The following is a 57,671-nucleotide window of genomic DNA, read 5'->3' as shown; positions in this document are numbered from 1 at the left end:
GGATATTCCCTGCCGCTGCATTTGCCGCCGTTGCGGGAGCGTTGGAAGCAGGGGCCTTGGCATCGGCTGCCGGCTGGTTCGCGGCTGGCGCATTGGCCGTGCCCTGCGCCGGCGCGCCGCTGCCGACATCGACCGGCACCGGCTCGCTTGCAGCCTGACCGGTGGTCGCCTGCGCGACCTGGACACCCGTCGAGATATGATTTTCACCAGCGCTCGTGTGCTCGTCCCAGGAATTTGAAACGGCGTCGAATTCGATATTGGTTGTCATAGCTAAAGCCCCTCCGGCATTTCCCGGAAAGAGACATGTCAGGCCTGGACTTTGCAACAGACATTCAATCTATTTCATATACTCGAATATGTAGAGAATCGCATTTTTTACACTTGGTAAATCGCGATGATATATCTGGATATGCATGATCTTAAGGAAGGCGGGATTGACCGCGCCGCGCGCCTCCGCCTTGGTAAATGAAAGTATAAATTTGAATAAAATTTGATGCAAAGCAGAATAGAGTGATTCGCGGAAATTTACCTACCTTCCTTTCCGATAATTTGAGACAAGATTGGTAGCGTCCACAGTCAAAGGTGGGCGTTATGAAAATACAAAAAGCAGCCCCGACGGGGATCAAGGTTCTCTTGCTGGCGATCGGCCTTGCCGGTTTGGCAAATCCATCGTCCGCCGGCGCGAATCCGGGCCCGGATCCGGTCCTGCAAAAGGTGCTTGCGCCGGCGAGCCTCGGCGGTGTTTCGCTGGCCCGGCCGCTGCCTTGGCGGCCGGCCACCGCTTACCGGATCGCGGAGGTTTCGGCAGGCTACGCGCCGGCAGCGGCTTACGCTGTTGAAGCGCGCTCGAGCGCCGAGGCCGATCCCGGCATCGACCCGATCCAGACCGCCGCGATCATCCCCGGCGTCTTCGGCTCCGTCGCTTTGTCGATGCGCAACTTCCCGGTGGCGGCGCGCTGGACTCCCGTCTACAGGGCCATCGTCGATTGCACCGCCGGCAGCGTCTGCGACCGCGAGAGCCCGGCTTTCGCCGAGATCATCAACATTGCCGCCGACAAGGGTTTTCGCGAGAAGCTCGCTTTCGTCAACAGCAGCATCAACCGCCTGATCGCCTATCGCAAGGACAGCGTCGTCTACGGCAAGCTCGACTATTGGGCGAAGCCTTCGGAAATCCTCAAACATCGCGCCGGCGATTGCGAGGATTTCGCCATACTCAAGATGGCGGCGCTGCTCAGGGCCGGGATCCCGGCGCAGAGCATGTCGCTCGTGGTGCTCCAGGATCGCCGCCGCAAGTTCTTCCACGCCGTCCTGTCGGTAAGCACAGGAAGCGGCGCCTTCATCCTCGACAGCCTCGGCAACGCCGTCTTGCGTGACAGCGAACTGCCCGATTATGTTCCGCTCTATTCCTTCAGCACGGATCGCGCCTGGATCCATGGGTCGAAGTCCGGCGCGCAGATCGCCGACATCACCGGCGGCTTCGCGACCGTCGCTCCGGGTGAAGGCTCGCCGGAACCATCGGCGGCTTCGAGCCTGAGGCAGTAGACTGTAGCGGTCGACGTTCCACCAGGACGCAGAACCGCTCGATCCCGCCAGGGAAGCCGCGACGCGCCTTTGTTCCTGGAATTTTCCTACCCGTTGTAGACGAAAGCCATCAGCAGTTCCGGATCGGTGACAGGCGCGCGCACGGCGCTGAGCTGGCCGCGATAGCGGCGCTCGCCCGCGCCGATCACGAAGCCGCTGGTGACCGGCGTTTCGCCATTGGCGTCGAGGCGGGCGAAGATGTCGGGAACGTTGAGGTCGAGCGCCAGCTTCAGGTCCTGGCGCCCATCCTCGCCCGGCGCGCTCGGCAACTGACGCCTGACCAGTTGCTGGAACGGCGTGTTGAAGGCCAGGATCTTCTTCGACGAAGACAGCGCGAAGGCGGGCGAGGGGCAGGCGATCAGGATTGCATTGATCGTGCGGATCGAAGCAAGCTTGCGCAATTCCATGCTTTCCTCAGCGAGGCCGCGCATGCAGGCGACGCGGATCGCCGAGGTGAGATTGCCCTGGTCGGGATGGTGTTCGGCGATCTCCTCGACCAGCATGCCGATCGTGCATTTTCGGCTTTCGGCCATCTGCTTCAGCGACACCCAGAAGGCGCGCTCCAGTCGGATGCCGCGACGCACGCCGCCGCGCGCCACGACGCGAAATTCCGGGCCGAAATCCTCGGCCGCGAGCGCCGGCAGCAGCCGTTCGCGCGAGGTGTCCGGATGGATGGCGCTATCGCTCACTCATTGCCTCCTGACGCGCCTTGTTGATGGGCTTCAAAAGATAGTTGAGGATCGTCTTGCGTCCGGTCTTGATGTCGACCGAGCAGATCATACCGGGGATGATCGAATAGGTCTTGCCGTTCCTTGTCAGCGTCGACTTCTCGGTGGCGACCCGCACCTGGTAGTAGGGCTCGCCCGTCTTCTGGTCGACGAGGCTGTCGGCGGTGATGTTGGAGACCTTGCCCTCGATGCCGCCGAAGATCGAGAAATCATAGGCCGTGACCTTGATCAGCGCCTCCTGGTTCGGCTGGATGAAGGCGACGTCGCGCGGCGAAACCCTGGCCTCGACCAGCAGCGTTTCGGATGTCGGCACGATGCCGGCCACGACCGCGCCTGGCTGCACGAAGGCGCCGAGCGTGTTGACGTCGAGCGTGTTGACGATGCCGTCGACCGGTGAGCGGATGTCGGTGCGCGCCACCTTGTCGGTGGCGCCGCGGATGGTTTCGTCGACCACGGAAAGATCGGCGAGCGCCTGCGTCAGGTCGCTCAACGCCTCCTGCTGCAATTGCAGGCCCAATTCGTTCACCTGAAGCTGCGCCTCGGTGATAGCCCCCTGGCTCTTCTTGATGGTCTCGCCCGCAAGGGTCAGCTGTCCGCGAAGGTCGGTCTGTTCCCGCTCGACGCGGATCTGTTCGGTCTTGGCCATCAGGCCTTTCTTGACCATGGGTTCGACCAGCGCCGCTTCCTGGTCGGTGACGGCAAGGCTCTTGGACAGGCGGTCGGCATTGGCGGTGGCCTCGTCCAGCTCCTTCTCGCGCTGGTCGAGGCGCGATTTGAGAACCGACAGCTTGACCTCGAAATTGTCGCGGCGCGCGACAAGCAGCTTCTGCTCGTTGTCGCAGATCTCCGGCGCGACTTTCTGGATTTCCACAGGGCAGGGAAACGACCCTTCGGCACTGCCGCTCTGCTCGAACTGCAGCCTGGCGATGCGCGCCTGCAGCGCTCGCGCCTTGGCCTTCTCTTCGCCAAGGCTCGAAGTGTTGCCCGAATTGTCGAGACGGATGATGAGGTCGTTCTTCTTGACGGTCTGGCCGATCTGGACGGCGATCTCCTGCACGACGCCCGGTTCGCTGGCCTGAATGATCTGCGTCTTCGAAGCGGGTATCACCTTGCCGTCGCCGCGTGCGATCTCATCCACCTCGGCGAACGACGCCCAGGCCGTGAAACACACGAACAGCGCTCCGACGATGTAGACGGACGCCGAGGCGAATAGGGGTGGCCGGTCTTCCCTTGCTAGCATGTCCATGCGTTCCGGTCAGGCATTTGCCTTCTGCAATGCCTGGATGACTTGTTCCTTCGGCCCGTCGGCGACGACGCGGCCCTGGTCGATGACGATGAGGCGGTCGGCAAGTTCCAGCATGCTGTAGCGATGGGTCGACACGATCAGCGTCGTGCTGCGGTCGAACGCCACCTTGAGCTGCTTGATCAACTGCCGTTCGGAAGCGAGGTCCATCGAACCCGATGGCTCGTCGAGGAAGACGATCTTCGGCTTGGTCAAAAGCAGTCGCGCGATTGCCACCGCCTGCCTTTGTCCGCCCGAGAGACTGGTGCCCCGCTCGCCGACATTCATGTCGTAGCCGCGCGGATGCCGCGAGACGAAGTCGTCGACGCCGGCGGCCTTCGCCGCATCGATGATCTCCTCGTCGGTGGCTTCCGGCGCCGCCATCAAGAGGTTCTCCTTGATGGTTCCCGAAAACAGGTCGCCGGCCTGAGCGACGATGCCGACCGCGGCGCGGACCTCCGAGGGGTGGTATTGGCGGATGTCGATGCCGTCGAGCAGCAATTCCCCCGACGTCGGCAGGAAAAGCCGGCCGATCAGCCGGCCCATCGTGGTCTTGCCGGAACCGATGCGGCCGATGATGCCGACCCGCTCGCCGGGCCTGACCGCGATGTTGAGCCCGCTCAGAACCTCGTTTTCCGTGCCCGGATAGGCAAAGCCGACATTCTTGAAGACCAGCGCCCCGCTGCGGATCGGCCGATTGACGAAACCGACCGTATCGGGGCGGTCCTCTGGCTGCGACATGATCGTGTTGATGATCCTGAGCGACAGCATGGCCTGGCGGAACCGGGCAAGCGTGATGGCGATCTGGCCAAGCGGCGCCACGGCGCGGCCGGCCAGCATGACGGTGCCGATGATGGCGCCTGTCGAGACATGGCCTTCCGAGAACGCATAGGCGCCGCCAACCACCAGGGCGACCGTCACGAATTGCTGAATGGCGCCGGTGATGTTGCCCGCCGCCGCCGAGAGCTCCTTGATCTTCTCCGACGTGTTGGCCGCGTTCTTCGAGTGCTCGCCCCATTTGCGCAGCAGATAGGCTTCGGCGCGCAGCGACTTGATCGTTTCCAGCGTCGAAATGGATTCGACCAGCAGCGCCTGGCGTTGCGAGGCCTCGTTCATCGAGGCCGCGACCCGCTTGCCGATTCGCCGCTGCGTGATCAGCCCGACGATGACGGAGATGACGAAGGCCAACGCCGGTATGATCACCAGCCAGCCGCCGATGGCGTAAATGACAGCCAAGAAGACGAAGACGAAGATCGTATCGATGAAGACGCTGACCGTGTTCGAGGTGAAGAACTCGCGCACGAATTCGTATTGGGTGACGCGGTTTGCATATTCGCCCGTCGACCCGGGCCGCGCCGAAAGCGAGGAATTCAGCACTTTCTCGAACAGCAGATAGGAGATACGCAGGTCCGCCTTGCGGCCGGCATAGTCGATCAGCGACGCCCTGGCCGTTTTCAGAAGCAGGTCGAATAGGATCGCCGCGCCGATGCCGAGCGCCAGCACCCACAGCGTCGAGATCGCCTTGTTGGGCAGGATCCGGTCGTAGACGTTCATGGTGAAGATCGGCGAGGCGATCGCCAGCAGGTTGATGAACACCGCTGACAGCACCACTTTTGAATAGGTGCGCCAGAACGACCCCATGGTGCCGGTCAGCCAGTGGCGCCTTTCGATCCGGGCCGCGGTGCCGACCGTCATCTCCTCGGCCTGGTTGGCATAGGTGATCGAGAAGGATGTGCCGCCGCTGATGTAGCTTTCGGCGAGTTCCGACCTGGCGATCGTGGTGCGGCCGTTTTCCTGCGGCGCCGTCAGATATTGCCCGCCCTCCATTTCCGCCAGGAGGGCGACCGGCAATTGGCTGACGCGGAAGATGATGGCCGGAAGATCGAAGCGGCCACGCAGGAAATCGTGATGGCTGAAATCCTGGACCTCCAGGCCGATGCGCTCGGCCAAGTGGCGGATTTCGTCGGGCTCGATGCGCGTCTCCGAAATCGGCACGCCGGCGAACAGCACGGTTTCCGCGCTCGGCCTGCCGAGATAGGCAGCGACAGCGCAGAAGCAGGCTTTGAAAGCCTCCTTGGGCGACAGGATATTGGGTTGCTGGTTCACGATCCGCCCCGAAGGACCGAAGATCGACGCTACATCGGCTACTTTTTCCTGACCGGCGCGAGGATGTCGAACGGCAGATCGTTCTTCTGCTCCGACGGCGTCCGCGCATAGGTCTCGGTATCGGCCGTAGCCGGCACACCGAATTCCTCACGGGCGTAGGCCGCGGCCTGCTTGGCCGGCTGGATGTTGAGTGTCTTCAGCAATTCGCCGGTCGCGGCCAGCAGCCGGTACTGGGCAAACAGCGACGCGTAGGACGACGTGTCGGCCAGTGTCGCGGTGTTGAAGCGCGTGTTCTGTGCATCGAGCACATCGAGCAGCGAGCGCTGCCCGACCTTGAACTGCTCGCGATAGGAGGCGACCAGCTTTTCATTGGTGGCTGCCTGCTGCCGCAGCGTCTTTGCCAGTTCCGCCTGCCGGAAGCGGCGGTCCCACGAGGTGCGCACGGCTTCCTCGATCTCGCGCAGCACTTGGTGCATCGCAAGCCGCTGCTCGCTGGTGCGGCGGATCTGTTCCTGTTCGTTGGCCTTGTCGATGCCGCCGCGATAGAGGTTCCAGCGCAGCACCACCCGGGCCTGCAGGTCGCTCGCGTCGCCATTGTCGCCGTCGATGTCATAGCCGCCCCGGGCGACGCCTTCGGCGGTGATCGTCGGGCCGTATTTCGCCCGCGCCGCGTCGACCAGCGAAGCGGCGGCATCGATGTCGCTGTTGGCCATATGGACGCGCGGATTGTTCTGCCTGGCGAGCCCGATCGCATCGTCCAGCGACCGCGGCAGGGCGGCTGCGACATCGGCCGGCCGCGACGCGTTGGTCAGCGGCTTGCCGACATTCTTGAAGAAGCGGATCTTGGCTGCCTCGAGTTCTTCGGTCGCTTCCTGCATCCGCGCCTTGGCGGCATAAAGGCGTTCCTCGGCCTGCTGCCGGTCGGCGTCGTTGAGCGCGCCGCCCGCGATGCCTTGCTTGATGTCGCCGAGGATGGACTGATGGAAGCCAAGGTTCTTCTTGGCTTCGGCCACGATCGAAGCCTGCAGCATGTATTCCAGATAGTCCTGGACGACTGCGAGTCCGATGAACTCGGACCGTTCCAGAACCCTGAAGGAAGCGCCGTCGACCCGCGAGGCCTGGCGGTTCAGTTCGGCCCGCCTTGCGCCACTGTCATAAAGCGTCTGCGAGACCGTGAGATCGGCCTCGTTCGGATAAAGCGCTTCATGATCCTGGTCGAGCGCTCGCCGTGTATCGTTGTCCAGGCGGCGAACGCCGGTCGATGCTTCCAGATCGACGCTGGGAAGATAAAGGCCTTTGGCCTGTCGCAGCTCGAATTCGATCGCTTCGCGGTTTTCGATCGCCTGTCCAATCTCCGGATTGGATTCCACAGCGACGGCAACGGCTTCTTTGAGTGTGAGTGCGCTGGCGCTACCACAAGCCAGCATCGACACCGTGACAGCAAGCGCAACGCGCCAGCTGACGGTAATTTTACCCGTCCTGGTCATTTCTACCCCGCGACTATCCCCGCGCCATTGTTTTTTTATTGGCGCTTATTTGCCCAAGCCTGCCACCGGAGCTTTCGGCCAGTATCTATCAGATTTTTCGAGGTTGTGAGCATATAATGGATTAGACACCCCTTAAAAGTACGATTTCGGACATTAGGGCCAAAACCTGTAGCAAAAATGGCACAGAAACCGGGGGCGGCCGTCGGACTTTTCCCGTTCAAAGCGCGCTGCAATGGTTAATGGCCGGAAAGAAACGGCGAATCGTGCGGCGGCCATGCACAAGCTCCCCCAAAATCTGCTGCGGCCTTGCAAAGCATGCGCAAGAAATCGCCATTTCAGCCTGGTTTGATTGGCAAAAGCGGATCGTTCCCTGTATTGCCGGCCGAAGCAAAAAAGCCGTGGATTTTCTTGCATGACCAATGTCGCCTTGACCGGGCTTGCCCGCGATCTTGCCCGGCGCGCCGCCGAGGGCAGGCCGGTGCGCATCGGCGTCATCGGGTCCGGCGAGATGGGTACCGATCTGGTGACGCAGGGCATGCTGATGCCGGGCATTTCGATCGCGGCCATTTCCACGCGGCGCCCGCACACCGCCCGCGAGGCGATCCGCATCGCTTATGGCGACGAGGCGATGGCGGCCGAGACCGAGACCGGCTCCGGGGTCACCCGGGCGATCGAGAGCGGCAGGATCGCAATCACCTCGAATGAGATGCTGGTCACCAACCCGCTGATCGACGTCGTCATCGACGCCACCGGCAAACCCGGCGTTGCTGCCGATTTCGACCTGATGGCCATGCAGCATGGCAAGCATCTGGTGATGATGAATGTCGAGGCCGACGTGACCATCGGCTGCTACCTGAAGCATCAGGCCGACCGGTTGGGTGTCGTCTATTCGGTCGGCGCGGGCGACGAGCCGTCGAGCTGCATGGAACTGATCGAGTTCGCCTCGGCGCTTGGGCTAGGCATCGTCGCGGCCGGCAAGGGCAAGAACAATCCGCTCAACCATGACGCCGTTCCGGACGATTGTCGGGAAGAGGCGGCGCGGCGCAACATGAACCCGCGCATGCTGGTCGAGTTCGTCGATGGCTCGAAAACCATGGTCGAGATGTGCGCCATCGCCAATGCCACCGGCCTGGTCCCGGATGTCCCCGGCATGCACGGCCCCAAGGCCGATCGCGATCAACTGGCCAAGGTTTTGATCCCACGGGAGGACGGCGGCCTCCTGTCGAGGAAGGGCGTCGTCGACTATACGATCGGCAAGGGCGTGGCGCCCGGCGTCTTCGTCATCGTCGAGGCGATGCATCCGCGCATTGTCGAGCGCTTGGACGATCTCCATGTCGGCCACGGCCCCTATTACGGCTTGTTCCGGCCCTTTCACCTGACTTCGCTGGAGGTGCCGCTTACCGCCGCCCGCATCATGCTCCACGGCAAGCCCGACATGGTGCCTCTGCCGAGGCCGGTGGCGGAAGTCTGCGCGGTCGCCAAGCGCGACCTCGCCGCGGGCGAGACCTTCGATGCCATCGGCGAGACCTGCTACCGCTCCTGGACCATGACGATTGCCGATGCGCGCGCCAGTCGTGCCGTGCCGGTCGGTCTGCTCGAAGGCGGCAAGGTGCTGAAGTCTGTCAGGAAGGGTGCGTTGTTGACCGAGGACAATGCTGCGCCGGACCGGACGACGAGGCTCTACGCCCTGCGCCGGCTGCAGGATGACATGCTCTACGGAGCGAAGGTTGCTTCACCAGCCCTGTCGGGCTGAGCCGCTGCTATTTGCGCAGTTCCGCCTCGATGTCGTCAAGCGCCTTGTCCTTGCCGATGCCGGTGAGGAAGGGGAGCCCTTTGATCACCGGCTTGGTCACGGATGCCGAGATGGGCGTGGTGGCGACGATAAAGTCGACGCTATCGGCCAGTCCGGGCACTTCCGTGGCCTTGGCCTGCTGCGCGTGAAAGCTGAGGCCGCGCTTCTTCATCGCCTCGGTCACCGCGGCATTGACCGCCGTCGAGGTCGCGACGCCCGTGCCGCAGGCAAAAAGAATGGTTTTCTGTCTGGACATGTTCTTTCCTCTTGTCAGCTGAGAATGGCGCGGACGTCATCGAAGGTCCTGGCCGTCCTCAAGCCATCCAGCGCCGCTGGATTCTGGATGGTGGCCATGACGGTCTGCAGCGTGTCAATCTGCTTGTCCTTGTCATTGATGGCAAGCAGGAACACGAAGCCCACCGGCAGCTTCTCGTCGGGATCTTCCATATTGGCGAAGGTGACGGGTCGCTTGAGCGTGCCCATCGCCACCCCCGGCTTCAGCACATGTTCGGGGTCGGTGTGCGGAACCGCGACATTGTCGGCGCGCTCCAGCGGCAGGCCTGTCGGGATCGTCATCTCGCGCCGCACGACGGCGTCGGCGTAGCTGCTCTTGACGTAGCCCAGCGCCTCCAGCCTGGAGGCCAGGATGCGGATGATCTCCTCATTGGTCGAGGCGTCGGAACCGAGGACGACCGCCTCTGGGTCCAGGAGCTGGATCAGGCCATTTGACAAGGGCTACTCCATTTGATGCGAACCGTGCGCCCCGCCGTATAGGCTTCGGGGCGCACGATCGTTTCAGTTTCAGGCTAGAGCATGATCCCGAAAAGTGGAACCGGTTTTCGGAGAAAGATCATGCTCCAACAAAGAGTTGGACGTGACGGCGATTCAACGAAACGCCATCACGACCTAAACCGGCTCAGGCAGTGCCTTCGGCCGGCTCGTCCTCGGCGCCGGCGGCGCGTTCCCAGCCGAGCGGGTTGCGGCGGTAGAACAGGAACAGCGCCGCGATGACCACCGCGATGATGACGATACCGATGATACCGAGCCCCTGGATCGCTTCGATGATCACATAAGGAACCCAGAGGAACCCGTCGACCACGGAGGTGATCTGCAGCGCATCCGCCGGCAGCTTGAAGCCCGACGCGACGGCAGCACTTGTGAACAGCGGCGCCAGCGCGTTGGCGACGTAGAAGCCGACGGCCAGCGTCACGGTGCCGATGACGACCATGCGAAAGACGTTGCCCCTGACCAGTGGCGCGGTCATCGCGACGATGAACGGAATGACGGCGAGGTCGGCGAACAGGATGACGCGGTTGCCGGGCAGGATGATCGACAGGATGATTGCGATCGGCACCAGGATCAGCGACGACGAGATCGCCGCCGGATGGCCGATCAGAATGGCGGAGTCGAGCCCGACCAGCAACTCGCGGTCGCCGGTGCGCTTGCGCACGAATTCCTGCGCGGCGTCCGAAACCGGGAGCAGGCCTTCCATCAGGATCTTTACCATGCGCGGCAGAAGCAGCATCACCGCCGCCAGGGTCATGCCGGTGCCGAGCACCTTGGCCAGCACGGTGCCGAGATCGCCGGCGTTGTAGAAGGCGATCAGGCCGAGCACCAGGCCGATGATGAGCCCGAGTATCACCGGCTCGCCGAAGACGCCGAAGCGGCGCTCGATGGTCTCGGTGCTGATGTTGATGCGGTTGATCCCGGGGATACGGTCCATGATCCAGTTGAGGACGATGGCGATCGGCAGGATCTGCGCCGAGGCGAGATGCGGCACGGAAATGCCGGGCACGCCGTAGAACTGCTGCACCGCGCGCGCCGACCAGTCGGCGAAGAGCAGCGCAAGCGCCGCGACAAGCGCCGCAATGATGATGCCGTATGCCAGATTGTTGGTGGCGGCGACGACCAGCGAGCCGACGAAGGCGAAATGCCAGAAATTCCAGACGTCGACATTGAGCGTGCGTGTCATGCGCGTGAGCAGAAGCACGATGTTGACCAGGATGCCGACCGGAATGACCCAGAGGCCGACCGACGAACCGAAAGCGATCGCGGCGGCGGACGGCCAGCCGACATCGATGATGTCTCGATGGATGCCGGTGTTGGTGACAATGGCCTTGGCGACGTCGCCGATCGAGGTGAACATCAGGCCGAGCACGAGATTGATGCCGATGAACGCGACGCCGATCGTGATGGCGGCGCGGAAGGCCTTGCTGACCTTGGCTCCAAGGACCACGGCGATGATGAAAATGACGATCGGCAAGAGCACTGTCGCGCCGAGCGTGTCGATGGCTCCCTTTAAGCCTGCGAGTATGGTGTCCATTCTACCTCCCCAGGGGCATCGGCTTCGGCTCGAAGCATGAATGACGCCCGCAACTCAATGACGCCTCGGCCCTCCCGGCCGAGGCACTCCCCACTCGCCGACGAGGCCGGCATGTTCAGTCGAGCGAATGAACATTTGCTTCTGTCAGCGAACGAAAGTTTTATCTGGGTGGCCTATGCCAAAGTCAATCGGCAATCCTTGGGCCAAAGGGAAACCCACCGATTGTTTGGGGAACCGGTTAGCCGGTATAGCAATCGTCGATCCGGCCTGGCCGGCTTGGCGCATGCCAGGCTGGGCTGTTTCCCGGATCGGGTTAGGGTGCTACTTGCCCAGCTCTATCGACCTGAGCCGCGCCGCTTCCACGGCTTCGGTGACGAGCTTCGTCAGCCGGTCGCCGCCCATCAGCACGGCAAGCGCGGCGGCGGTCGTGCCGTTGGGGCTGGTCACCTGCTGGCGCAGCACGCCCGGCTCCTCGTCTGCTTCGGCGGCAAGCGAGGCGGCGCCGAAGACGGTCTGCATGGCAAGCAGCTTGGCGGTCGCGGCGGGCAGGCCGGCCTTCTCGGCCGCAACCGTCAGCGCCTCGATGAAGTGGAAGATATAGGCCGGGCCGGAGCCGGAGACGGCGGTCACGGCGTCCATGAGGCCTTCGTCGTCGATCGTCGTCACGACGCCGCTCGCCGAAAGCAGTTCGGCAACGAAACGGCGGACGTCGTCCGAGACCAGCGGGTTGGAAAACACCACCATCATGCCCTTGCCGATCGCCGCCGGGGTGTTCGGCATGCAGCGGATCACCGGCGCGAGCTCGCCCAGAATTTCCTCGAAGGTGGCGACCGGCGTGCCGGCGGCGATGGAGAGAAAGCTGGTCCTGCCGTCGCCGAAGCGCTTGTAGCGCGCCGTCACCTCGCGGATCACCTGCGGCTTTACAGCGATGACGACAAGATCGGGCACGGCGTCGGCCGGGATAGCTGCAGCGTCGGCCGCGGCGTGGCAGCCGAGATGTTCGGCGCGCCGGCGCAGTTCCGCGTTGGGCTCGACCACGAACACCGCTCGCGGCTCGAGCTTGGCGGATTTCAGCCAGCCCGAGAGCATGGCGTAACCCATATTGCCGCAACCGGCGAGAACCAGCCTGATCGTCATGAAAACCTCCGTAAGAAGGCTCTCCTTAGACGGTTGCGGCGCAACGGAAAAGGGCAGTCGGCAGGAGATCGATCGGCCAGGTCGAGGCAATTCCAGGAAAGTGTCCAGCGGCTTTCCGTCCGGAATTGCATAACCAATTAGTTCGAAGAGCGAACCGGGATCGGTCGCAGCGAGACTTGTCTCAGGCCAAGCACGCCCAGCACGAAGAACAGCCAGACGGGATCGCCGCGGTGGAAGAAGAAGCTCTCCAGGAAACCGTTCAGCGCCGTGAACAGCACCACCATCATGAAGAAATCGCCGAGGAAGATGTTTTCCTTGCGCGCCGGGATGCGCATGTAATCGCGCAAGGGGGCGATCAGGAAGGTGTAGACGGCGACGCAGAGCGCCGGGATGCCCATCAGCACGGCGATGTCGAGATAGCCGTCGTGACCGTGAACGATGGTGCGGATATCCCAGGGCCGGTCGAAGGGCTGGTCCTGGTTGAGCAGCAGCGGCGTGCCCCAGAAGCTTTCATAGCCGTAGCCGGTCCATGGCTTCTTCGCCAGCATCTCGCCGGCGAACTCCCAAAGCGTCGTGCGTCCCGTATAGGTCAGGTTCGGGAAATAGATCGCCGCCAGATGCTTCACCGATGGGATGAAGACGATGCCGAGCGTGCCGACGGCCGTGGCCACGATCGCCAGCGCGAACAGGATCGGCGTGCCCAGCCGCATGCCGATGAGGCTGGGCAGCACGACGATCATGATCGAGAACGGGATCAGCCCGGCGGTCGTCTTGGAGCCGGTGTGGAGCATGAAGATCATCGCCGCGCAGAAGATGCCGGCGCCCCACCAGCGCTGGCCGCGTCGGAATAGATAGAGCCCGGCGAAGCTGAAACAGGCCATCACCGGACCGGCGATGTTCTTGTGCGTGAAGACGCCGCGCCACAGGCCGGCATGCTCGGGCTCCTGCGAGTCGGCGGTATGCAGCGCCTCATGCGGGAAGACGATCAGTCCGATATAGGAAAGGCCGATCACCACGACGGCGGTGAAGATCACCACCCTGGCGAAGGAGTCGGCGTCGCGCGGCAGCACCAGGATCGTCGCCATGGTGATGATGCCGATCATGGTGAAGGAGGCGGCGCGCATCGCCGCGGGCGGATCGGTGGCGAGCACCACCGACAGGAAGAAGAAGCCCAGCATCAGCGCCCAGGACGGGCTCACCAGCGAGCGCACCACACGCGGATCGGCGAAGGCGAGCAGCGAGAAGATGGAGACCGCGCCGAGCGAGCCGAAGCCGAGCTGGTTGACGATGTCGCCGCCGTCGCCGGTCAGCTCCGCGCCTGCCGGCTGGAAGGGCCGGAACGAGACGATGATGACGGTGAACAACAGCGCGGCGATAGCCGTCGCCAGACCTTCCCTGGTGAAGGCGGCGCTGAGCGGGGCGCGCTCAATTCTTCTCAGGCTGTCGGTATTGCTCATTGGCATATCCGAATTCGGCAAGCACCCGGCCGAGTGCGACATAGACCGGGTAGAGGCCGCTCGTCAGCGAGCCGGTGCGCGCCAGCCGGACGGCGCCGCGCAACGGCGAGGCCGCAAGCAGCGCCAGGCTCTTCAGGAAAACCTTGAGGCCGGCAAGCGGCGTGCCGGCCCGCTTCTTCTTTTCGACCAGCGTAGAGATCACGCCATTGCGCAGGCTGCGGGCGCGGATCCAGTCGGCCTCGACGCGCCGGGCCGGAACGGTCTCGTTGACCTTTGCCTCGGCGCACCAGCCGAGCAAGAAGCCTTTCTGCTCGGAGCGACTGAGGAAGTCGGAGTCGCCGCCGCCCATGAAATTGAACCGCAGATCGAGGAAGGGCGGTCCCATCGCCTGAAGCACGTTGCGCCTCACCAGCAGGTTGCCGGACGAATAGAGCGCCGGCACGCGGCCCGTTTCACGATAGGGTGGTGCAAAGACCGGATGTCCGGCCCATCTGGCGTGGCTCGGATCGGCAAAAACCGGCACTTGCGGGCCGCCGACGATGTCGGCGCCGAGGCTCTCGGCGGCGTTGCACATGCGCTCCAGCCAGTCTGGCTCGGCGATCTCGTCATCGTCGATGACCAAAAGGTGCTTGAAATTGGGAAACTGCAGGATCGCCGTCTGCCAGCCGGCATTGTAGGCGCTGCAATTGCCACGCTCATGCGCGATGATCACGATGCCTGGCATCTCGCCACTTTCGAACAGCGGCAACACCGCCTTGGCGCCCTCGCGCGCCTCGGCCTCGTTTTCCATGACGATGACGGCAAAGCGCCTGCCGGTCCGCTGCGCCTTGATCGAAGCCAAGGTTTCCAGCACCTGCTTCGGCCGCTTGAAGGTCGGCAGCGTCACGACCGCCTCGACGGTCTCGGCGGCGAGCCCCGGTGACCGTCCCGCGATCGATACAGAAGCGTCGGACGGCAAAGGGATCATCCGTTTCCAGCAGCGTGGGTTCCGGGCCCTCGATAGCATCGCGGTGATAACGCTTCGTTAATCACCTTGTCGTCCGCCTGTCGGAAAAGTCGGGTCTTCGGCCTTTGACAGTGCCATTTAATCAAGGCTTCACCGCGTTTTGCTACCGGCTGCAGCCAAGGATAGGTGAAATGCATCTGCTGTTCGCCACATCGATCGTGCCTGATGGCGCTCTCGCCTCGGGTTACGAGATTGCCAACGCCGCGATCATCGACGCGCTGCGGCGGGCCGGCGTGCGCGTGACGGTGATAGGCTTCATCTGGCCAGGGAAGACTCCGTCCGATCCCCAGAACATCATCGTGCTCGACGCCGTCGAGGTCCGCACCGAAAGCGCTTGGCCGCTGCGCAAGCTTGCCTGGCTGGGCAAGGCGGTTCTCTCAGGCCTTACCTTTTCCTCGGTCAAGCTGCGCGTCGTTTCGGACGGCGAAGTCCGCGCCGCCATCGAGCGCGCCGGTCCCTTCGATGGCTATGTCCTGAATTCGGTGCAGTTCGCCGGTGCCTTTGAGAAGGTTCTCGCCGACCGTCCATTCGTCTTCGTCGCGCACAATGTCGAGCATCGCTCGGCCGAGGAAAATGCCGCCGCGGCCGGCAGCGCGCTGCAGCGCTGGATGTTCCACCGCGAGGCCAGGCTCCTCAAGGTCATGGAGGAGCGCCTCTGCAGCGCCGCGCGCTTTGTCTTCACGCTGGCCGAGGAAGACCGCGCCGCACTTGGCGTCGCCTCCGACCGACGCTCGGCGGTGCTGCCGCTGGTGACCCGCGCGCAGGAGCCCGCAAGCAAGGCGAAGCGCCATGTCGATTGCGACGCCGCGCTGATCGGCACCTGGACCTGGCAGCCGAACCGCATCGGGCTCGATTGGTTCCTGAGCAAGGTCGTGCCGCATCTGAAGCCGGATTTCCGCGTCAGGATCGCAGGCCACATGCCTGCCGGCGTCAGCTCGCCGCATCCCGGTGTTTCCTTCGTCGGCAGGGTTCCTGACGCGCAGGCCTTCGTGCGTAGCGCCGCCGTCATTCCCTTGATCAGCACCGCAGGCAGCGGGGTGCAGCTGAAGACCATCGAGACCTTCGAGCTCGGCCTGCCGTCCGTCGCCACCAGCCGCTCGCTGCGCGGCATCGGCTATCGTCCCGACAATTGCGTGGTGACCGACGATCCGATTGCCTTCGCCGCTGCTCTCCAGGCGGCCGCGGCCAATGTCCGTGACGACGACGGCAGCGCCTTCCATCGCCGCCAGCTCAAGGCGCTCGATGCCGCGATCGGGCTTGGCCTGGAGAAGCTCGGCGCCGTCAGGCAGGAGGTCGCCGCATGAACATGCACACCGCGCGCGCCGCCTTCGGCTTCGACACGCTCAAGACCATTTTGGGCATTCCCGTGCTTGCCATACGCTGGGACGAGGCCATCGCCTTGCTCACCAGGCTGATCGACGAGCGTCGCTTCACCAAGGTGAGCTTCCTCAACGCCCACAATGCCAACCTTGCCTGCACCGATCCGGTCTTTGCCGAGGCGCTGGAAAACTTCCTCATCCTCCCCGACGGCGTCGGCGTCGACATGGCGGCAAAGCTGCTTTACGGCGCGCCTTTCCCCAGCAACCTCAACGGCACCGATTTCATTCCGGCCTTCCTGCAGGCCTCGTCGCATCCGCTGACGGTGGCGCTGCTCGGCACGACGCGCGCCAATGCCGAAGCCGCGTGTGCGAAGCTTTCGACGCTCGCCATGCAGCACGAATTCGTCGTCATCCATGACGGCTTCTTCTCCGCCGCCGAGGAGCCGGCGGTCCTCGAGCGCATCGCCAGGCTGCGGCCCGACGTGCTCCTCGTCGCGATGGGCGTTCCGCGCCAGGAATTGTGGATCGAACGCCACATCGACAGTCGCCATTGCACCCTGCCGGTCGCGGTCGGCGCGCTGCTCGATTTCATGAGCGGCTCTGTGCCGCGCGCGCCGCTATGGCTGCGCCGGCTGCGGCTTGAATGGCTGTTTCGCCTGTGGATCGAGCCCGGCCGCCTGTGGCGCCGCTACATCGTCGGCAATCCGCTGTTCCTGTGGCGCGTCGTCAGGCAAAAGCTGTCGCTTGGGCCGCGGCCAGCGGAGGCGCGCCGGTGAACAGCCGCTTCGTGCCGGGCACCTCCACCGCCATCGAACCGCTGCCGCGCATGCCCCTGGCTGCGATCGTCACGGCGAGCTACGCTCCCGATTTCGAGCGCTGCCGGCTTCTGTGCGAAACCATCGACCGCCATGTCACTGGCGTGGCGCATCATTACATCCTCACCGAGCATCGCGACGTCGCGCTGTTTCGCCAGCTGGAAGGCAGCCGTCGCAGCGTCATCGACGAGCGGGACCTGTTGCCGCGCTGGCTGCGCGTGTTCGACGATCCGCTGAGCGGTTTTCGCCGCCGCGTCTGGCTGAGCCTGAAAACGCAGCCGTTGCGCGGCTGGCATGTGCAGCAGCTGCGGCGTATCGCCATTGCCGGGCAGGCAAAGGAAGACGTGCTGGTCTTCTGCGATTCCGACGTCGCCTTCCTGAAACCCTTCGACACCGGCGCTTTCTGGCGCGACGGCAAGGTGCGGCTGTTCCGGCGCGACGGCGTGCTGTCGAACGATGGACATGACGAGCATCGCATCTGGTCGCGCAATGCCGGTGCCGCGCTCGGCATCGATTCTGCCAATCAATCGAGCCACGATTACATCTCGACGCTGATCGCCTGGCGCCGCGAGACGGTCGACGCGATGTGCGAGCGCATCGAGAAGGTGCATGGCCGCGACTGGGTCGGCGTCGTCGGTTCGGCGCGCCAGTTCTCCGAATGCATGATCTATGGCCGCTATGTCGACGACGTGCTTGAAGGCGCCGGCCATTTCCATGGTTCGGAGGAATTCTGCCGCGTCCATTGGAACGGCGAGCCGCTGTCTGATGAGGAATTCCGCCGCTTCGTCGACACCATGGCGCCGGAACAGGTGGCGATCGGCATGCAGTCCTTCATCGGCACCGATATCGGCCGCATCCGCCGCCTGATCGGCCTTGATTAGCCTGCGCGGGATTCAGGTCAGGCCGAGTCGAAAACAGTGGCTTCCGAGAACCGGAGCGGAGCGTACTAAAGTACGTGAGCACCGGAAGCGCAGGGAGCCGCTGTTTGCAGGCCGGCCTCACCTGAATCAGATCGCCTTCGCCGGGCGGCGCATGGCCGAATAGGTCAGCAGCATCGAGGCGAGATAGAGCAGCAGGAAGACGATGTTGAGCGACAGCACCAGATTGGCCGTGTCGGGGATCGTTGTCAGCACATAGGTCAGCAGCACCCCTTTCAGGCCGGCGAGCAGGCCGAGATTGATCGCCCGCACTGCCGTCTGGCCGCGCGCGAAGAGAAGCTCGGCCTGGTATTCGACGAGGTTGCGCAGGCCGGGTACGCAGACCGCCAGTGCCACCAGCGGCGCTGCCTCGGCGACATTCTTGCCGAGCGCGTTCGGGAAGAAATGCAGCACGATGCCGAGCGATACCAGCGCCAGCGTCGAGACCAGGAACACGCCACCCTCGATGCCGCTCTTGACCGCTAGCCGCGACAGAAGCTCCGGCGCCCGCATCATGCGCTGCACCAGCATCATCGAGAAGGTGCGGATCGGGATCGCGGTGAGATCGACCAGCCGCATGATGATGGCGTAGATGCCGGCCAGATGCGGCCCGCCGATCGACAGCACCAGGAGTTTGTCGAACTCCATCTGCAGATAGAACAGCACTTCGGATCCGGCGACATAGATGGAATCGGCGAGCCGCCTGAAATAAAGCTCGGCGCGCAGCCTCAGCCGCTGGCGCGGATAGAAGAAGACGAAGGCGACGATGAGTGAGGCGGCATTGGCGCCGATGTAGAACAGCGACCAGACGCCGATGCTGTGCTGCGCGCCAAGCATGAACAGGATCGCGCCGACTGCCCTGAGCGCCGTCGCCAGGATGGCGAGCACGGCCGCCCGCCCGAATTTGCCGAGCCCGTTGTTGACGATCAGCGCCACTTCGACCGGTCGCCACAGAAGCGCTTCCGCGAAGACGACCGCGGCGAAAGCCGACAGCGGCACGGCGCCGGCGAAGAAGATCAGGTAGACGATGTAGGATGCGGCGGCGAGGAACGGCAGCGACAAGACGCCGAGAAGCAGGAAACCGGCGGTGAATGTGCCGATCAGGTTGGGGCGGATGGTGGCGGTGCGGTATAGCGCCGAAATGAATCCGAAGGCGAGGATGCGCGACAGCATGATGCCGGCGGCCGACGCGGTCGCGAACATGCCGAACTCGGCGATCGAAAGCGTGTTGGCCAAAGCCACGAAATAGGCCAGCGAGAACACCAGCCGGCCGCCGGCGCCGCTGATCGCCGAAAAATAGTCGGACACCAGTTTCCGGCGGGTGGCCACGAAGTGGCCGATCCGCGCGAAGCTTCGCCTTTGCGGCATGTCGCTGGCCTGGGTCATGTCGGGGGCGATACATAGGCTGGAAAGTTTAACGCGGCGTTCTGGCGCCCGTCCCGGCGGCGCTGAAATGCCGTGAGCAAAGCGAAAAACTCTGCCCGCCGAGGTGCAAAATTAACCGTTTGTTTCCTATGCCTGTTTAGCGTGGCTTAACGATTGGCCGATCCGCGCGCCCAAGCCGCCAGAGAGTAAGTTCCAGGACAATGGTCGATAGGGATAACCGTGATGACTGGAGGCGCGAGCGTTCTCTGCTCGCGCTCGGCCAAGCCATGCGTGGCGATGACAAAACGGTCTCGATCGGCGACCGGGCCAATTCTTCCTGGCGCGAGGACGCAGCCGCGCGCCATCGCGCCGCTCGTTCCGAGCGCGAAGAAAAGTTGAACCCGCGTCCCGCCGAGACCGGCGGGTTTGACCACGATCAGGCGGAACCGGATTCGGATCCGGCCGAAACCGGGGACGACCGGGCGGGAAGAAATCGGCCCGCTTCGTTCGGCCAGGGCTACGGGGCCACTGCGGAAGGCCGCCAGCCGCAGGCCGCTCCCGAACCTCGCCATGCAGGCCGGCCGCCTGCCGACGGCAATTCCGAGGAGTGGAAACCGCTGATCGACCCGATGCAGGTCGTTCACGGCATTACGCGATCCAAGGCGTTGATCCTGTCGACAACCATCCTGGGCGCGGCGCTCGGTGTCGCCATCGCCTTGTCGACGCCGAAGAAGTATGAGGCCACGACCGACGTCATTGTCGACCCGCGCGACCTCAAGCTCACCGATCGCGACCTGACGCAGAACGTGGTCGCCTCGGATGCGACCCTCGCCATCGTCGAGAACCAGGTTCGCATCCTGACTTCGGGCACCGTTCTCAACAAGGTCGTCACGGATCTCAACCTTACCAACGACCCCGAATTCAACGGCCAGGGCAAGGGCGGCATCGGTCTGATGTCGACGCTGCGCTCGATCCTGTCGCGGCAGGATGCCGGCGCGGCGGACGAAGCGCGCAAGCGTGCGCTGGCGGTCGGCAGTCTGTATGACAGCCTCGACGTCGAGCGCGGCGGCAAGACCTTCGTGGTCTCGGTCAGCGCCACCACGCAGAACGCGGAGAAATCCGCGCTGATCGCCAACACCATGGTCAAGGCCTTCAGGCAGATCTCCAGCGAGATCCAGTCCAGCACGGCGGGCCGCGCCAACGACGAGCTCACCGCCAGGCTCGGCGAACTGCGCAAGGGCGTCGAGACGGCCGAACGCCAGGTCGAGGATTTCAGGGCGACGCACGACCTCGTCGACGCGCAGGGCCACCTGATCAGCGACGACCAGATGTTGAAGCTCAACGAGCAGCTTTCCGTCGCCCGCGCCCGCACGCTCGAGCTCAATGCCCGCGCCGCCTCGGCCCGCTCGCTGAACGTCAATTCGGTGCTTAGCGGCACCTTGCCCGAGGAAATCAACTCCAACATGATGAGCGAGCTGCGCTCGCAATATGCGGCGCTGAAGCAGGAAGCCGATCGCGCCGAGGTCAGGCTCGGGCCCCGCCATCCGGAGATCGAGGCGCTCAACGCCCAACTCGCCGGCGCGCGCGAGCGCATCAGCGCCGAGCTGCAGCGCATCGCATCCTCCCTGCAGGTCGACCTGAAGCGCTCCGTCCAGCTCGAGCAGGATCTGTCGTCGCGCCTGGCGCAGGCCAAGGCGCAGAGCGGCGACGTCAACAACAATCTAGTCTCGCTGCGCGAGCTTGAGCGCGAGGCCGCCGCCAAGCGCTCCGTCTACGAGCAGTTCCTGCTGCGCGCCAAGGAAACCGGCGAGCAGAAGGACATCAACACCGCCAATATCAGCGTCATCTCGGACGCCTATGCGCCGCTGCAGGCGAAGGGACCGTCGCGAGCGGTGATGGCCTTGGCCGGCCTGTTCGCCGGCCTGTTCGCTGGCATTGGTCTGGGCGGGCTGCGCGGTGTCTATGAGAGCCTGCGCGAGACCGCCGATAACCGCTCGCGCCGCAGAGTCGATAAGCGCGCTCCAATGATGGAGAACAGTTCCAACAAGGCCGCTCCGCCGCCGCCACCGCTTGTGACGCCGCCGGCCCCGCCTGTCGCCCAGCCTCCGGCTCGGTCATTCACGCCGCCCCCGGCCGCGTCTTTCACGCCGCCGCCGGCTCCGTCATTCACGCCGCCCCCAGCCGCATCTTACACGCCGCCGGCAGCTGCATCCTACACACCGCCGCCCGCCTCACCTCCAGTGCCGCCTCCGATGACGGCAGCCGCGCCGGCTCCAGTCCAGCCCGTCGCGCCACCGCCGGAACCGGCCAACGATGCCGGCCGTCCGGGGCTTTTCGGCTCGCTTGCTTCGGCGGTTCGCTATTTCGTGCGGCGCGAGCCGGCCGAAACGGTGGATATGGACTCTGTTCCGCCCGAAAGCGCCTGGCGCGCGCCCAGCCGGGAAGAGCGCTATTCTGGGGCTCAACCATCGGCCCGGGAGAATTTCCGGCCGCCATACGAGCAGGGCTATTCCTATTCGTACCGGCCGGACCATGGCCGGACCGATCCCTATGAGGATCGTTATTCGGCATCGGCGGCACCTTATGATCCGCGGTCGCCGGCCGCCGGCGAGGCCGACCAGCCCCCCGCCGGCCAGCCCCCCACCGACCAGCAGGGCGAGATCGACGATATCCGCGCCAGCCTGCGCGAATTCCGCGAGGCTGTGCGCGAGCTGACCGAAAGCCGCACGCACCGCCGCTATTTCTGAGGCGCCCGTATTTCTAAACGACTCGTGGTTCGATAAAAGCGGCCGGTTTCGGGTTTACGGCATCCGACGACGCTTTGACGGGATTGCCTTGTCGAATTTTGGTGAAAATGCCGCGCTGCATTTCGGCCGCAAGCGTCTCGCTTTGGTGGATCGACAATGCCGACTAAGGAATGGGGCCATGCATCGATGCGGCCTCGAAGCGAAGCTGAGGGTTGGTGATGGCCGAAGTGATTGATGGAAAGAGCGTCGCCGAGGACGTGGTTTCGAAGGTCAAGGCTCTGACCGCGGAGCTGTCGGCCAAGGGAACCACCAAGCCTGGCCTTGCGGTGGTGATCGTCGGTGAAGACCCGGCAAGCCAGGTCTATGTCGCCTCGAAATCGCGCACCGCCAAGGAATGCGGCTTCCATTCGCTCCAGCATACGCTTCCGGCCGACACCACCGAGGAACAATTGCTGAAGATCATCGGCGACCTCAATGCCGACAAGTCGATCCACGGCATCCTCGTGCAGCTGCCGCTTCCCGGCCACATCGACGCCGGCAAGGTGATCCAGACGATTGCGCCGGAAAAGGATGTCGACGGCTTCCACTTCATCAATGTCGGCAAGCTCGGCACCGGCGAGCTCGAGACGGCCTTCGTGCCCTGCACGCCGGCAGGCTCGATGCTTCTGATCGAGCGGGTGCGCGGCAAGGACCTGTCCGGTCTCAACGCCGTCGTCGTCGGCCGCTCCAACATCGTCGGCAAGCCGATGGCCAATCTGCTGCTCGCCGCCAACTGCACGGTCACCATTGCCCATAGCCGGACCAAAGACCTGCCGGCGCTGGCCCGCACCGCCGACATCCTGGTCGCCGCCGTCGGCCGTCCGGAGATGGTCAAGGGCGATTGGGTGAAGCCCGGCGCCACCGTGATCGACGTCGGGATCAATCGCATCCCGGCGCCCGAAAAGGGCGAGGGCAAGAGCCGCCTGGTCGGCGACGTCGCCTATGCCGAGGCGGCCAAGGTCGCGGGCGCCATCACCCCGGTCCCCGGCGGCGTCGGGCCGATGACCATTGCCATGCTGATGGCGAACACTGTAGCTTCCGCCTACCTCGCGGCCGGGCTGAAGCGGCCGTCCTTCTGATTTTGAGAAAGCCTTTGCATTGCCGAACCTGATTGCTCCCGTTGAACGGCCGATCACGAACGATCCCGTTCAGGGCGGCCGTCAGTTCGGTTTTCTGCTGGTCGACAAATTCTCGATGTTCTCGCTGGCGGCGGCTATCGACTGCTTCCGCTCGGCGAACCGCCTGCTCGGCCGCGATTTCTACGGCTGGACGACGATTTCGGCCGATGGCGACGCGGTGATGGCCTCGAACGGCCTGCCGCTGAAGATCGACTATTCGGTCGCCGACATGCCGCCGGTCGACATCCTGTTCGTCTCGGTCGGGCTCACCACCGAATTCCCCGGCAAGAGCAAGGTGCTGGCGGCGCTGCGCAGCTGGGGCCGGCGCGGCAACGCGCTAGGCGCGCTTTCGGTCGGCTCCTATCTCTTGGCCGAGGCCGGACAGCTCGACGGCTATCGCTGCACGATTCATTGGGAGAACCGCGCCGGCTTCATGGAGCGTTTCCCCGACATCAACTGCACCGGCAATGTCTTCGAGATCGACCGCAAGCGCTACACCTGCGCAGGCGGCACTACCTCGATCGACCTGATGCTGGAGATCGTGCGCGGCGATTTCGGCTCCAACCTCGCCAACGGCGTCGCCAACCAGTTCCAGCACGAGCGCATCCGCTCGGCCGGCGACCGCCAGCGCGTCGGACCGGAGCGCGACCTCACCGGAAAGTCGGAAAAGCTCAGGCGCATCGTCGAATTGATGGCCGACCATCTCGACGAGCCGCTGTCGGCGGTGCAGCTTGCCAAGTCGGCGGGGCTGTCGGTGCGCCAGGTCGAGCGCCTGTTCCTGCGCCATTTGAGCGTGACGCCTGGCCGCTATTATATGCGGCTGCGGCTCGAACGCGCGCGCGAATTGCTGCGCCAGACCAACATGCCGATCCTCGACGTGGCGATCGCCACCGGCTTCACCTCGCATTCCTATTTCGCGCAGAGCTACCGGCTGCAGTTCGGCCGTCCGCCATCGGAAGAGCGGCGCACCACTTATTGAGTGACTTCGCCGGCCATCGGACTTGTCTCCGAATGCCGCGTCAAATAGCTTTCGCAACGCGGACGAGGGCTACTCTCAGGAGATTTCCATGGCGGGACTGATACGGAGCGTCGCTGCGGCGCTCCTGCTTTTGTCGATGACCAGTTTCGGCTTTGCCGCCAACAAGGTCATCATCATCCTCGATGCATCAGGCTCGATGTGGGCCCAGATCGACGGCAAGCCGAAGCTGGAGATCGCGCGTGAATCGCTGCGAACGGTGCTGCAGTCGGTTCCGGCCGACGACGAGATCGGCTTCATGGCCTATGGCCATCGCACCAAAGGCAGCTGCGACGATATCGAGCTGATCGTGCCGCCGCAAGCCGGTTCCGCCAGCGCCATCTCGTCGGCGGCCGACAGTATGAAATTCCTCGGCAAGACGCCGCTCACGGCCGCTGTCAAGCAGGCCGCCGAGGCGCTGAAATACACCGAGGACAAGGCGACGGTGGTGCTGATCACCGACGGTTTGGAGACCTGCGGCGGCGATCCTTGCGCGCTCGGCAGGGAGCTGAAGGAAAGCGGCGTCGACTTCACCGCCGATGTCGTCGGCTTCGGCCTGACCGCGGACGAGGGCAAGCAGATCGCCTGCCTCGCCGAAAACACCGGCGGCAAATACATCCAGGCCTCCGACGAGAAAGCGCTGCAGGAAGCTCTCGTCGAGACCGTCGCGGCTCCGGCTCCCACGCCTGAACCGGCTCCGGCCCCGGCGCCTGAGCCGGCAAAGCCGGAGTTCAATTTCATGCCGAGCGTAGTGCTCGCCGAGGGCGATGATCCGATCACCGACGGCAACGTCTGGGAGGTCTACAAGGCCAAGTCCGACGGCACGCGCGGCGAATCCGTCACCACCGAATACGGCGCCTACAAGGGCAATCTGGAGCCGGGCGATTATGTCGTGGTCGCGACCGATGGACAGGCCAAGGCGGAGCAGAAGATCAAGATCGAGGCAGGCCAGGCCTACCAGCCGCTCTTCATCTTGAATGCCGGCAAGCTGATCCTTCATCCGCGGCCGAGCCCGGGGGCAGACATCGCCGGCGGCGCTATGCTGGAATTCGCCTATCCGGGCGACCACACGACGACATACGGCGATACCAAGGTCATCCTCCCGGCCGGCGAGGAGAAGGTCACGGTGACGATCGGCAGCGGCACGATCACCGAAACCATTCAGCTCGCGGCCGGGCAGACGATCGAGAAGGACATCATCGTCGGCGTCGGCAAGGCCAAGGCCAACGCCTTCTACACTCAGGGCGGCGAAAAGGCCGGGGCGGACGTGTCCTGGAAGGTCTACAAGGCGGCCAAGAAGCTCGATGGCACCCGCGATCAGGTGACCTACGCCTATGGTCCCGACAGCCAGTTCGACCTGCCGCCCGGCGACTACGTGATGGGCGTCGATGTGCAGGCCGTGTCCACCGAGCAGCCTTTCAGCGTGACGGTCGGACAGATGACCGACGTCAACGTGACGCTGAATGCCGGTGTCGTGGCAGTCGACGCGCCCGGCGCGGACGGCTTCAAGATCTTCGAGGCCAAGAAGAACATCCAGGGCGAGCGCAAGCAGGCGACCTACGCCTACGGCGAGAAGATGCAGACCACGCTTGCCGCAGGCGACTACGTGCTCGTGACCAACTTCACCACCGACAAGGCCGACAAGGAGACGCCTTTCACCATCAAGGCCGGCGAGCGCAACGAACTCACCGTTCAATAGGCGTTTCGGCCGGAACAAACAGAAAGGGCGGCTCGGAGCCGCCCTTTTCTTTTGAAGTCCGCAACATCAGGCGTTGCCGAAAGCGGCGGCGCCATGGTCGGCGCGGCCGACCAATTGCCGGAAGCCGGCGAACAACTCACGGCCGAAGCCGAACTCGTTGCCGATGAGATCGGCTTCGGCCGTGCGGCGCAGCGCGAATTCCGTCCCCGGCACCAGCACTTCCAGCGTGCCTGCATCGGCGTCGAGCCGGATGACGTCGCCGTCATGGATCCTGGCGATCGGTCCGTCTTCGACCGCTTCCGGCGTCACATGGATCGCCGCCGGCACCTTGCCGGAGGCGCCCGACATGCGCCCGTCGGTGACCAGCGCCACGCGCTGGCCGCGATCCTGCAGGATGCCGAGCACCGTGGTCAACTTGTGCAGTTCCGGCATGCCGTTGGCCTTAGGGCCCTGGAAACGGATGACGGCGATGAAATCGCCGGTCAGCGTACCGGCCTTGAAGGCGTCGTTCAGCGCCTGCTGGCTGTCGAACACCTTTGCCGGCGCCTCGATGACACGGCGTTCCGGTTTCACGGCAGAGGTCTTGATCACGGCGTGACCGAGATTGCCGCCCAGCACTTTCAAGCCGCCCGTCGGTTGGAACGCCTTCTTGAACGGCGCCAGCACCTTCTCGTCGCCGCTCTGCGAAGGTGCTGCCTCGCGCACGACACTGCCGTCGTCGCCAAGCCGCGCCTCGACGGCGTAGGGCCGCAGGCCTTCGCCCCACACCGTCTGCACATCCTCGTGCAACAGGCCTTCGTCGAGCAGTTCGCGGATCAGGAAGCCGAGCCCGCCAGCGGCATGGAAATGGTTCACGTCGGCAAGCCCGTTCGGATAGACGCGCGCCAAGAGCGGCACCGCCTCCGACAGGTCGGAAATGTCCTGCCAGGTCAGCGCGATGCCCGCGGCGGCGGCCATCGCGATCAGATGGATCGTGTGGTTGGTCGAGCCGCCGGTGGCGTGCAGGCCGACGACGCCGTTGACGATCGAGCGCTCGTCGATCATGCGCCCGACCGGCGTATAGGCGTTGCCGAGCGCGGTGATCGCCAGCGCCCGCTTCGCCGCTTCCCTCGTCAGCGCGTCGCGCAGTGGCGTGCCGGGATTGACGAAGGAGGCGCCGGGTGTGTGCAGGCCCATGATCTCCATCAGCATCTGGTTGGAATTGGCTGTGCCGTAGAAGGTGCAGGTGCCCGGCCCGTGATAGGATTTGGACTCGGCTTCGAGCAGTTCGGCGCGGCCGACCTTGCCTTCGGCATAAAGCTGGCGGATCTTGGCCTTCTCGTCATTCGCGAGGCCCGTCGTCATCGGCCCGGCGGGGATGAAGACGGCAGGCAGATGGCCGAAGGTGAGCGCCGCGATCACCAGCCCGGGCACGATCTTGTCGCACACGCCGAGGAACACGGCCGCGTCGAACATGTTGTGCGACAGGCCGACCGCCGCAGCCATGGCGATCACGTCGCGCGAGAACAGCGACAGCTCCATGCCGGGCTGGCCTTGCGTGACGCCGTCGCACATCGCCGGCACGCCGCCGGCGACTTGAGCAATGCCGCCCGCTCCCCGCGCGGCTTCCTTGATCAGCGCCGGGAACGTCTCGAAGGGCTGATGCGCCGACAGCATGTCGTTGTAGGAGGTGATGATGCCGAGGTTCGGCACGCGGTCGCCGCCCAGCGCGATCTTTTCGGACGGGCTGCACACGGCAAAGCCGTGGGCGAGATTGCCGCAGCCCAGCACCGCGCGGTTGGCGGTACGGCTGGAAGCCTCCGCGATGCGGCCGAGATAGGTTTCGCGGCCGGCTTTCGAACGTTGGCGGATGCGTTCCGTGATGGCTTCGATATCGCGTCTGGCTGTCATGGTCCGTCCTTTCGAGCCCGGCGACGTCCTCCCAGCGCCGTCGGGCCGTCATGTTGCAATCAGGGTGCCCAGAACACCTCTATTGGTCTCGGCGCCGCCTCGAGCACTCTGCGGATGGGCTTCTCGGCGCCAGGACCCATCGCGCCGTTGAACGCGGCGCGCTTGTCCTCGCCTTCGATATGGAGCGCGACGAAGCCGGCGGCGACGATGCGCGCCATCGACAGCGTCAGCCGCGGCTCGCCGCCGCTCGCCGCGTGCACCGGCAGCACGATCCGCCGCGAGGCAGGGTCGAGCAATTCCTCGAGGTTGCCGGCATCGGGAAAGAACGAGGCGGTATGGCCGTCGCCGCCCATGCCGAGGACCACCACGTCGAGCGGCCAGGGCAGCGCCTGCAGTGCTTCGCTGTCCGCCGCGGCTGCGTCCTCGATGCTTGCCGCCTCATGGTAGAGCGGCACGAAGCGTGCCGCGGCTGCCTTGTTCTGGAGCAGGTTCGCCGCCACCAGCCCGGCATTCGAGCGCGGCGAGGACGGCGGCACAAAGCGCTCGTCGACCAGCGTCACGATGACCTTGTCCCAGGCGATCGGCGCGGTCGACAGCGCGGCGAAGAGCTTCGCCGGCGTGGTGCCGCCGGACACCGCGAGCAGCGCGGTGCCGCGTTCCGAGATGGCGCCGCTCAGCCGGTCGGCAATCTGCCCGGCAAGCGCCGTCGCCAGGTCCTGGCGATCGGCAAAGCCGTTCCAGCCGTAACGGACTTCGCTCAATTGCTCTCGTGCCATGTCCGTCCGTCACGTTCGATCAAGGCAATCGAGGCCGACGGCCCCCAGGTTCCGGCCGTGTAGCCCTGAGCTTCCTGCCTGGCGCTTTCCCAGGCGTTCTGGATCGGGTCGATCCACTTCCAGGCCGCTTCGACCTCGTCGCGGCGCATGAAAAGGGTCTGGTTGCCGCGCACCACATCCATGATCAGTCGCTCATACGCGTCCGGCGCGCGTCCCTGGAAGGACTGTGCGAAGCTCATGTCGAGCGAGATTTGGCGCAGCCGCATGCCGCCCGGTCCCGGGTCCTTGATCATGATGTACTGCTTGACGCCTTCGTCCGGCTGCAGCCGGATCACCAGTTGGTTGGCGAAGATCGGCCCGGCGCTCTCGCCGAAGATCGAATAGGGGATCGGCTTGAACTCAATGACGATTTCCGAGACGCGGGTGGCGAGCCGCTTGCCCGTCCTCAGGTAGAACGGAACTCCGGCCCAGCGCCAGTTGCCGATCTCGGCCTTGATGGCGACGAAGGTCTCGGTGTTGCTGTCCTTGCCGAGTTCCTCGACGTAGCCCTTGACCGGACCGCCAGCCGAGGCGCCGGCGCGATACTGGCCGCGCACCGTGTGCTTGGGCGCCTCATTGCCGTTGATGCGCTTTAGCGCCCTCAGCACCTTCAGCTTCTCGTCGCGGACGGCGTCGGCGTCCATCGACGACGGCGTCTCCATGGCGACCAGGCAGAGCAACTGAAGCATATGGTTCTGCACCATGTCGCGCAGCGCACCCGCCTTGTCGTAGTAGGTTACGCGATCCTCGAGCCCCACTGTTTCGGCGACCGTGATCTGGACATGGTCGATCTGGGCCGAGTTCCATAAAGGCTCGTAAAGCGCGTTGGCAAAGCGCAGCGCCATCAGGTTCTGGACCGTTTCCTTGCCGAGATAGTGATCGATGCGGAAGATCTGGCTTTCGTGGAAATCGTCACCCACCGCGTCATTGAGCGCCCGCGCCGAGGTGAGGTCGCGGCCGATCGGCTTCTCCAGCACGATGCGCGAGCTCGGCGTGATCAGCTTGTGCTCCTTCAACTGATGCGAAATGTCGCCGAACAGCGCCGGCGCCACGGCGAGGTAGAAGGCGCGGATGCGGTCGCTGTCGCCGATTGCCTTCTTGAGTTTGTCGAAGCCGGTGCCGGTCGTCGCGTCCGCCGAGACATAGGAAAGCCTGGCCAGGAAGCTCTCCAGCTCCTTGGCGTCGATATCGGCCGGCTTCACATGCTGCGATATCGCCTTCTTGGCGAAGGCTTGGAATTCGGCATCGGTCATTTTTGCGCGCGAGGTGCCGATGATGCGCGTCGGCTCGGAGAACTGGTGGCCGCACTGGCGGTAGTAGAGCGATGGCAACAGCTTGCGTTCCGACAGGTCGCCGGTGCCGCCGAAGATGATGAAGTCGAAGGGATCGACAGGAATGATCTGGCTGGTCATGGTCAGTCCGATTTGATGCCGGGCGCCGGCAGCGTGGTTGGTATATTCTAATCGATTTAAATTTTCCAGTGCCATGGTGTCACATGCGAGGACCAATCGCTTGCACTTGCATCGGTCCACATGTTTCCCGACACTCACGCCGCCGGCAGGCCCGTCGGGCAAGCCACGGCTTCCGGAAGCGTTCGCGGCTGCAGCATAGAACGCGAATGTGACGAAAGCTAAGGGAGATGTAGCCTGGCTCGCGGTGGGCCGGGCGGCAGGGGGAAAAGTCACGTCAAGCTGCGGAATCCAATGAGCGGGAAAAGCATGCGTCTGGAAAACAAGGTCGCCGTCATCACCGGTGCCGCGTCGGGCTTCGGCGAAGGCATGGCCAAGCGCTTTGCCGAAGAGGGCGCGTGCGTGGTTGTCGCCGACCTCAACGCCAAGGGCGCCGAGCGGGTGGCCGAAGAGATCGGCGAAAGCGCGATCTGGACCCAGACCGACGTTTCCCTGCGCTCCGAATTCGACGAGATGATCTATGCCGCCAAGAGCGCTTTCGGCCGCATCGACATCATGGTCAACAATGCGGGCTTCACCCATCGCAACGGCGACATGCTTGGCGTCGATGAGGAAACTTTCGACCTGATCACCGCGGTCAACATGAAGGCGATCTATCACGCGGCACTTGCCGTTGTGCCGATCATGGACCGGCAGGGAGGCGGCGTCATCCTGACCACGGCCTCGACGGCCGGGCTTCGGCCGAGGCCAGGCCTGACCTGGTACAACGCCTCCAAGGGCTGGGCGATCACCGCCACCAAGTCGATGGCGGTCGAACTGGCGCCGAAGAACATCCGCGTCAACTGCCTCTGCCCGGTCGCCGGCGAGACCGGCATGCTGGAGAAGTTCATGGGCGCCGACACGCCGGAGATCCGTGAGAAATTCCGCGCCTCGATCCCGCTCGGCCGGCTCTCGACGCCGCTCGATATCGCCAACGCGGCGCTGTGGCTCGCCTCGGATGAAGCCGCCTTCATCACCGGCGTGGCGCTGGAGGTCGACGGCGGCCGCTGCATCTGAGCCGCTTCAGGTGGCGCATGGCAGCTTTATGCGCGGTCAAGCCGAGTCCCATTTGACTTCATGGTCCGTCAAAACGATAACGGATCGGAGTAGGGGAATTGGCGCGTGGTTAAGGTCAGGCTGCGTGAAATTCGCAATGATCTGGGCTGGCGATTGCGTCGCTATCGGGCAAACCGTGCGCGTGCCCAAAGCAAGGCTGTCTTCATCGGGATAACCGGCAGTTCCGGCAAATCGACGGCAACCAGCTTGCTTGGGCATATCCTGGCCGGTCACGGCACGGTCCATACGCAAGTTCTGGCCAACACGCTCAACGCACTGGTCCGCACGCTCTACAAGCGCATGAAACGCGCGGGCGAAGTCGACTACGTCGTCTTCGAAGCTGGCGCGTATGAGCCCGGTTCGATCCGAGGCATGGCGCAAATGCTGAAGCCGGACGTCGCGCTCGTGACGATGATCCGGCTGGAGCATGTCGGCAAGTTCAGGACGCTGGAAGCTGTTGCGCGGGAAAAACGGGCGCTGGTCGATGCGTTGGAGCCCGGCGGACTCGCGATCTTGAACGCCGACGACCTACATGTGCTTGACATGGCTTCGGGCGCAACGTGCCGCGTCGCGACTTTCGGTCAGTCGGAGGCCGCGGACTATCGTGTAACAGACATCCATGCCGCGTATCCGGACCTGCTCAGATTTTCGCTTCGATGGCACGGTGGCGACATACACATGCAGACACCATTCCCCGGCGAGCACTTCTGGCTGCCGACAGCCGCTGCCGTCGTCACGGCGCTGGAACTTGGTGTTCCACCGGAGAAAATCGCCGCAAGGACCGCATCCTTCGAACCTCTGGCCAACCGCTGCACGGTGCTGGTGACCGATCGGGGTCCACAGTTCATCGTCGATGCTGCCAAAGCGCCCTGGCATTCGCTGAACATTGCGTTCGAGATGATGGCCAAAGCGACGGCCGTTCGTAAACGGATCGTCGTCGGACAGATTTCCGACTACACCGGTTCGTCGAGAAAGTATGGCACTGCTTACGGTATCGCGCGCGACGTCGCCGACGAGGTCATCTATACCGGCGACAATGCCCACCGCTCACGCGCCAGCCAGGCCGACCGCGACAGCGGGCGTTTCGTGGAGCTTCGCACCCCGAAGGAAGTCTCCGATCACATCAAGCAGACCGCCGTCCCCGGAGAACTGATCCTGCTGAAGAGCTCATCCAACCTTCATCTGGAGAGGATCGCGCTGGCCTGGACGCACGACATCAGGTGCTGGATTCCAGCGTGCGGCAAGAAAGAGGCCTGCCAGACTTGCGGCCTCTACGAAGTGCCGTTCGAAGACCACAAGTCCTTCATCGCGGATCTCAGGCTTGAGCGCAGGAAAGGTCGGCTCGGACGGCTGCTTGGCGGATTGGGCCTTATGCGCCGGTCTTGATGTAGCTTTTGTAGACCCAGCCGTGCTTGCCGTTATAGACGATCTCGCACCATTTCTTACAATTCATCACCTGCACCGATGCCTTGGCCGGCACCGTGGCGATTGCGGCGGCACCTTTCTTCGGGCCTGAGCGCATGGTCACCGCCCTCAAGACGCGCCCGTTTGCGGCCGCGCTGGCTCTTTGAGCTTTCGGCTCAGGCTGTGCCGAGCTGTCCGTTGCTGCCGGTTGCGGATCTGGAACCTGCGGCTTGGCTTCGGGAATGGCGGCGGTTTGGGCGCCGTCCATCGTGTCGCCCGGCTTCTTCGCTGCCGCTGCTGTCTCGCTGGCGGAACCGGCGACCTGCGACAGCGCGTCCGAAGCGTCGTTCTCGGCATCGGCCTCGGCAAAGGCCGTATCGGTCGATTGCGCGGGGGCCGTGTCGGCGGCCTGCTTGAATGGAGCTGGCTGGTTCTCGGCCGGGGCAGGTGGCGTCTTGGCATCGGAAGCCGTCCAGCGAGGGTTGTTTGATGCCAAGGCCGGAATGTTGGCTTCGCGGGCCGCCGTCGTGGGCGTTACCGCATCCCCCTTGCGCGCGGCCTGCGGCGCCGTCGCCACAGTGACCGCCGCTGCCGCCGGAGCGACTTTCGTGGTCTTCACCGGAATTGTCGGAACGATCTGCGCGGCATTTGCCGCGGTCACTTGCCGGTCACTGCCCGGAACGCACAGCCACAGCGCCACCGCGGCCACGCCGAGCAGCGCGGCGGTGCCGACCGCTGCAATGACCAGATGCGCGTTCGACTGTACCTTCTGCCAGAAGGATGGCCGTACGTTGTAGCCGAACTGCATTGTAAAGCGCTGCCGTTCCGGCGCGCCGAAACTGAAGGGCTCGTTCACTCAAACCACCTCCAACAAGCGGGCCGACGTTCTTTCGATCATTGCCGTAACGATTGGCTTCGATCGGCATCGGTCCCGAAATCTTTGCGGGCAGGCCCGCGAAATCCCCGGATTTTCGCCCATAATTGCATCTTTTACTGCTGATTATGGCATGAGTGAGCCAATTTGCGAAATTCTGCGCGCCTGTTAAGGCTTCCACAACCTGCCGCGTGGAAGCGCCGGTATCGAATCGGCGGCTTCGGCTGGACGGCCAGCTTCAAATCCTGTCACGCAACGCGAACCAGTTCAGCGCCAGGAACAAGAGCGGCGCCCGCAAACGCCGACCGCCCGGGAAGGCGGGAATTTTCAGATCCTCGATCAATTTCAAGCGGTCGCGATTGCCGGCAACGGTCTCGGCATAGAGCTTGCCGAAGAAGTTCGACAGCATGACGCCGTGGCCGGAATAGCCGCCCATCGAAATCACCTTCGGCATCACTTCGCGCACGAACGGCTTTCTCGGCACCGTGATGCCGACATAGCCGCCCCAACCATGCGTGATCTCGACATCCTTAAGGTCCGGGTAGAGCTCGGCGATCTGCTTTCGGATGTGGATATGGATGTCCTTCGGATCGTTGACGGCATAGACCTCGCGGCCGCCGAACAGGAGCCGTCCGTCCTTCGACTTGCGGAAATAGCGCACCACGAAACGGGAATCGTCGACCGACTCGCCGCCCGGCAGCACCTTGGAGGCGGCGCCGAGCGGCACGGTCGCGCCAATGAAGGAGCCGATCGGCATGATGTGAGCCGCGCTCACCGGCTCCAGGTTGCCACCATAGGCATTGACGCCGATCAGGCATCTGTCGGCTGCGATCGTGCCCCTGGGCGTCGTGACCGTCACCTTGCCGCCATTGGAAGCGATGCCGGTGGACGGCGTCTGCTCGAAGAGATGCGCGCCGGCGGCCGCAGCCACTCTCGCCGTGCCGATCACCAGCTTCAGCGGATGGATGTGGCCGGTGCCGATGTCGCGGGCCCCGCCGAAGTAGCGCGTCGAGCCGAGCCGCTCCGCTGTCTCCGCCGCGTCCATGAAGCTGACATGCGGGTAGCCGAAGCGGTTCGCCATGATCTCGGCGTGGCGCTTGTAGTCGTCGACATAGCGCCGCTTGTGCGCCACCGAAAGCTGGCCCGGCATGTAGTCGATGTCGATGGCGTTGGCGGCGGCGAAGTCCAGAAGATGCGCCTTGGCTTCTTCCGCCATGTCGAACAGCGCCCTGGCGCGGGAGAGGCCGTATTCGGCCTCCAACTCCTCCGCCCAGGCGCGCTGGCCGGTGCCGAGCTGGCCGCCATTGCGCCCCGACGCGCCGTCGCCGAAGCGATAGGCCTCGATCAGCACGACATTCGCGCCGGCTTTGGCGAGATGCGCGGCTGCCGAGAGGCCAGTGAAGCCGCCGCCAATAATGACGACGTCACATTGGCGATCACCATCTAGCGAAGGGTATTCGGGCCGAGGCCCGGCCGTATCCTCGTACCACGAGCGGCCCGGGGAAATGGGAGACTGATAGGGCATGATCAGTGCCCTATACGTTCAACAAGAGATACTCCCGCTCCCACGGGCTGATCACTTCCATGAAGGTCTCGAACTCGGCGCGCTTGATCGCGGTGTAGGTGGCGGCGAAGGATTTGCCCAGGATGGCGCCGAGCTCCTTATCGTCCTCGAACAGGCCGACGGCCTCCAGAAGACCACGCGGCAGGTCGATTTCATCCGCATTGGCGGTCGTCAGCACCGGCGGTTCCGCCTTGATCTTGTTGCTCATGCCGACCAGCCCGCATGCAAGCGAGGCCGCCAGCGCCAGATAGGGGTTGGCGTCGGAGGACGGGATGCGGTTTTCAACGCGTCGCGCCGCCGGATCCGAGCGTGGCACGCGGAAGGCGGTGGTGCGGTTGTCGTAGCCCCATTTGTTGTTGACCGGCGCCGAAGCCTGCTGCGTCAGCCGGCGATAGGAATTGACGTAGGGCGCGAACATCACCAGCGCGTTCGGCACATGCTTCTGCATGCCGCCGATGAAGTAGAAGAACGCATCGGTCTCCGAGCCGTCCTCGGCCGAAAAGATGTTCCTGCCGGTCTTCTTGTCGACGACCGACTGGTGGATATGCATGGCCGAGCCCGGCTGCCCCTGGATCGGCTTTGCCATGAAGGTGGCGTAGATCTCGTGCTTCAGCGCCGCCTCGCGGATGGTGCGCTTGAACATGAAGACCTGGTCGGCGAGCTCGATCGGATTGCCGTGGCGCAGATTGATCTCGAGCTGGCCGGCGCCTTCCTCATGGATCAGCGTGTCGATCTCCAGGCCTTGCCGTTCCGAGAAATGGTAGATGTCGTCGATCAGTTCGTCGAATTCGTTGACGCCCGCGATCGAATAGCCGGCGCCGCCGCCGATCGGCCGTCCCGAACGTCCGACCGGCGGCGTCAGTGGATAGTCCGGATCGGGGTTCTTGCGCACCAGGTAGAATTCGATCTCGGGCGCCACCACCGGTCTCAACCCGCGCTCGTCATAGGCGGCCAGCACGCGCTTCAGCACGTTGCGGGGCGTGAACTCGACCGAGCGGCCGTCCTGGTGAACGAGATCGCAGATGACCGCGGCCGTCGGATCCTCTTCCCAGGGCACGACGGTCAGCGTCGAAAGATCGGGCAGCAGCTTCAGGTCGCCGTCGTCCTCGGGATAATGGAAGCCGTTGCCGTCCTCGGGATAGCCGCCGGAGATCGTCGTCATGAACACGGCCGAAGGCAGCGCCAGCGAGGTGTTGGAAGTGAATTTCTTGGACGGCATCATCTTGCCGCGGGCGACGCCCGCCTGATCGGGCGTGATGCACTCGATGTCCTCGATGCCGCGCCATTCGAGCCAGGCGCTGGCTTCCTTCCAGTTCTTCACACCACGCTGGTTTTTCAGGAATGCAGGCGTGCGGGCGCGTCCCCCCCGGCTTGACGGACGGACTTCCTTTTTTTCAGGCGGCATCATTCACCAGATTGTGTTGCGGATTTCGAACTATAGCCGGGCGCTACGGGGGAAGGGAAGGGGAGGCGGTTTACGCGAGTTCTCGAAGCGCCATGACGAGCTGGATCGGATCGCTGTCCTGGGAGCTTTCCAGGATACGCTCCAGCTCGCCTTTCCACGAATTCAGCATGCACCCCAGCTAGAGCTAGCAGTGCCCGGCAAACGCGTCTACACCACGCGTTCGTGAGGAGGATGACGTCGCAATGTCCGCTCTTACCACAATCGGTTTCGATGCCGACGACACGTTGTGGCAGAACGAGCAGTTCTTCCGCATGACCGAACAGCGCTTCATCGCCATGCTTGCCGAGCACGGCGACGCAAGCCGGATTTCCGCGAACCTGCTTGAAGCCGCAAAGCGCAATCTCGGCGTCTATGGCTTCGGCATAAAGAGCTTCATGCTGTCTATGATCGAGACGGCGATCGAGGTTACCGAAGGCCGCGTTCCGGCCTCGACGATCGCGGAAATCCTGGCTGCCGGCCGCGACATGCTCAGCCACCCGATCGAGCCGCTGCCGCATGCGCGTGAGACGGTCGAGAAGCTGGCAGGCAGCTATCGCCTGGTGCTGATCACCAAGGGCGACCTCATGGACCAGGAGCGCAAGCTGGCGCAATCGGGGCTGGGCGAGCTCTTCGACGCCGTCGAGATCGTCAGCGACAAGAGCGCCGCCACCTATGCCCGCATCTTCAGCCGCCATGGCGACGGACCGCAAAGGAGCATGATGGTCGGCAACTCGTTGAAGTCGGACGTCATCCCGGCCATCGACGCGGGCGGCTGGGGCATCTATGTCCCGCACGATTTGACCTGGGCGGCCGAGCACGCCGAAGCGCCGGTCGCGGCGCCGCGTTTCCGGCAGATCGCTGACCTGAGCGAACTGCCCGCGCTGATCGAAGGCATCGCCGCTGCAGGCTGACCAGCTTTAGGGGTCTTAGCCGCGCCCGACCAGGCGATCGACCACCGGTTGCAGCCTCTCGGGCGTAATCGGCTTGGCAACCACCGCATCGATCACGCTCGACAGGCCGAGACTTTCCGGCGTGCCACTTCGGGTTGAAAGCAGGATCACTGCGGGCAACGGCTTGCCGGAGGCGCGCCGCAGCGCGTCGATGGCCGACATCAGCCGGTCGCAATCCTTGTTGTCCGGGCCGCCGTCCAGGATGACGGCGCCGGGCAGTTGGCCGGTCAGCGTCTTCTCGGCAGCCTCGGGCGGTTCCGAGATCGGCTTCAGTCCCGATTTCTCGACGATTTTCGACACCACGACGCGGTTGATCGACGATTTTCCGACGACGAGCACTTTGGAAAAATCCGCAGCGATCGCGCCTGTCCGGGCTGCCGGTTTCGAGCGTTTTTCGGAGTGGTCGTCACGGTCGGGGGGACACATCGGCGGGCTGGCACTCTGGTTCAATGCAGGGTTGAAACCTGAGGCACAATTGGGTGAGATCGCGGCCGGTGTCAAGCTGAAACGGTCGAGGTCGAAAATATAGCAAGAAATCCGAGATTCAGAGCAAGTCGTACCACTTGACGGTGAAGGCAAACCGAAAAAAGACGATAGTCTCCCGAACGTATAGCGCGCGGGAGACTATCGCCGAGACTGTTGACGTCACGTCAAGTGTGGCTCCGCTGGGTAACGATCACCGGGATCAAAAGGTCTCCCCAGTTGCCGTCGCCGCCATGGTGCCTGGCCGAGCGGACCAGTTCCACCGAGACGCCGGCCTCGACTGCCTTCATGACCGACTGGTTGAGTCGGTGCAGATCGTTGGCGAGCATGCGGATCGTCGCCTGCTGGTCGACGCTCATCGCGCTCGATTGTTCTTCTGCCCTTTCCTTGACACGGCTTATCGATGCCATTGCTCTTCTCCTCGATGTAGATGCCCTGCGGGCGTTTCCTCTGGTTGCTATCCGTTACTCGGCCGCCGGCCTGAACTGGGCGTGCTCGGTCGATTCATGCATGGCGGTGGTCGAAGACCGGCCGCCGGTGATCGCCATCGACACGGCGTCGAAATAGCCGGTGCCGACCTCGCGCTGGTGCTTGGTCGCCGTATAGCCGTTGGCCTCCGCCGCGAACTCGGCCTCCTGCAGTTCCGAATAGGCGGCCATCTGCCGGTCCTTGTAGCCGCGCGCCAGCTCGAACATGCCGAAGTTCAACTGGTGGAAGCCGGCCAGCGTGATGAACTGGAACTTGTAGCCCATCGCCCCGAGCTCCTTCTGGAACCTCGCGATCGTGGCGTCGTCGAGGTTCTTCTTCCAGTTGAAGGACGGCGAACAATTGTAGGCGAGCAGCTTGCCCGGATGGTGCTTGTGCACACCCTCGGCGAATTTCCTGGCCTGCGCCAGATCGGGCTTCGAGGTCTCGCACCAGATCAGGTCGGCATGCGGCGCATAGGCTACGGCGCGCGCGATGCAAGGCTCGATGCCGTTCCGCACATTGTAGAAGCCCTCGACCGTGCGGCCTGCATCGTAATCGACAAAAGGCCGGTCGCGCTCGTCGATATCGGAGGTCAAAAGCTTCGCCGCCTCGGCGTCCGTGCGCGCCACGACCAGTGTCGGCGTGCCCATGACGTCGGCCGCAAGGCGCGCGGCGTTGAGGTTGCGGATATGCGCCGCCGTCGGGATCAGCACCTTGCCGCCGAGATGGCCGCATTTCTTTTCCGACGCCAGTTGGTCCTCATAGTGGACGCCCGCGGCGCCGGCTTCGATGAAGGCCTTCATGATCTCGAAGGCGTTGAGCGGGCCGCCGAAGCCGGCTTCGGCATCGGCCACGATCGGCGCGAACCAGGTCTCGACCGATAGCCCCCTGCCTTCGGACGTCTCGATCTGGTCGGCGCGCTGCAAGGTGCGATTGATGCGCTTGACCAGTTCCGGCGCCGCATTGGCCGGGTAAAGCGACTGGTCCGGATACATCGCCGACGCGGTGTTGGCGTCGGCGGCCACCTGCCAGCCCGAGAGATAGATCGCCTTCAGCCCGGCCCGAACCTGCTGCATGGCCTGGTTGCCCGACATGGCGCCCAGCGCGTTGACGAAGTCCTCCTCGTGGATGAGCTTCCAGAGCCGGTTCGCACCCATCTCGGCCAGCGTCTGGCGAATCTGCACGGAGCCGCGCAACCGCTTCACATCCTCTGGCGAATAGGGACGCTCGATGCCGTCGAAACGGCCTTCCGGCGCGGAGGGGACGAGGTTGTAAAAATCGGTCATTGGTCACTCCGGATCGTTTGGAACTGCTTCAGCGCGGCATCGCAATCCTATAGCCTTGCGATGTCTACGTGTGACATCGTTTACATTGCAGCGCGAAAAGCGCCCAGAAAAACCACCGCTCGGCACTAAAAATAAAGGAAAAGCTGTGTTGTCATTGACAGGCTATCTCTGTAAATTTGTCACGATTGTAAAAACGGCGTAATGGACGCCGGACTCGATATTCATGTAAATTCTTGTCAAGGATGGCACGGATGGCCGACCAGAAGATCTTCGCCGGTCCGCGGCTGCGCCGGCTGCGCAACGCCAGAGGCCTGACCCAGACGGCGATGGCCGAGGGACTGGGCATCTCGCCGTCCTACCTCAACCTGATCGAGCGCAACCAGCGCCCGCTGACGGTGCAGCTCATTCTCAAGCTGGCCTCTGTCTACAAGGTCGATCCGCATGAATTGCAAGCAGAGACGAAAGGCTCGATCGCGGCGTTGCGCGAAGCGTTCAGCGATCCGCTTCTTGCCGGCGAACTGCCTGGCGATCAGGAACTGATCGATCTCGCCGAGACCGCGCCGAACGCCTCGGCGGCGATGGTAAAACTGTTTCGCGCCTACCGCGAACAGGCTGAGCGCCTGTCCGACCTCAACCAGCTTCTGGCCAAGGAGGGCAGGGCAACCGCGCTGTCCGGCACGCGCCTGCCTGCCGATGAAGTCCACGAAGTGTTCGAGCGCCGGCCGAATCACTTCGCTTCGCTGGAGGAGGAGGCGGAAGCTTTCACATCGGTGCTCGAACCCGGCGACGACCTGTCCGGCGCGCTCAAGGCCTGGCTGAGGCGCGAGCATGGCATCGTCGTCAAGGTGCTGCCGGTCGCCACCATGCCCAACTGGCGTCGCCGTTACGACCGCCATTCGCAGCGCCTGTTCCTCTCCGAGCGGCTGTCGCCTTTCGACCAGCTGCGCGAAGTCGCCATGGAGGCGAGCCTGATGCGCATGTCGGTGGCCATCGCGGGCGAGCTCCAGGCGCTGAAGCTCGGCACCGACGAGGCCCGGCGGCTCGCCCGCTTCGAGCTCGGCCGCTATGCCGCGCATGCGCTGATGATGCCCTATCAGGCTTTCCATGCGGCGGCCGTTCGCGCCCGCTACGACATCGACGTCTTGCGTTCCCGCTTCGGCGTCTCTTTCGAACAGGCGGCCAACCGACTGACCATGCTGCAGCGGCAGGGCGCATCGGGCGTGCCGTTCTTCATGCTGGAAGTCGACAATGCCGGGAACCGCTTCCGCAAGGGCGGCAGCCAGGGCTACCCGCAGAGCCGCTTCGGCGGCGGCTGCCCCAAGCTTCCGGTCCATGCGGCCTTCTCGCAGCCGGGCCAGATCCTGGTCGAGGCGCTGGAAATGCCCGATGGCGCCGAGTTCCTGTGCATCGCCCGCACGCTGGAAGGTCCGCAAGGCGCCTTCTCCGAACGGCCGCGGCGCACCGCGCTCTTGCTCGGCTGCGATATCGGCTTCCGCGACGAGATCGTCTACGGCGCGGCGCTGCCGGCCGGAGCCGCCGGCAAGTCGGGGCAAGGCTTCGCCACGCCGGTAGGCCCCGCCTGCCGGCTTTGCGAGCGCGTAGGCTGCCTTGCGCGCGCCGAGCCGCCGGTGACGCGGCCGCTCGGCCTCGACGAGATGGTGACGGGCCTCAGCGCCTTCGATTTTCAGGGATGATATGTCACGCGAGCCTGCGCATCGGTCTCGGGTCTGACTGTGTCGAAGTAAACCGCGGAGAGGTTGTCCTACATTTGAGCGAATGCTGGATCACGCATGGCTTTGTACTTTGCGCTACGCGATTGAGACACAGTCCCGTCGTTTGAGACACAGAATCCCTGTTGTCCTTGGTGCATCGTGTCGAACGCAACTCGCTGACAAGTCATGCCCATGACCGATACCGCCCCGTCCCCCGTCGCCCCGCCGCCCGTCGCCCCGTCGCCTGTCGCTTTGCCAGCCGTCTCGCCGCGCGAGGAGCGGATCGGCATGCTCCTGGTCTTTCTTTCGGCGCTTATGTGGAGCTTCGGCGGCACCATCGCCCGTTTCATCCATGTCGGCGACAGCTGGACCGTGGTGTTCTGGCGTTCGCTGTGGGCCGTGGCCTTTCTCATCGCCTTCATGCTGTTCCGCGACGGTTGGCGCGGTACCCTGAACCTCTTCCGGCATATGGGCCTGCCCGGCCTCGGCGTCGCCTTCTGCTTCGCCACCGCCTCGACCAGCTTCGTGGTGGCACTTGCCTACACGACCGTCGCCAACATCCTCTTGATGCAGGCCGGCGTGCCGCTGCTGGCGGCGCTTCTTGCCTGGCTCCTGTTTCGCGAACGGGTCAGCCCGGCGACCTGGATCGCGATTGCCGCCGTCATCGCCGGCGTCGCCATCATGGTCTCCGAATCCCTGGGCGGCGCCGTCTCGCCGATCGGCGACGGCCTGGCGCTACTGATCGCGGTCATGTTTTCGGTGGCGACCGTGATCACCCGGCGCTTTGCCCATGTGCGCATGGTGCCGGCCAATTGTCTCGCGGCGCTTTTCGCTGGCGCTTTCGCCGCTTCCCAGGCCTCGGCGTTCGCGGTTTCGGAGCGGGATATGGGCTTTCTCTTCGCCTTCGGCGTCATCAACCTTGGCGTCGGCCTCGCCTTTTTCGCCATGGGCGCGCGGCTGGTGCCGGCGGCGATCGCGGCGCTGCTCGGCACCTTCGAGCCGATCCTTGGGCCGATCTGGGTCTGGCTCGTCCATTCCGAAGTGCCGTCGGTGCGCACCATCATCGGCGGCGCGGTCGTGGTCACGGCGCTGCTCGTCCATATCGGCCTGGAGTTCAAGCGCCAGACGCGGCCGGCGCGTCCCGGCGTCACCGGCCTGCCGTCGCCCAATTGACGATAGGCAGCCTTCCCCATTGACAACCCAGTTGCCGGGCGGGCAGGCTGCAATTACGGCAACAACAAGACAGGCGTATCTTGCCAAGTGTCTCCGCCGGCCCGCTCGGGACCGGACAGCATCGTGATAGCTATGCATACGCCGCGATCAATGCCGCTGACGCCGCCCGGGTGCCTTGCCGGGAAGGCCAAACTGTCTCGAACCCTGATGTCGCTACCGAGCCTGGCGTCGACAGTTCACGCTTGTCGCTCTCCGGAAAGCTCAATAGTCTTAAACCAACGCCGCCCCGCCATACCGCGACGAGCCGGCGAGGGAACACTCACCAAAGGAGAACACCATGATCCGCAAAGCTCTATGGCTTTCGGCGACCTCGGCATTTCTGACGCTTTTCACCTTAAGCGGCCATGCCGAAGACCGCGTCGTCAATGTCTACAACTGGTCGGACTATATCGACAGCTCGATCATCGACGACTTCACCAAGAAGACCGGCATCAAGGTCGTCTACGACACCTTCGATTCCAACGAGATACTGGAGACGAAACTGCTTGCCGGCGGCAGCGGTTATGACGTCGTCGTGCCGAGCGCCAACTTCCTGGCGCGCCAGATCCAGGCGGGCGTCTTCCAGAAGCTCGACAAGTCGAAACTGCCCAACATCTCCAACATGTGGGACGTCATCTCCGAGCGCACCGCCAAATACGATCCGGGCAACGAATATTCGGTCAACTACATGTGGGGCACGGTCGGCCTCGGCTATAACGTCAAGAAGGTGACGGCCGCGCTCGGCACCGACAAGATCGACAGCTGGGACGTGTTCTTCAATCCGGACAAGCTGGCCAAGCTGAAGGATTGCGGCGTCTATGTGCTGGATTCCCCGGCCGACATCATTCCCGCAGCGCTGAAATATCTCGGGCTCGATCCCAACAGCACCTCGCCCGATGACATTTCAAAGGCCGAGGAAGCGTTGCTGAAGGTCCGGCCCTATATCCGCAAGTTCCATTCGTCCGAATACATCAACGCCTTGGCCAACGGCGACATCTGCATGGCGATCGGCTGGTCGGGCGACGTCTTCCAGGCGCGCAACCGCGCCGAGGAAGCCAAGCAGGGCGTCGAGATCGGTTATTCGGTGCCGAAGGAAGGCGCCCAGATGTGGTTCGACCAGATGGCGATCCCCGCGGATGCGCCGCATGTCGCCGATGCGCTTGAGTTCATCAACTACATGATGACGCCTGAAGTCATCGCCAAGTCGTCGAACTACGTGCTCTACGCCAACGGCAACAAGGCTTCGCAGCAGTTCATCGACAAGGCGATCCTGGAAGATCCTTCGGTCTATCCGGACGAAGAGACGACGAAGAAGCTGTACACGGTTGCGCCATACGATCCCAAGACACAGCGCATCATCACGCGCACCTGGACCAAGATCGTCACCGGCCAGTAAGCATTGAGACACGACCCCGGCAGCCAACTGCCGGGGTCGCTTTCCTTTGGGAATTTTTAAGAAATAACGGAGTGGGGACCATGAAATCGCTTGGCAGCATCCGCAGGGATTTCGCGCCATGGAACGACCCAAACGCCAAGCCGTATATCCAGTTCGACAAGGTCACCAAGAAGTTCGGCGACTTCACCGCCGTCAACAACCTGTCGCTGACCATCTTCGAGCGCGAATTCTTCGCCCTGCTCGGCGCGTCCGGCTGCGGCAAGTCGACCCTGCTCAGGATGCTCGCCGGCTTCGAGGAGCCGTCGGCGGGCCGCATCCTGCTCGACGGGCAGGATCTGCGCGGCATCCCGCCCTACAAACGGCCGGTCAACATGATGTTCCAGTCCTACGCGCTGTTCCCGCATATGACGGTGGAAAAGAACATCGCCTTCGGCCTCAAGCAGGAAGGCATGCCCGGAGCCGATGTCGAAAAGCGCGTCGCCGAGATGCTCAGGCTCGTCAAGCTCGAGCAATTCGCCAAGCGCAAGCCGCACCAGCTCTCCGGCGGTCAGCGCCAGCGCGTGGCGCTTGCCCGCTCGGTCGCCAAGCGGCCGAAGGTTCTGCTCCTCGACGAACCGCTCGGCGCGCTCGACAAGAAGCTGCGCGAGGAAACCCAGTTCGAACTGATGGACCTGCAGCAGGAACTCGGCCTCACCTTCGTCGTCGTCACCCACGACCAGGAAGAGGCCATGACGATGGCCGACCGCATCGCTATCATGGACAAGGGCGAGGTGATGCAGGTCGCGACGCCCGCCGAGATCTATGAGGCGCCGGCCTCGCGCTTCGTGGCGCATTTCGTCGGCAATGTGAACATGTTCGAAGGCAAGGTTGCCGAACGCACGGCAAGCACCACGCGCATCACCGGCGCGACCGGCGCTGAGATCGTCGTCGACAATGGCAGCAACGCCGCTGCCGGCTCCGACATCGTCTTCGCGATCCGGCCGGAGAAGATCAGGGTTTCCTCCAAAAAGCCGGCCGATGCCGTCAACGCGCTCGAAGGCGAGGTCTATGACGTCGCCTATCTCGGCGACATGACCGTCTACCACATCAGGCTGGACGACGGTCAGATCGTGCGGGCAAGCGCGTTGAACGCCTCGCGCGTGACCGAGGATCCGCTCACTTGGAACGACCGTGCCTGGGTCTCCTTCCGGCCCGATGCCGGCGTCGTGCTGGCCAGGTAGGAGGCTGAGATGACGGATATCGCAGCGACTGCCGCTCCATCGACTGAAACCACAACACTGCCGGCGAGGCTGGTGAAAGGCTTCGTCAACCGCCTCGTCATCATCGTCCCCTATCTCTGGCTGCTGTTCTTCTTCCTCGTTCCGTTCATCATCGTCTTCAAGATTTCGCTGTCGCAGACGGCGATCTCGATGCCTCCCTATACGCCGGTGCTCGGCTTCAAGGACGGCGTTTCGGGATTTTTCGCCGGCGTTCGCGAGCTCAACTTCGATAACTACACCTGGCTCACCCAGGACGCGCTCTATTTCAACGCCTATGTGACGAGCCTGATCATCGCCGGAATCTCGACGATACTTACCCTGATCGTCGGCTATCCGATCGCCTACGGCATGGCGCGGGCGCCGGCGACGATCCGCCCGACCCTGCTGATGCTGGTGATCCTGCCGTTCTGGACCTCGTTCCTGATTCGCGTCTACGCCTGGATCGGCATCCTGAAGCCCGAGGGCCTGCTCAACCAGGTCCTGCTCGCCACGGGCTTGATCAGCCAGCCGCTGGTGATCCTCAACACCTACACGGCGATCTTCATCGGCATCGTCTATTCCTACCTGCCTTTCATGGTGCTGCCGCTCTATTCCTCGCTGGAGAAGATGGATTATTCGCTGATCGAGGCCGCGCAGGACCTCGGCTGTCCGCCGGCCGGCGCCTTCTGGAAGATCACCTTCCCGCTGTCGCTGCCCGGCGTCGTCGCCGGCTGCCTGCTGGTGTTCATCCCGGCGGTCGGCGAGTTCGTCATTCCCGACCTCCTCGGCGGCTCGCAGACGCTGATGATCGGCAAGACGCTCTGGAACGAATTCTTCTCCAACCGCGACTGGCCGGTGTCGTCGGCGGTGGCCGTCATCCTGCTTCTGGTGCTGACCATCCCGATCATGTTCTTCCAGCAGGCGCAGGCCAAGGCACAGGAGCAGGGCAGATGAACTCGACCTGGAGCCGCTTCAACATCACCTCGATCGTGCTGGGCTTTGCCTTCCTCTATCTGCCGATCGTGCTTTTGATCGTCTTTTCCTTCAACGAATCGAAGCTCGTCACCGTCTGGGGCGGCTTCTCGACCAAATGGTACGTGTCGCTTTTCCACAATCAGGGCCTGATGGACGCCACCTGGGTGACCGCGCGCGTCGGCGTCATCTCGGCAACGGTGGCGACCGTGCTCGGCACACTGGCCGCACTGACCTTGACGCGCTTCACGCGCTTCCGCGGCAGGGTGTTGTTTTCCGGCATGGTGTTTGCGCCGCTGGTCATGCCGGAAGTCATCACCGGGCTGTCGCTCCTGCTGCTCTTCGTCGCTGTCGGCCTTGACCGTGGCTTCCTCACGGTCACGCTCGCCCACATCACGCTCACAATGTGCTTCGTCGCCGTCGTCGTGCAGTCGCGGCTGGTCTCCTTCGACCGTTCGCTGGAGGAGGCGGCGATGGATCTCGGCGCGCCGCCGGTGAAGACCTTCTTCCAGATCACCTTGCCGGTCATCCTGCCGGCGATCATCTCCGGCTGGATGCTGGCCTTCACGCTCTCGCTGGACGATCTGGTCATCGCGAGCTTCACCTCGGGTCCCGGCGCCACCACGCTGCCGATGAAGATCTACAGCCAGGTGCGCCTCGGCGTGACACCGGAAATCAACGCCGCCTGCACCATCCTGATCGCGGTGGTGGCGATCGGCGTCATCATTGCCTCGATCGCCAACAAGCGCCGCGAGATCCAGCGCCAGCTCGACGAGCAGGCCGCGCAGCGCGGTTGAGTGATAGGAGCGAGGGCGCTTTGCGCCCCGCATCTACTGGCCCGAAACGCCGGGAGCGATCGGCGATATGAACGGCGCGCTCCAGTTGCCGCCGACGAAGAACAGCGACTGGCTCGGCGGCGCGGGAGCCGGACTGGCCGCTTGGCCGTTGGCCTGGGGCTGCTGTGCCGGCTGCCCGTTGGGCACCACTCCGCCCGAAAGCGCCAGCCCGCGTCCGACATAGGAGGCGATGCCGGATAGCCAGATCTTGTATTTTTGCGAATTGATCTCGGCCTTGTCGAGGCGCGCCACTCCTTTCGAAATGCTCGCCTTGATCTCGGCGCCGTCGATCGGCAGCGAGCCATTGGCGACGTCGTCGAGCGCGAAGAAGCCGCCTTGCTGGTTGCGCTTGAGGAAGGCCGGCAGGTCGAGCCCGTTGAGCGTGCCCGGCCCGAAAGTCGCCGAGAACGATCCGTCGGCATTCTCCAAGATGGAGTTCCAGGCCTTGCCCGGTCCCTTGAGGATGATCGATACCGTCCCGGTGCCAACCGGCACCAGTCGCGTCATTCCCGCCGCTGTGGCAAAGGCTCCCGTATCCACATCCGATGCCAGGAGCCGCATCTCGACCTGCGTGCCTTCCGGCTTGCGGTCGAAACGCAGGCTGCTCTGGATGTTGCCGTTGAAGGCCGACGCGTCGGATATGTCGAAGACGGCAAGGCCGTTCTTGACCTGCGCGGTGGCCGCGACGTCGGCAAGCTGGACCGGTCCCACCGTGGCATGGGCTGCCGACAGCCTGAGGTCGAGGTTGATGCGGTCGGCGAAGCTGGTGTCGATGTCGCCGGGGCCGGCCTCGCCGGTGGGCGCGACAGGCGTGAAAGCCGACAGGAAGGATCTCAGGTCCAGCGTGTCGAAGGCGAGCGTGCCGGCTATCACCGGACTGCCCTCGGCGAAGGAGAAATCCAGCGCTCCCATGCCCGGATTGTTGTTGAGCGTGACGGTGGTGTTCTCGAATTTCGCACGCCCCGCCGACGCGTTCACCTTGCTGGCGATCGAGACCGCGCCGATAGCAGCACCGGGCGCGATGCCTGCCTGCGACCACTCCAGCACGCGCCGCAGCGACGGCGCGGCGAACTTCGCCTGGCCGTCCAGATAGGCATTGTCCGTGATCGAGGCCGTTCCGTCGAAGGAGAATGTCGCAGGCGCCGCCTTGAAGGAAAGGGTGACGGGCGCGGCTCCCCCGGCAAAAAGCACCAGCGGTTTCGTCGAGGAGAAATCGAGCTGCACGCTTTCGCCGCGCCAGATCCCGGTCGCGGTCAGCGATGCTTCGCTGTTCATCGCCTCCCAGTTCACCTGGCCGTTCAGGCTGCTCAGGACTTCGGCGTCCTTGCCGTCGACCGAAGTCACCACGCGGCCATCGCGGAACTCGACGGTGCCGAACGGATCGGACGGCAATTTGCCGAGATCCGGCTTCTGCGGGTTGGCGGTGACCACGCCGCGCGCGGTATCGATCGAGCGCGTGATGCGCCCCCCGGTCGGAAGCGGCGGCAGATAGAAGCCGCTCGCCATGCGCTGGACCCTGATCGTCGGGCGCACCAGCCTCGCGGTCGAGAAGGCGACGTTGCCCTGCAAGGCCGCCATGGCGGACAGATCGACTTCCACGCGATCGGCCTCGACCACCGGCGGCGCGTCGGTCTCGGTCCATTGCGACAGCGTCACGTCGCTCAGGATGGCGCGGAACTTCGGCCACACCTCGATGCGCGGCGAGCCGTCGATCGTCACCCTGAAGCCGCTCCAGGCGCTCAATTCCCAGGCGATGCGGTCGCGCACGATGCGGGTCGAGGCAATCAGCGGCAGCGCCGCGACCGCGAGCGTGATGACAAGCACGGCAAGGCCGATCGCCCACACCCCGCGCCGGATCAGAGATGATGGCATTTCGCCCCGTATGCTTTCATTGCCGACAAAATCGCCCGACGGGTGTAACCGAGCGCCGACGCTTTTCAAGTCTTTATGGCCTTGCGATGGCATTTGCGCAGCGACAGCCGTGGCCCGTCCGAACAAAATCTTGCTCTGCTGCGCTGCAATATGCATAAGCGGTCTGCACGATCCCGATCCGCAATCGCGCGCCGTTTCTGGGACGATGGCAGATGCGACGATGAGCTTAATTGGCTCGAACGCGACGCGCTTTGGGAGGAGCGATCATGGCTGCCGACACACCTTTGTGGACCCCGACGCAGGAGCGGATCGACGCAGCGCCTTTAACCGCGTTCATGAAGGCCGCGCAAGCGAAGGCCGAGTTGTCGTTCTCCGGCTATGCCGAACTCCATCGCTGGTCGATCGACGACCGCGAAGCCTTTTGGAGCCTGGTCTGGGATTTCTGCGGGCTTGTCGGCGACAAGGGCGAGCGGCACCTCGTCGACGGCCAGAAGATGCCCGGCGCCAGCTTCTTTCCCGACGCTAGGCTCAATTTCGCCGAGAACCTTTTGCAGAAGACCGGCGGCGGCCCGGCCATCGTCTTCCGCGGCGAGGACAAGGTCGAGCGGCGGCTCTCCTGGAACGAGCTCCATGCGCTGATTTCGCGGCTGCAGCAGCTCTTCCTGTCGCTAGGCGTCAAGGCCGGCGACCGCGTCGCCGCCATGATGCCGAATATGCCCGAGACGATCGCGGCGATGCTGGCGGCAAGCTCGATCGGCGCCGTCTGGTCGTCATGCTCTCCCGATTTCGGCGAGCAGGGCGTGCTCGACCGCTTCGGCCAGATCGAGCCGGTCGTCTTCATCGCGCCGGACGGCTATTGGTACAACGGCAAGGCGATCGAGGTGGCCGACAAGGTGCGCGCCGTGGCCGAGAAGCTCTCGAGCGTGCGCAAGGTGCTCATCGTCGACTATCTCGGCACCTCGAGCGATGTCGCCGCCACCATCGACAAGGCAGCCGCGCTCGAAGAGGCGCTTTCGCCCTTTGCCGCCAGGACTGTCAGCTTCGAGCGGCTGCCCTTCGCCCATCCGCTCTACATCCTGTTCTCCTCGGGCACGACCGGCATCCCGAAATGCATCGTGCATTCGGCCGGCGGCACGCTGATCCAGCACGTCAAGGAGCACCGGCTGCATGCCGGCCTGCTCGACGGCGATCGCCTGTTCTATTTCACCACCTGCGGCTGGATGATGTGGAACTGGCTGGTCTCGGGCCTCGCCTCGGGTGCGACGCTTTTGCTCTATGACGGCTCGCCCTTCTACCCCGACGGCAATGTGCTGTTCGATTTCGCCGATGCCGAGAAGATGACCTATTTCGGCACCTCGGCCAAATTCATCGATTCGGTCCGCAAGGCCGGTCTGAAGCCGATCGCGAGCCACGATCTGTCGAGCGTGCGCACTATCTCCTCCACCGGCTCGCCATTGTCGCCGGAGGATTTCCGCTTCGTCTATGACGGGATCAAGAAGGACGTGCATCTGGCCTCGATCTCGGGCGGCACCGACATCGTGTCCTGCTTCGTGCTCGGCGTGCCGACCGAGCCGGTCTGGAGCGGCGAGATCCAGGGCCCAGGCCTTGGCCTGGCGGTCGACGTCTGGGACGACGACGGCAAGCCGATCCGGCAGGAGAAGGGCGAGCTTGTCTGCACCAGGGCCTTCCCGTCGATGCCGATCGGTTTCTGGAACGACCCCGAAGGCAAGAAATATCACGCGGCCTATTTCGAGCGTTTCGACAATGTCTGGTGCCATGGCGACTTCGCCGAATGGACGGCCCATGACGGCATGATCATCCACGGCCGGTCCGACGCCACGCTCAATCCGGGCGGGGTCAGGATCGGTACGGCCGAGATCTACAACCAGGTCGAGCAGATGCCGGAAATCCTCGAGGCGCTCTGCATCGGCCAGGATTTCGACAACGACGTGCGCGTCGTGCTGTTTGTGCGGCTGGCTGCTGGCGTGACCCTCAACGAGGATCTGGAAAAGCGCATCCGCGCCAGGATCCGCACCGGCGCCAGCCCGCGTCACGTGCCGGCCAGGATCGTCGCCGTCACAGACATCCCGCGCACCAAGTCGGGCAAGATCACCGAGCTCGCGGTGCGCGACGTGGTCCACGGCCGCACTGTGAAGAACAAGGAAGCGCTCGCCAATCCCGAGGCGCTGGAGCTGTTCCGCGACCTGCCGCAGCTTGCGGGCTGACGGCATGCCGTGGTTAACGAAATCTGTCCGGCGAATTTACCTAGATTTCACGGGTGGTACACATTCGTAAATTTTTTTGGCACCCGGTAAGGACTTGTTAAGGGACGACCCCGATAGTCGCGTGTAACTTGAGGGAGAAATCCCGTTCCTCGTCCCTGAGGTTCAGCTCAAGCCCCCGTTGTGACAGCATCCCATTTCTCAAGGCGTCCTCCAGGACGCCTTTTTCTTTGGCGCGGCTCGTCGGCAGGTTACTCCGCGAGCACGCGGGTCGATGGGAAGGCGACCTCGACCAGGGTTCCTTCGCCAGGCGTCGAGGTGATGGCGAAACGGGCGCGGTTCGCCTCCACCATGGCCTTGGTGAGGGGCAGCCCAAGGCCAGTGCCGTCGCCGCGTCCGCGCTTCAAAGCATTGATCTGCTTGAACGGTTTCAGCGCCTGCTCGATCTCGGCCTGGGTCATGCCGATGCCGGTGTCGCGCACGCGCATGACGACATCGCCAGAGGCTTCGTAAGCGGTCGAGACGATCACCTGGCCGCCGGCCTGGGTGTAGCGGATGGCGTTGGACAGGACGTTCAGGGCGATCTGGCGCACGCTTCTCAGGTCCGCCACCACTTCCGGCAGCCGCGAGGCGAAGCTGGAGCGGATGATGACGCGTTCGCGATTGGCCTGCGGCTGCATCATCGCCACCGTCTCGGCCAGCGTGTCGTTGAGCGACACCGCCTCGTAATCCATCTCCTGCTGGCCGGCCTCGATCTTCGAGATGTCGAGCAGGTCGTTGACGAGGTCGAGCACATGGTTGCCCGAGCGGTTGATGTCGCGCAGGTAGTCGCGATAGCGGTCGTTGGTGATCGGGCCGAATTTCTCGTCCACCATCAGCTCCGAAAAGCCGATGATGGCGTTGAGCGGGGTGCGGATCTCATGGCTGATGCGGGCCAGGAAATCCGTCTTCTGCGAGGAGGCGCGCTCCGCCACCGCGCGCGCTTGCGTCAGGTCTTCCTCGGCACGCTTCCATTGCGTGATGTCGCGCACCACGGCGCAGAAGCCGCTGTCGTTGGGCAACCGGCCGATGGTCATGAACAGCGGAATGAAACGTCCCTGCGCCTCGCGGCCGATGACCTCGCGACCGTCATTCAGGACGCTCGCCACCCCCGGCTCCGAAAGGCCGGCGAGATAGTCGCGCGCCGCGCGCTGGCTCTCGATGGCGAACAGCGAGGCAAAGGGCTTGCCGGCAACCTCGTCGCTGTCGAAACCGAACAGCGCCTCCGCCGGCCGGCTGATCGAGCGGATGTCGCCGTCGCGGCCGATCAGCACGACGCCGTCCGTGGCGGTGTCGATGATGGTGCGCATTTCCGCAATGCGCGACTTCAGTTCCGGCACGTCCGGCTGCAGCGCCGGTTCGTCATTGGCGGCGGTGAAATGCGCCGCGTCGTCCTCGCCGGAACGCCGCACCACCAGCATCAGCGCCTTGCCGCCGCGCCACGGCACTGAGCGCAGCAGCGCATCGATCGGGAATTCCTGGCCGTTGCGGGTCTTGAGCTTCAGCGAGTGGTCGCTTTCGTCCGCCGTGGTGTCCTCGGCATATGGATCGGCGAAGAGCGCGCCCAGGCCGCCCGCATCCGCGAGGTCGTCCAGCGCACCGTAGCCGGTGAGTTCGAGGAAGGCTTCGTTGGCATAATGCAGCACGTCGCCCGAATGGATGAGCAGCGGCACCGGCAGCCTGGCGAGGATGGGTGTATCGGGCGCCTTGGGTTCCTCTCCGGTCGAAAAAGCGGACGGTACGAAACCCGACAGTTTGAGCGGCGGCACGTCGAGGCGCGGCCGCGCCGGCGCTGCCGCTTCCGGCTGTTCTTCCGCTGCCGCCGCGGTATTCGCGTCGGAGCCTGCCCAATCCTCATTGTCTTGCGCGTCGCGGAAATCGTCGGCGGTCATGCTGTCGTCGTTGGCCGTCGCATCGAGGCCGGACTGCCCGGCCGCGACCGGCTCTGCCTCAGGCTGTTCGACCGGCTGCCGCGGTTCCGTGGAAGCAGATTCGTCGGCCTGACGGGTGCCCTCTGCCTGCTCGGGCTGGGAAACCGGCGCGACGCCGGCGTCTTCCGTGGGTTTCTCGCCATCGGCATAGTTGAGCAGCGAGCCGGAAACCGCCGAGGTCTCGGCCTGGCCGGTGTCGTCTGCCTCGGCGGCGCCATCGATGCCATCGAGCCGCGCCAGGTCTTCCTGGTCTTCCGCTTCGGTCTCCGCTTCCGCGGTCTCCGCATCGGCCTTCGCGTCATCGGCTTCCGGGGCTTGCGCTGCGGATGCCAAGCTCGCTTCCCGCTCGGAACCGTCGTCCGCCGCTGTGCCGGGCGCAAGCGGCTGGTTTGCGTCGGCCCTCGCTTCGTTGGCCGGTTCCTTCACCGTCGCCGCGCCCTCGCCGGCGGCGGCCGCATCTGGCTGCTTGTCGGCTTCGGCGGCGCGTTCCTCGGCAGGGGCGGAACTGTCCTTGCGCAGCCGCTCGCCGATCTCGCGGAAGGCGCTGCGCTCGAGGATCGACAGGCTCCTCGGATTTGCCGGCGTGTCGCTTCCCGGCTGCTTGTCGTTGGCCGGCTGGCGATGCTCGGCCAGCCTTATCACCTTGTCGGCAAAGCGCCGCTCCGGCTTCGGCACGATGGTCAATGCCGGCACTTCGCCCTGGAAGGGGTCTTCAGACTTCGGCTGTTCGGTCTGTTCCGAGCCTGGCTGCTCGACCGACGGCTCGGCCCCGGCGGCAGCGGCTCCGGCTGGTGCGGCATTCGGCACCAGGGCCATGCCAAGCGCCTCCGGATCGGCCACGGCGTCGGCGCTGCGCGCGACGCCGAAGCCGCGAAACCCCTCGAAGGCGCGGCTGCGGCCATAGACGGGCAGCGCCGCCAGATCGACGGGGATCTTCAGGCCGGTTCCGGCCACCGGCCACAGCACCGAGCGGCCGGACCAGGTATCGCGCCGGTCGAGCAGGCCGGCGATCTCGCCCGAGGCGTCGAGGCCGAAAGTGGCTGCAACATCCTTGAAGCGGCGGCCGATCACATCGGCGGCAGGCTGGCCGACGATGTCGGCGAATTCGGGCGACAGCGCGCTGAACCGGCCTTCGGCGTCGGTGCGCCAGACGAAGCGCAATGGCGGCGCGGAGCGGTCGATGTCGCGGGGCGGGGTCGGCTGGGCGGGTGTGGCGGTTTCGCGTGCGGCGGTTTCGCCGCCATCCTGCCCTTGACCTTTGGCCGTGGCGGCGCCCTCCGGTGCGTCCTCGGCCGGCGCTGCCGGTTGAGCATGTCCGGTGTCCTCGTTGCCGGCATTGAAGTACCAATGATCGTGCTGGCCGGCGCGGGCATCGGCGGCCTGCCGGCTGGTGTCGGCGGCGTCGGCCTGATGGTCGGTCCGGGTAGACCGCTGGCGCGCCAGGGTCCGGCTCTTTGCGTCGCCGTCGGGAGCCTCCGGCGTTGGCTCGGCCCCTTCGCCAGCCGCCACGATAGGCATTGGGTTGTCCTGGACGGGCTGAGGCTCGGGCTCGATTGCCGGGCTTTCACCTGGCGGCGGGGCGCTAACCGCCTCGGGCGCCGCAACTTGCTGATCGCCGGTCTGATCGCCCTGGTCGGCGACCGGCTGATCGTCTTGGCCGCCACCGGAGTCGTCGAGTTGGTCCTCGTCGATCACCACCAGCAGATGGCGCGTATCGGTGAGCCGTGCAAACCCGGCCGGATAGGAGGTGTTGGTGCCCGGCACGAGGCGTTTGACGACGCGGTCGCCGCTGCTTGCCACATCCGCAACCAGGGCAGCCAGTGTCCGCGGCTCTATGCCGAGCGCCGCAAAGCCGTCCGAGGCTGCTTCGACATCGCCTTGGGCATCGACGAAGGCAATGAAATGCCCGGCCTCGGTAAAGCCGCCGATTGCACGGCTGGCGATTTCGCCGGTGCTGCGCGAACTGATCTGCGCCGCCGGCACCGCCAGCATGATTGCCGTCTCGCCGTCCGGCATCGTCACGGCGCTGGCCAGGAAGCCGGCTGCGCGGCTCACCATGCCGGTGGCCAGCCTCACAGTGATGGCGCGATCGCTGCCGATGTCGGGAAAGCCGCTGGTCGCCATGATCTGCCGGCGCGCGACCAACGGCAGCCGCGCCGAGGCGCCGATGATGGCCTCGATATCCGGATAGCCGAACATCGACGCTCCCGGTCCGTTCGCCCAGATCACCTGTTCGAGGTCGGTCGATAAAATGGCCAGCGCGTCGCCGGCGGCAAAGCGCTGGCGCACCGCGTCGAGTACGGCAACGTCGAGGAAGGAGTAGTTTTCAGGCGGCATGCGCTGGCCAACCCTCCGGAGCGGGCATTTTTTCAGTTAACGCTTTGTTAATAAAAGCCTGTGGCCCCAAGGTCCACAAGCCTAGGCTTGCATGGGTCGAAATCTCTGGGCTCTTGGTTAACGGCCCTATAGCTGACGTCGGGGAAGATTTTATGGTGCGGTGCAACAAAGATATTGCAATGCACAAAAAACCCTTTATATTGCCATCATACATGAACGAGACGGCTTTCTGTCAAAGCCGCTGCCCCGAAAGGTTGGAAAATGTCCAAGACCACTGCCAAGACCGCCGAGACCATCGAAAACGTCGAATTCCCGAGCTTCGATGCTTCCAAGGCCACCGACCAGATCCGCGCCTTCGCCGAGAAGGGCGTCGAGCAGTCGAAGGAAGCCTATGCCAAGCTGAAGACCGGCGCCGAGGAGACCCAGAAGGTTCTGGAGTCGACCTACGAGACCGCCAAGACCGTTTCCAGCGACGTTTCGCTGAAGGCCATCGCCGCGCTGCGCGCCAATGCCGAGGCCAGCTTCTCGCACCTCGAAGCGCTGGTCGGCGCCAAGACCCTTTCGGAAGTCGTCGAGCTGCAGACCTCCTTCCTGCGCAAGCGCGTCGAAATGGCCGTCGAGCAGGCCAAGGAGTTCCAGGCCGTTACCACCAAGGCGGTCGAGGACGTCTCCAAGCCGGTAAAGAGCGCCTTTGAGAAGGCGATGAAGGACGCCAAGGCTGCCTGATTTTCGCGCACAACCCTGCGATGCATCAAAACGTCGCATTTCGTCAGACAAATAGTCGTGCGATAGGGTTGAACAACCAGATACCCGGGGATGGAACCTCCTCCCTCCGTTTCCGGGGTGACCAGCCAGCACCTCCTCCCGCTGGCTCGTAACAGGAAAGGGCCGGCACCTCCTCCCGCCGGCCTTTTCTTTTGCCTTGACAACGGCGGATGAGGAAACCCGTCCTTTCCCTTATCAAAGCCCTTGAATTAGAATCCGATAGCCCGTATTTGACGCATCGCCGAACGACAGAGCGGATCGCGGAGAAAGAAGCTTCCTCGATCCAGCTTAGGCAGGCGTGCCGTTGTAGCTCAGCTGGTTAGAGCGCCGGATTGTGGATCCGGAGGTCGCTGGTTCGATCCCAGCCAACGGTACCATCGGGCTATTCGCTAAATCACTTATTTTGCTGACGAATTTCCGATTGTCGCTTCTGTCCACCTTCCAACGTTTCCTGCTCCTCGACCTGGCTTCCCCACACATGGCTCCGTTACATGAGGCCGGAATGCCTGCGATCGATGCATGCGGTAAACGGCGGCAACGGCGTGCATACAGGACGGTTTGCGGATCAGATCACCGCTTCGAGCTTTTTGCAGCCGTCAAACGGTTGTCGCTCGTTCAGTTGATACGGCAATTTCAATAGCCGGCGGGTTAAGGGGCGGCCCAGCAGGCGCGGGGGTGACTTGGACAGCCGCTGGGCCTGACCAGCGTTTTGGGCGGCGCTGGCTAGAACGACCTTTAGTCCCCATTCATGAAATTGCTAATTTAGCCAAAAGGATGCTTTGTCGCGTTAGTCTCGGCTCGGCCAAGGCTACTTGAATTCCTGCGCAAACAATGAGCGCCAGCAGCCAAGGTTTGTGCCTTGGATTACGTCTGACTAATGCGTGTCGCGCAAAAGTGTGCAGCGGTTTTGCGATAACGACATGCATGAAAACAAAGCCCTAAAGCGCGTCGCCTGAATCCGCTTCAGCGCGACGCGCTTTTAAGTCGCGTCCTGCCTATATCGGCGTGCACGCAGCGTGGGCAATGCGTTCTCTGACAAATAGACCAGAGCGGACCCAGCGAATCCATTGTCACGGCCAAGCTACCCGCCGCGTTCCGCATGACGAGGGAACCGTCAAGTCAGGCATAGACCTGCCTAAGCGAGGACTTGCCTACTTCCGAAACCGGCAACGGGAAAGCTTCGACCTGTCCCCCGGTCTTGTCCAGATACTGCATCAACGCCGTGACCAGGTGGTAGAAGATGCTCGCGGGGACCTCCGTCGCCACTGACCTTCCGCGCTCATCAATCCTGTCGACCCATAAGCCAAGCGGTGCGGGATCGATATGCCATCTGAAGAGCCGGGCGACGCGCGCTTCGATCTCGGGTTTCAAATCAGGCCCGCCAATACCATCAAGGGCAACTGCCGCCTTGATCGCCTCGCATTGCGGCCAGCTTCGCGAAAGCCGGTCGAGGGGCAGTCCGTGGCGCGAGACGGCTGCATAGGCCAGACCCGTGGCCCGGTTCAAACCGCTGGCAACCGCCGA

General features: G+C 64.0%; 44 protein-coding genes and 1 tRNA gene (2 of these 45 running past the window's edge). 21 read left to right on the top strand and 24 right to left on the bottom strand.

Annotated elements, in window-relative coordinates:
- Nucleotides 1–268: part of a tandem-95 repeat protein coding region (locus FJ417_RS05325; protein WP_140782741.1), annotated on the bottom strand (this coding region is incomplete at its 3' end). The annotated region extends 3,204 nt beyond the left edge of the window; the window shows 268 of its 3,472 annotated nt.
- 323 nt (nucleotides 269–591) lie between these two features.
- Between FJ417_RS05325 and FJ417_RS05320 the strand changes: the two genes are divergently transcribed.
- Nucleotides 592–1,542: a transglutaminase-like cysteine peptidase gene (locus FJ417_RS05320; RefSeq protein ID WP_140782740.1), complete on the top strand. Its 951-nt coding sequence runs from the start codon at nucleotides 592–594 to the stop codon at nucleotides 1,540–1,542.
- Nucleotides 1,543–1,628: 86 nt separating this feature from the next.
- On the opposite strand, the gene FJ417_RS05315 is transcribed toward FJ417_RS05320, so the two are convergent.
- The 4 genes from FJ417_RS05315 to FJ417_RS05300 are packed head-to-tail and all read right to left on the bottom strand — an operon-like array spanning nucleotide 1,629 to nucleotide 7,184.
- Nucleotides 1,629–2,270, bottom strand: a complete 642-nt coding sequence (locus tag FJ417_RS05315; protein WP_140655301.1) for a ribbon-helix-helix domain-containing protein — start codon at nucleotides 2,268–2,270, stop codon at nucleotides 1,629–1,631.
- Nucleotides 2,260–3,549, bottom strand: a complete 1,290-nt coding sequence (locus FJ417_RS05310) for an HlyD family type I secretion periplasmic adaptor subunit (RefSeq protein ID WP_140782739.1) — start codon at nucleotides 3,547–3,549, stop codon at nucleotides 2,260–2,262. Before FJ417_RS05310 ends, FJ417_RS05315 begins: the two co-directional genes overlap by 11 nt.
- Nucleotides 3,550–3,564: 15 nt before the next feature.
- The gene (locus FJ417_RS05305; protein WP_140710020.1) at nucleotides 3,565–5,697 is read right to left on the bottom strand and encodes a type I secretion system permease/ATPase; all 2,133 of its coding nucleotides are present in this window, start codon (nucleotides 5,695–5,697) and stop codon (nucleotides 3,565–3,567) included.
- Between the two features lie 38 nt (nucleotides 5,698–5,735).
- Complete coding sequence (locus FJ417_RS05300) at nucleotides 5,736–7,184, bottom strand: TolC family protein (RefSeq protein WP_140782738.1); 1,449 nt, start codon at nucleotides 7,182–7,184, stop codon at nucleotides 5,736–5,738.
- Between the two features lie 412 nt (nucleotides 7,185–7,596).
- On the opposite strand from FJ417_RS05300, the gene FJ417_RS05295 reads away from it, so the two are divergent.
- Nucleotides 7,597–8,937 carry an NAD(P)H-dependent oxidoreductase gene (locus tag FJ417_RS05295; RefSeq protein WP_140782737.1) on the top strand — a complete coding sequence of 447 codons (1,341 nt, stop codon included), beginning with the start codon at nucleotides 7,597–7,599 and terminating at the stop codon, nucleotides 8,935–8,937.
- Between the two features lie 7 nt (nucleotides 8,938–8,944).
- Here FJ417_RS05295 and FJ417_RS05290 read toward each other — a convergent pair whose 3' ends face one another.
- The 6 genes from FJ417_RS05290 to FJ417_RS05265 all read right to left on the bottom strand — a co-directional run bounded on the left by FJ417_RS05290 (nucleotide 8,945) and on the right by FJ417_RS05265 (nucleotide 14,860).
- Complete coding sequence (locus FJ417_RS05290) at nucleotides 8,945–9,232, bottom strand: PTS sugar transporter subunit IIB (protein WP_140655311.1); 288 nt, start codon at nucleotides 9,230–9,232, stop codon at nucleotides 8,945–8,947.
- Between the two features lie 14 nt (nucleotides 9,233–9,246).
- Nucleotides 9,247–9,708: a PTS sugar transporter subunit IIA gene (locus tag FJ417_RS05285; RefSeq protein WP_140647720.1), complete on the bottom strand. Its 462-nt coding sequence runs from the start codon at nucleotides 9,706–9,708 to the stop codon at nucleotides 9,247–9,249.
- Nucleotides 9,709–9,892: 184 nt separating this feature from the next.
- Complete coding sequence (locus tag FJ417_RS05280; RefSeq protein WP_140782736.1) at nucleotides 9,893–11,299, bottom strand: PTS transporter subunit IIC; 1,407 nt, start codon at nucleotides 11,297–11,299, stop codon at nucleotides 9,893–9,895.
- 321 nt (nucleotides 11,300–11,620) lie between these two features.
- The gene (proC, locus tag FJ417_RS05275; RefSeq protein ID WP_140782735.1) at nucleotides 11,621–12,436 is read right to left on the bottom strand and encodes a pyrroline-5-carboxylate reductase; all 816 of its coding nucleotides are present in this window, start codon (nucleotides 12,434–12,436) and stop codon (nucleotides 11,621–11,623) included.
- A 137-nt stretch (nucleotides 12,437–12,573) separates the two neighbouring features.
- The gene (locus FJ417_RS05270) at nucleotides 12,574–13,893 is read right to left on the bottom strand and encodes an O-antigen ligase (protein WP_140782734.1); all 1,320 of its coding nucleotides are present in this window, start codon (nucleotides 13,891–13,893) and stop codon (nucleotides 12,574–12,576) included.
- Complete coding sequence (locus FJ417_RS05265; protein WP_140782733.1) at nucleotides 13,862–14,860, bottom strand: glycosyltransferase; 999 nt, start codon at nucleotides 14,858–14,860, stop codon at nucleotides 13,862–13,864. Before FJ417_RS05265 ends, FJ417_RS05270 begins: the two co-directional genes overlap by 32 nt.
- Nucleotides 14,861–15,030: 170 nt before the next feature.
- Here FJ417_RS05265 and FJ417_RS05260 point away from each other — a divergent pair, with 170 nt between their 5' ends.
- The 3 genes from FJ417_RS05260 to FJ417_RS05250 are packed head-to-tail and all read left to right on the top strand — an operon-like array spanning nucleotide 15,031 to nucleotide 17,914.
- The gene (locus FJ417_RS05260; protein ID WP_140782732.1) at nucleotides 15,031–16,203 is read left to right on the top strand and encodes a glycosyltransferase family 4 protein; all 1,173 of its coding nucleotides are present in this window, start codon (nucleotides 15,031–15,033) and stop codon (nucleotides 16,201–16,203) included.
- Entirely contained in the window at nucleotides 16,200–16,994 is a 795-nt protein-coding gene (locus FJ417_RS05255; protein ID WP_140782731.1) for a WecB/TagA/CpsF family glycosyltransferase, read from the top strand. The genes FJ417_RS05260 and FJ417_RS05255 overlap by 4 nt, the downstream gene beginning before the upstream one ends.
- Nucleotides 16,991–17,914 (top strand): DUF6492 family protein, encoded by a 924-nt coding sequence (locus FJ417_RS05250; protein ID WP_140782730.1) that lies wholly within the window; start codon nucleotides 16,991–16,993, stop codon nucleotides 17,912–17,914. Before FJ417_RS05255 ends, FJ417_RS05250 begins: the two co-directional genes overlap by 4 nt.
- Before the next feature lie 126 nt (nucleotides 17,915–18,040).
- Here the strand turns inward: FJ417_RS05250 and FJ417_RS05245 are convergent, their stop codons facing one another.
- Nucleotides 18,041–19,336: a lipopolysaccharide biosynthesis protein gene (locus FJ417_RS05245; protein ID WP_140655334.1), complete on the bottom strand. Its 1,296-nt coding sequence runs from the start codon at nucleotides 19,334–19,336 to the stop codon at nucleotides 18,041–18,043.
- A 200-nt stretch (nucleotides 19,337–19,536) separates the two neighbouring features.
- Between FJ417_RS05245 and FJ417_RS05240 the strand changes: the two genes are divergently transcribed.
- From FJ417_RS05240 to FJ417_RS05225, 4 genes are all read left to right on the top strand, one after another.
- A complete protein-coding gene (locus tag FJ417_RS05240) occupies nucleotides 19,537–22,062 on the top strand; it encodes a GumC family protein (protein WP_140782729.1) in 2,526 nt (841 codons plus the stop codon).
- Nucleotides 22,063–22,280: 218 nt separating this feature from the next.
- Nucleotides 22,281–23,180: a bifunctional methylenetetrahydrofolate dehydrogenase/methenyltetrahydrofolate cyclohydrolase FolD gene (gene folD, locus FJ417_RS05235; RefSeq protein WP_140782728.1), complete on the top strand. Its 900-nt coding sequence runs from the start codon at nucleotides 22,281–22,283 to the stop codon at nucleotides 23,178–23,180.
- Between the two features lie 19 nt (nucleotides 23,181–23,199).
- Nucleotides 23,200–24,198 carry a GlxA family transcriptional regulator gene (locus tag FJ417_RS05230; protein ID WP_140647709.1) on the top strand — a complete coding sequence of 333 codons (999 nt, stop codon included), beginning with the start codon at nucleotides 23,200–23,202 and terminating at the stop codon, nucleotides 24,196–24,198.
- A gap of 88 nt (nucleotides 24,199–24,286) precedes the next feature.
- Nucleotides 24,287–25,933 carry a VWA domain-containing protein gene (locus tag FJ417_RS05225; RefSeq protein ID WP_140782727.1) on the top strand — a complete coding sequence of 549 codons (1,647 nt, stop codon included), beginning with the start codon at nucleotides 24,287–24,289 and terminating at the stop codon, nucleotides 25,931–25,933.
- 66 nt (nucleotides 25,934–25,999) lie between these two features.
- Here FJ417_RS05225 and edd read toward each other — a convergent pair whose 3' ends face one another.
- From edd to zwf, 3 genes are read right to left on the bottom strand one after another with little or no spacing between them, the layout of a single operon-like run.
- Nucleotides 26,000–27,823: a phosphogluconate dehydratase gene (edd, locus tag FJ417_RS05220; protein ID WP_140782726.1), complete on the bottom strand. Its 1,824-nt coding sequence runs from the start codon at nucleotides 27,821–27,823 to the stop codon at nucleotides 26,000–26,002.
- Between the two features lie 59 nt (nucleotides 27,824–27,882).
- Nucleotides 27,883–28,599 (bottom strand): 6-phosphogluconolactonase, encoded by a 717-nt coding sequence (gene pgl / locus FJ417_RS05215; RefSeq protein ID WP_140782725.1) that lies wholly within the window; start codon nucleotides 28,597–28,599, stop codon nucleotides 27,883–27,885.
- Nucleotides 28,581–30,050 (bottom strand): glucose-6-phosphate dehydrogenase, encoded by a 1,470-nt coding sequence (gene zwf, locus FJ417_RS05210; protein WP_140782724.1) that lies wholly within the window; start codon nucleotides 30,048–30,050, stop codon nucleotides 28,581–28,583. The genes pgl and zwf overlap by 19 nt, the downstream gene beginning before the upstream one ends.
- 306 nt (nucleotides 30,051–30,356) lie before the next feature.
- On the opposite strand from zwf, the gene FJ417_RS05205 reads away from it, so the two are divergent.
- Complete coding sequence (locus tag FJ417_RS05205) at nucleotides 30,357–31,103, top strand: SDR family oxidoreductase (RefSeq protein ID WP_140782723.1); 747 nt, start codon at nucleotides 30,357–30,359, stop codon at nucleotides 31,101–31,103.
- A 105-nt stretch (nucleotides 31,104–31,208) separates the two neighbouring features.
- A complete protein-coding gene (locus FJ417_RS05200) occupies nucleotides 31,209–32,528 on the top strand; it encodes a Mur ligase family protein (RefSeq protein WP_140782722.1) in 1,320 nt (439 codons plus the stop codon).
- On the opposite strand, the gene FJ417_RS05195 is transcribed toward FJ417_RS05200, so the two are convergent.
- The 3 genes from FJ417_RS05195 to FJ417_RS05185 form a co-directional block, all read right to left on the bottom strand.
- Nucleotides 32,512–33,402 carry an SH3 domain-containing protein gene (locus FJ417_RS05195; protein ID WP_140782721.1) on the bottom strand — a complete coding sequence of 297 codons (891 nt, stop codon included), beginning with the start codon at nucleotides 33,400–33,402 and terminating at the stop codon, nucleotides 32,512–32,514. The genes FJ417_RS05200 and FJ417_RS05195 overlap by 17 nt on opposite strands.
- A gap of 256 nt (nucleotides 33,403–33,658) precedes the next feature.
- Nucleotides 33,659–34,945, bottom strand: a complete 1,287-nt coding sequence (locus FJ417_RS05190) for an FAD-binding oxidoreductase (RefSeq protein ID WP_140782720.1) — start codon at nucleotides 34,943–34,945, stop codon at nucleotides 33,659–33,661.
- A 10-nt stretch (nucleotides 34,946–34,955) separates the two neighbouring features.
- Entirely contained in the window at nucleotides 34,956–36,389 is a 1,434-nt protein-coding gene (locus FJ417_RS05185; RefSeq protein WP_140782719.1) for a glutamine synthetase family protein, read from the bottom strand.
- A gap of 242 nt (nucleotides 36,390–36,631) precedes the next feature.
- On the opposite strand from FJ417_RS05185, the gene FJ417_RS05180 reads away from it, so the two are divergent.
- Nucleotides 36,632–37,339, top strand: a complete 708-nt coding sequence (locus FJ417_RS05180) for an HAD family hydrolase (protein WP_140643682.1) — start codon at nucleotides 36,632–36,634, stop codon at nucleotides 37,337–37,339.
- Nucleotides 37,340–37,354: 15 nt separating this feature from the next.
- On the opposite strand, the gene FJ417_RS05175 is transcribed toward FJ417_RS05180, so the two are convergent.
- From FJ417_RS05175 to aceA, 3 genes are all read right to left on the bottom strand, one after another.
- Nucleotides 37,355–37,738 carry a response regulator gene (locus FJ417_RS05175; RefSeq protein WP_140655498.1) on the bottom strand — a complete coding sequence of 128 codons (384 nt, stop codon included), beginning with the start codon at nucleotides 37,736–37,738 and terminating at the stop codon, nucleotides 37,355–37,357.
- Between the two features lie 290 nt (nucleotides 37,739–38,028).
- Nucleotides 38,029–38,271 carry a hypothetical protein gene (locus tag FJ417_RS05170; protein ID WP_140782718.1) on the bottom strand — a complete coding sequence of 81 codons (243 nt, stop codon included), beginning with the start codon at nucleotides 38,269–38,271 and terminating at the stop codon, nucleotides 38,029–38,031.
- Nucleotides 38,272–38,325: 54 nt separating this feature from the next.
- Nucleotides 38,326–39,615 carry an isocitrate lyase gene (gene aceA / locus FJ417_RS05165; protein WP_140782717.1) on the bottom strand — a complete coding sequence of 430 codons (1,290 nt, stop codon included), beginning with the start codon at nucleotides 39,613–39,615 and terminating at the stop codon, nucleotides 38,326–38,328.
- Nucleotides 39,616–39,866: 251 nt separating this feature from the next.
- Between aceA and FJ417_RS05160 the strand changes: the two genes are divergently transcribed.
- The 6 genes from FJ417_RS05160 (at nucleotide 39,867) to FJ417_RS05135 (ending at nucleotide 46,942) form a co-directional block, all read left to right on the top strand.
- Complete coding sequence (locus FJ417_RS05160; RefSeq protein ID WP_140782716.1) at nucleotides 39,867–41,309, top strand: XRE family transcriptional regulator; 1,443 nt, start codon at nucleotides 39,867–39,869, stop codon at nucleotides 41,307–41,309.
- A 306-nt stretch (nucleotides 41,310–41,615) separates the two neighbouring features.
- Nucleotides 41,616–42,500: a DMT family transporter gene (locus FJ417_RS05155; protein ID WP_181183156.1), complete on the top strand. Its 885-nt coding sequence runs from the start codon at nucleotides 41,616–41,618 to the stop codon at nucleotides 42,498–42,500.
- 337 nt (nucleotides 42,501–42,837) lie between these two features.
- Complete coding sequence (locus FJ417_RS05150) at nucleotides 42,838–43,935, top strand: polyamine ABC transporter substrate-binding protein (protein WP_140655374.1); 1,098 nt, start codon at nucleotides 42,838–42,840, stop codon at nucleotides 43,933–43,935.
- 80 nt (nucleotides 43,936–44,015) lie between these two features.
- On the top strand, nucleotides 44,016–45,155 hold the full coding sequence (locus FJ417_RS05145) for an ABC transporter ATP-binding protein (RefSeq protein ID WP_140655377.1): 1,140 nt from the start codon (nucleotides 44,016–44,018) through the stop codon (nucleotides 45,153–45,155).
- Between the two features lie 9 nt (nucleotides 45,156–45,164).
- Nucleotides 45,165–46,127, top strand: a complete 963-nt coding sequence (locus tag FJ417_RS05140) for an ABC transporter permease subunit (protein WP_140782714.1) — start codon at nucleotides 45,165–45,167, stop codon at nucleotides 46,125–46,127.
- Nucleotides 46,124–46,942 (top strand): ABC transporter permease subunit, encoded by an 819-nt coding sequence (locus FJ417_RS05135; protein WP_140643701.1) that lies wholly within the window; start codon nucleotides 46,124–46,126, stop codon nucleotides 46,940–46,942. Before FJ417_RS05140 ends, FJ417_RS05135 begins: the two co-directional genes overlap by 4 nt.
- A gap of 33 nt (nucleotides 46,943–46,975) precedes the next feature.
- Here FJ417_RS05135 and FJ417_RS05130 read toward each other — a convergent pair whose 3' ends face one another.
- Nucleotides 46,976–48,853 carry an AsmA family protein gene (locus FJ417_RS05130; RefSeq protein ID WP_140782713.1) on the bottom strand — a complete coding sequence of 626 codons (1,878 nt, stop codon included), beginning with the start codon at nucleotides 48,851–48,853 and terminating at the stop codon, nucleotides 46,976–46,978.
- A 266-nt stretch (nucleotides 48,854–49,119) separates the two neighbouring features.
- Between FJ417_RS05130 and FJ417_RS05125 the strand changes: the two genes are divergently transcribed.
- Nucleotides 49,120–51,078 (top strand): acetoacetate--CoA ligase, encoded by a 1,959-nt coding sequence (locus FJ417_RS05125; RefSeq protein ID WP_140782712.1) that lies wholly within the window; start codon nucleotides 49,120–49,122, stop codon nucleotides 51,076–51,078.
- A 248-nt stretch (nucleotides 51,079–51,326) separates the two neighbouring features.
- On the opposite strand, the gene FJ417_RS05120 is transcribed toward FJ417_RS05125, so the two are convergent.
- A complete protein-coding gene (locus FJ417_RS05120) occupies nucleotides 51,327–55,382 on the bottom strand; it encodes a PAS domain S-box protein (RefSeq protein ID WP_140782711.1) in 4,056 nt (1,351 codons plus the stop codon).
- 261 nt (nucleotides 55,383–55,643) lie between these two features.
- Between FJ417_RS05120 and FJ417_RS05115 the strand changes: the two genes are divergently transcribed.
- Nucleotides 55,644–56,108, top strand: a complete 465-nt coding sequence (locus FJ417_RS05115) for a phasin (RefSeq protein ID WP_140655391.1) — start codon at nucleotides 55,644–55,646, stop codon at nucleotides 56,106–56,108.
- Nucleotides 56,109–56,447: 339 nt separating this feature from the next.
- Nucleotides 56,448–56,524: transfer RNA gene (locus FJ417_RS05110), tRNA-His, on the top strand.
- 742 nt (nucleotides 56,525–57,266) lie between these two features.
- Here the strand turns inward: FJ417_RS05110 and FJ417_RS05105 are convergent.
- Nucleotides 57,267–57,671, bottom strand: partial view of a mannose-1-phosphate guanylyltransferase/mannose-6-phosphate isomerase gene (locus FJ417_RS05105; protein WP_140782710.1) — the final stretch only. Its footprint extends 1,896 nt past the window's final position; only the last 405 of its 2,301 coding nucleotides appear in the window; its start codon lies beyond the right edge, outside the window — the gene reads right to left on this strand; it ends in the stop codon at nucleotides 57,267–57,269.

Origin of the sequence: Mesorhizobium sp. B3-1-7, from assembly GCF_006439385.1 — a bacterium.
Lineage (GTDB): Bacteria > Pseudomonadota > Alphaproteobacteria > Rhizobiales > Rhizobiaceae > Mesorhizobium.
This window is presented reverse-complemented; position numbering and strand designations above follow the sequence as displayed.

What these genes read in the sequence shown, in the direction of transcription:
- FJ417_RS05270 (WP_140782734.1), bottom strand. Translation starts at nt 13,893, where the DNA reads ATGAGCAATACCGACAGCCTGAGAAGAATTGAGCGCGCCCCGCTCAGC.
- FJ417_RS05115 (WP_140655391.1), top strand. Translation starts at nt 55,644, where the DNA reads ATGTCCAAGACCACTGCCAAGACCGCCGAGACCATCGAAAACGTCGAA.
- FJ417_RS05280 (WP_140782736.1), bottom strand. Translation starts at nt 11,299, where the DNA reads ATGGACACCATACTCGCAGGCTTAAAGGGAGCCATCGACACGCTCGGC.
- FJ417_RS05225 (WP_140782727.1), top strand. Translation starts at nt 24,287, where the DNA reads ATGGCGGGACTGATACGGAGCGTCGCTGCGGCGCTCCTGCTTTTGTCG.
- FJ417_RS05190 (WP_140782720.1), bottom strand. Translation starts at nt 34,945, where the DNA reads ATGCCCTATCAGTCTCCCATTTCCCCGGGCCGCTCGTGGTACGAGGAT.
- FJ417_RS05120 (WP_140782711.1), bottom strand. Translation starts at nt 55,382, where the DNA reads ATGCCGCCTGAAAACTACTCCTTCCTCGACGTTGCCGTACTCGACGCG.
- FJ417_RS05145 (WP_140655377.1), top strand. Translation starts at nt 44,016, where the DNA reads ATGAAATCGCTTGGCAGCATCCGCAGGGATTTCGCGCCATGGAACGAC.
- FJ417_RS05255 (WP_140782731.1), top strand. Translation starts at nt 16,200, where the DNA reads ATGAACATGCACACCGCGCGCGCCGCCTTCGGCTTCGACACGCTCAAG.
- FJ417_RS05150 (WP_140655374.1), top strand. Translation starts at nt 42,838, where the DNA reads ATGATCCGCAAAGCTCTATGGCTTTCGGCGACCTCGGCATTTCTGACG.
- FJ417_RS05185 (WP_140782719.1), bottom strand. Translation starts at nt 36,389, where the DNA reads ATGCCGCCTGAAAAAAAGGAAGTCCGTCCGTCAAGCCGGGGGGGACGC.
- edd (WP_140782726.1), bottom strand. Translation starts at nt 27,823, where the DNA reads ATGACAGCCAGACGCGATATCGAAGCCATCACGGAACGCATCCGCCAA.
- zwf (WP_140782724.1), bottom strand. Translation starts at nt 30,050, where the DNA reads ATGACCAGCCAGATCATTCCTGTCGATCCCTTCGACTTCATCATCTTC.
- FJ417_RS05130 (WP_140782713.1), bottom strand. Translation starts at nt 48,853, where the DNA reads ATGCCATCATCTCTGATCCGGCGCGGGGTGTGGGCGATCGGCCTTGCC.
- folD (WP_140782728.1), top strand. Translation starts at nt 22,281, where the DNA reads ATGGCCGAAGTGATTGATGGAAAGAGCGTCGCCGAGGACGTGGTTTCG.
- FJ417_RS05265 (WP_140782733.1), bottom strand. Translation starts at nt 14,860, where the DNA reads ATGATCCCTTTGCCGTCCGACGCTTCTGTATCGATCGCGGGACGGTCA.
- FJ417_RS05320 (WP_140782740.1), top strand. Translation starts at nt 592, where the DNA reads ATGAAAATACAAAAAGCAGCCCCGACGGGGATCAAGGTTCTCTTGCTG.
- FJ417_RS05140 (WP_140782714.1), top strand. Translation starts at nt 45,165, where the DNA reads ATGACGGATATCGCAGCGACTGCCGCTCCATCGACTGAAACCACAACA.
- FJ417_RS05125 (WP_140782712.1), top strand. Translation starts at nt 49,120, where the DNA reads ATGGCTGCCGACACACCTTTGTGGACCCCGACGCAGGAGCGGATCGAC.
- FJ417_RS05260 (WP_140782732.1), top strand. Translation starts at nt 15,031, where the DNA reads ATGCATCTGCTGTTCGCCACATCGATCGTGCCTGATGGCGCTCTCGCC.
- pgl (WP_140782725.1), bottom strand. Translation starts at nt 28,599, where the DNA reads ATGGCACGAGAGCAATTGAGCGAAGTCCGTTACGGCTGGAACGGCTTT.
- FJ417_RS05180 (WP_140643682.1), top strand. Translation starts at nt 36,632, where the DNA reads ATGTCCGCTCTTACCACAATCGGTTTCGATGCCGACGACACGTTGTGG.
- proC (WP_140782735.1), bottom strand. Translation starts at nt 12,436, where the DNA reads ATGACGATCAGGCTGGTTCTCGCCGGTTGCGGCAATATGGGTTACGCC.
- FJ417_RS05135 (WP_140643701.1), top strand. Translation starts at nt 46,124, where the DNA reads ATGAACTCGACCTGGAGCCGCTTCAACATCACCTCGATCGTGCTGGGC.
- FJ417_RS05245 (WP_140655334.1), bottom strand. Translation starts at nt 19,336, where the DNA reads ATGACCCAGGCCAGCGACATGCCGCAAAGGCGAAGCTTCGCGCGGATC.
- FJ417_RS05155 (WP_181183156.1), top strand. Translation starts at nt 41,616, where the DNA reads ATGCTCCTGGTCTTTCTTTCGGCGCTTATGTGGAGCTTCGGCGGCACC.
- aceA (WP_140782717.1), bottom strand. Translation starts at nt 39,615, where the DNA reads ATGACCGATTTTTACAACCTCGTCCCCTCCGCGCCGGAAGGCCGTTTC.
- FJ417_RS05310 (WP_140782739.1), bottom strand. Translation starts at nt 3,549, where the DNA reads ATGCTAGCAAGGGAAGACCGGCCACCCCTATTCGCCTCGGCGTCCGTC.
- FJ417_RS05300 (WP_140782738.1), bottom strand. Translation starts at nt 7,184, where the DNA reads ATGACCAGGACGGGTAAAATTACCGTCAGCTGGCGCGTTGCGCTTGCT.
- FJ417_RS05295 (WP_140782737.1), top strand. Translation starts at nt 7,597, where the DNA reads ATGACCAATGTCGCCTTGACCGGGCTTGCCCGCGATCTTGCCCGGCGC.
- FJ417_RS05205 (WP_140782723.1), top strand. Translation starts at nt 30,357, where the DNA reads ATGCGTCTGGAAAACAAGGTCGCCGTCATCACCGGTGCCGCGTCGGGC.
- FJ417_RS05160 (WP_140782716.1), top strand. Translation starts at nt 39,867, where the DNA reads ATGGCCGACCAGAAGATCTTCGCCGGTCCGCGGCTGCGCCGGCTGCGC.
- FJ417_RS05240 (WP_140782729.1), top strand. Translation starts at nt 19,537, where the DNA reads ATGGTCGATAGGGATAACCGTGATGACTGGAGGCGCGAGCGTTCTCTG.
- FJ417_RS05170 (WP_140782718.1), bottom strand. Translation starts at nt 38,271, where the DNA reads ATGGCATCGATAAGCCGTGTCAAGGAAAGGGCAGAAGAACAATCGAGC.
- FJ417_RS05290 (WP_140655311.1), bottom strand. Translation starts at nt 9,232, where the DNA reads ATGTCCAGACAGAAAACCATTCTTTTTGCCTGCGGCACGGGCGTCGCG.